The sequence below is a fragment of the Catenulispora pinisilvae genome (genome assembly GCF_015356865.1).
In the GTDB taxonomy this organism is placed as follows: domain Bacteria; phylum Actinomycetota; class Actinomycetes; order Streptomycetales; family Catenulisporaceae; genus Catenulispora; species Catenulispora pinisilvae.
In genome coordinates, this window is the sequence record NZ_JAAFZA010000033.1 from 1 (window position 1) to 56961 (window position 56961).

The window sequence follows — 56961 nt, forward strand, 5'->3', positions numbered from 1 at the left end:
GCGGAGCATTAGGGGGTGCGCGGCCGGTGCCGATAACGTGGGGTCCGTGTTGCTCTCAGATAAGGACATCCGGGCTGAAATCGGGGCGGGGCGGGTTGTTCTAGACCCGTTCGAGCCGGCGATGGTGCAGCCTTCCAGTGTGGATGTGCGGCTGGACCGGTTCTTTCGGGTGTTCGAGAACCACCGGTATCCGTACATCGATCCGGCGCAGGAGCAGTCTGAGCTGACGCGGTTGGTGGAGCCGGATGGGGATGAGTCGTTCATTCTGCATCCGGGGGAGTTCGTGTTGGCCTCGACGTATGAGGTCGTGACGTTGCCGGATGATCTGGCCGCGCGGCTGGAGGGCAAGTCGAGTCTGGGGCGGTTGGGGTTGCTGACGCACTCGACCGCCGGGTTCATCGATCCCGGGTTCTCCGGGCATGTGACGTTGGAGTTGTCGAACGTCGCGACGCTGCCGATCAAGCTGTGGCCAGGTATGAAGATCGGCCAGCTGTGCTTCTTCAAGCTGTCCTCGGCGGCGGAGAATCCGTACGGTTCGGCCGTGAACCAGTCGCGGTACCAGAACCAGCGGGGGCCGACGCCGTCGCGGAGTTACCTGAGCTTCCATCGGACGGACATCGCCAAGGCGGACAAGCTCGCGGCGGAGGCTGAGTCGAAGTTCACCGACTGAGTCTGGTCTCGCTGAGTCCGATTCCGCCGCGTGAAGGCTGACGTCGATCGGGTGGGGTGCCCGGCGCCGCCGACCGGGTGAATCTGGGCCCGGATACGAATACCGGGCCCCGCCCGCTGACACAGTGACGGTGTGGTCGCCTTGTCAGCTCGTTGGCCCTTCGCCCGTACGGCGGACCAGCCCGCCACCCGTCCGGACCGCCTGCTCCGGGACAACCCGGTGCTGCTGCTGTCCGCGCTCCAGGCCCCCGGGACGGTCTCCGGGCTGGTCGCCGCCTGGAATCCGGGGTGGCAGCCGGAGCGGCGGGCGGGGGTGACGGTCCCCGGGCCGGCCCCGCAACCGCCCGGGTCCGAGGCGGTGCCGCATCCGACCCGCGCCGAGTATGCCCTGCGCACGGGCGAGCCCACAGGTGAGCGCACGGGCGCTGAGCGACTGGAAGCCGATCGCGCCATCCCAGTGCTCCCCGCCCCCGCCCTCCTCGCCGAAGGCATCCGCTGGCACGGCCCCCTGCGCCTGACCCCCATGCTCCGCGCCGACGCGGGCCTGCCGACCGTCGGCCCGGCCGCGTCCCTCGGCCTCGCCTACGTCGCCGAGGTCCGGCGGGCCCGCACCAAGATCGTCGATAGCCGGCACGCCGACCTGCTCCGCCTCCGCTACCCGCAGGGCCTGCCCACCGGTCCCGAGGCCGATGCCTGGCACCTGGTCCGCGGCCTGGCCAAGCGGCTGCGCGGGGTGGCCCGGCTCCCCGGCGGCCCGATCCATGCCCCGCACGAGGACCCCGCGCTGCCCGGTGACGCCGACCATGCCGTCTTCAGCCACGAGATGCTGCCGTGGATCGTGCTGCGCGAGATCCTGCGGCCGATCGCGCCGGACCTGGTCCGCGAGGTGGTCCCGGACGGCGGCGGCTACATCCTGCGGCACCGGGACCTGCTGGAGGTCCGGGTCAGCCCGGCGGGCCCGGAGAGCCGGTGGCCGTCGACCCGGCTGCCGCCGGCCCTGCGGCAGCGTGCTGACGCGGCCTGGCCGCGCAGCGTGTATGAGTTCTGTGACGCCTCGCCGCACGCGCCCCGCTCCGCGGCCCCGCGTCCGCATCCGGCGCAGGCCCTCCGCGCCGCGGCGGCGCTCATCGCCGAGGTCACCGGCGGGGTCCATCTCGACGCCGACGGCTTCCCCGAGGAAGCCAGGACGTTCACCACCAGATGACACAGAGATGACACGGCGCGCTCGCTGTTGCCCGCGCCGGAGTCGCAGTGCTGCTCGTATCAGGCGTGTAGTGCGGCCCGCGTCCCGACCCCAGTAATGCCCGCCACCCGGGTCTGGGGGGTTACCGAAAGTCAAATATTAAGGTAGGCTAAGTTTCGCCCCGCGTGCCGCACGGGCCGTCGGGACGAAGCACCTTTGGGGGGCCTGCCCAGCCGTGAAGTCAGCCACCTTCTCATCGCTGTCGATCCGTAACTATCGTCTTTTCGCCGGCGGCATGGTGGTATCGAACACCGGTATCTGGATGCAGCGCATCGCCCAGGACTGGCTCGTCGTCTCGCTCACCGGCTCCGGCACCGATCTCGGCATCGTCACCGCGTTGCAGTTCGGCCCGTCCCTGATATTCAGCCTGTGGGGCGGCGCGCTGGCCGACCGCTACCGCAAGAACCGGCTGCTGATGCTCACCGCGACGCTGACCGGGCTGTGCGCGCTGGTGCTGGGCCTGCTGATCGTCTCCAACGCGGTGCAGCTCTGGCAGGTCTACGTCATCGCCCTGATCGGCGGCACGGTCAACGCCTTCGACAACCCCGCGCGCCAGTCCTTCGTGATCGAGCTGGTCGGGCCCGAGGCGCTGCCGAACGCGGTCTCGCTGAACGCCGCCACCTTCAACCTGGCCCGGATGCTGGGCCCGGCGCTGGCCAGTCTGGCGCTGGCGGTGATGGACGTCGGCTGGGTGTTCATCACCAACGCCATCACCGCGATCGCGATCATCACCGCGCTGGCCCTGATCCGGCGCGAGGAACTGCACGCCCCGGTGCCGATCGTCCGGGCCAAGGGCCAGTACCGCGAGGCCTTCGCCTACCTGCGCACCCGTCCGGACCTGGTGGCGGTGCTGGCCTGCATGTTCTTCCTGGCCACCTTCGGCCTGAACTTCCAGCTGACCAGCACGCTGATGGCGACCCAGACCTTCCACCTCGGCAAGGGCGTCTTCGGCCTGCTGAACATCATGCTGGCGCTCGGCGCGCTGTCCGGCGCGCTGGTCACCGCGCGCAAGAAGCGGGTCGGGGTGGCGCTGGTGCTGCTGTCCGCCTGCGGCTTCGGGCTGGCGGCCACCGTGGTCTCGCTGATGCCGAACCCGGTGCTGTACGGGGCGCTGCTGCTGCCGGTCGGGGTGATGACGATCATGGTCACCACCGCGGCCAACGCCACCATGCAGACCGGCGTGGAGCCGGAGATGCGCGGGCGCGTGATGAGCGTCTACATGGTGGTCTTCCTCGGCGGCACGCCGGTCGGCTCGCCGCTGGTCGGCTGGGTCGGCCAGCACTTCGGCGCGCGCTACGCGGTCGGCGGCGGCGGGCTGATATCGCTGGTCGCCGCGGTGATCGCGGCCTACGCGCTGGCCCGGGTGAAGGACATGTCGGTGCGGGAGCGGCTGGTCGCGCACTCCCCGACCCGGCTGGCCGAGCGGCTGGCGGTGCGGTCCGCGGCCTGAGGCCCGCCCTGCTCTGCCCTGCGGTCTTCAGGTACGCCCCGCCCCGCGGCCTGAGGTCCGGCCCGCCGCGCGGCTGAGATCCGCCTCAGTCCGCCCGGCCGCGCGGCCGAAGATCCGCCTCGGCCCGCGTCGCCCGCCCGCCCCGCTTTGCGCCAGCCCTTCGCCGACTGTGGGTGACCTGTGCGTCACCGGCGCGTCGCGGCGCGACATGGCGTAGAAAATCCTCCGGTCGCGTATCGACAACTCGCCGGTCACACGCCGTATTGTGGGTGCTCTCACAAGGTGTGAAGCGCGCTGAGCGGTGCGGGCGTCCGTGTGCGGTGCAGGCGTGCTGGGGGAACCTCAAGGAGACGCATGCGCTTGTTCGTGGCGATCACGCCACCCCGTGCGGTCCTGCTGGAGGTGCGGGCCGCGGTCGACGCGCTGAAGCGGGGCAACGAGCCCGGGGCCAACGCCCTGCTGCGCTGGACCCGGCCGGAGACGTGGCACATCACGGTCGCCTTCTACGGCGAGGTGTCCGAGGAGAAGGCCGCCGACCTGGTCGAACGGCTGGGCCGGGTGGCGGCGCGGACCACGCCGATGGAGCTGTCGCTGGCCGGCGCCGGACGGTTCGGGCCGCGCGCGCTGTGGTTCGGCGTGCAGGGCGAGTGTGACCGGCTGGGCCGGCTCGCCGAAGCCGCCGGGGCCGCCGCTCGCCGCTGCCACATCCGGGTGGAGGACCGCCCCTATCGTCCGCATCTGACCCTCGCCCGGGTGAACGGCGTGCCCCGCGGCGCCACCCAGGACGACCAGACCGGGCCGCTGGACCTGACGCCGATCGTGGACCGGGCCCGCCCCTTCCGGTCGCCGGGCTGGCTGGCCGGGGAAGTCGAGCTGTTCACGGTGGCCGAGGTGGGGGAGGCTCCGCACGCCGCCAACGGGGCCAACGGCGCCAACGCCGCCCACACCGTGAACGGGGCCAACGGCGGGCCCTACAAACGTTACGAACGCGTCGCGCACTGGGCACTGACGGGACGCTGAGCCGATCGCATTACCCTGGAGCGGTGAACACTCGTACCCGCTCCAGGGTCGTCACTTTCGTGCTGGTGGCGATCCTCGCTGTCGTGGTGATCGCCTCCGTGCTGCGCTGAGGCGCGCTTACGCCAGGCGCTCGACCACGTAGTCGATGCTCGCGGTCAGCTTGTCGACGTCCTCCGGCTCCACCGCCGGGAACATCGCGATCCGCAGCTGGTTCCGGCCGAGCTTGCGGTAGGCGTCGGTGTCGACGATCCCGTTCTCCCGCAGCGCCGCCGAGACCTTGTCCGCGCTTATCCCCTCGGCCAGGTCGACGGTGCCGACCACCTGCGAGCGCTGCGCCGGGTCGGCGACGAACGGCGTGGTGTACTCGGTCCGCTCGGCCCAGTTGTACAGCCGCGAGGAGCTGTCGGCGGTCCGCGCGGTGGCCCAGTCCAGGCCGCCGTTGCCGTTCAGCCAGTCCAGCTGCTCGGCCATCAGGAACAGCGTGGCCACCGACGGCGTGTTGTACGTCTGGTTCTTCGCGGAGTTGTCGATCGCGGTCGGCAGGCTGAAGAACGGCGGGATGTACCGGCCCGAGCCGGCGATCTCCGCAGCCCGTTCAAGAGCGGCAGGGGAGAAGACCGCGATCCACAGGCCGCCGTCGGAGGCGAAGCACTTCTGCGGGGCGAAGTAATAGACGTCGGTCTCGGCGATGTCCACCGGCAGGCCGCCGGCCCCGGACGTCGCGTCGACCAGCACCAGCGCGCCCTCGTCGATCCCGGCCGGGCGCGCGATCGGCATCGCCACCCCGGTCGAGGTCTCGTTGTGGGTCAGCGCGTAGACGTCGACCCCGGCCTCGGCGACCGCTGTCGGGTGCGTCCCGGGCTCGGACTTCACGATCGAGGGCTCCTCCAGCCACGGCGCGGCCTTCACCGACCCGGCGAACTTGGAGGAGAACTCGCCGAAGCTCAGGTGCTGGGTCTTGGCCCGCACCAGGCCGAACGCGGCGATGTCCCAGAACGCGGTGGTCCCGCCGTTGCCGAGCACCACCTCGTAGCCCTCGGGCAGCGAGAACAGCTCGCTCACCCCCGCGCGCACCCGGCCGACCAGGTTCTTCACCGGGGCCTGGCGGTGCGAGGTGCCGAGGATCTTCGCGCCCTCGGTGGCCAGCTTGGCGACCGCTTCGGGGCGCACCTTGGACGGGCCGCAGCCGAACCGGCCGTCGGCGGGCAGGAGGTTCTGGGGGATGGTGATGTCAGCCACGCGGTTCTCCGAGCGTTGTCGTTACAGGGGAGAAGTCGGGTGGCCCAGGGCGTCGTTGGCCAAGGCCTGTTCGTATCGTAACGGGGTTGTGTCCAAGATCCGGGGTGCGTCCCGTGAAACGAGACACGCCAGCCTCCGCCAGGTGAGAAGTGGCCGGCGAGGGCTGGCGCGTCGAGCGCGGTCTGGCTCAGGCGGGGGGCACGGGCTGGTCCAGGGTCCGGACGTCGTAGCCGATCAGCCGGGCGAAGGCCGGGTTGGCGATCAGAGAGATACGCGGTGCGCAGCAAGTGGTTCTGCCGCGCCGTCGCGTACTCGGTGAACTCGTCGATGCGAGTCTGGTCACCCATGCGTTGGGGGGCTGTACGGCCGGCGGCATGTTTTCCGGACGGGATCGCGTTGGACTGTACAGCAAAGGACTGCACAGCAAAGCGTCGTACTGGAAGGGGCACCGTCATGGCGGACGTCGCGATCGTGGGTGTGGGCATCATGGGCCGGGGGATGGCCGAGAACCTGCTCAAGCACGGACACCGCGTGATCCTCTGGAACCGCACGCCGGAGAAGGTCGCGGACCTGCGCGAGGCCGGGGCCGAGGTCGCGGACACGCCGGCGGCGGCCGCCGCCCGCGCCGAGGTGGTCTTCGAAGTGACCGCCGACGACGAGTCCTCCCGCCGGGTGTGGCTCGGCCCCGAGGGCATCCTGGCCGGAGTCCGGGACGGCACGGTCCTGGTCGCCTCGGCCACGCTGTCGGTGGACTGGGTGGCGGAACTGGCCGGAGCCATCGCTGAGCGCGGTCTGCCCTTCTACGACATGCCGCTGACCGGCGGTGCTGCCGCAGCCCGGGCCGGGACCCTGGTGCTGCTCGTCGGCGGCGACCAGGCCGGGCTGGCGAAGCTGGAGCCGGTCCTTCAGGCGTTCTCCCGCGAGGTCCGGTACTTCGGCCCGGCCGGCTCCGGGACCCGTTTCAAGCTGGTCCTCAACAGTCTGCAGGCGGCCCACATGGCGGCCTTCGGCGAGGCCCTGCGGCTGGCCGTCGCGGCGGGCCTGGACCCCGAAGCGGTCGGCGCGGCGTTCGCCGACCGTCCCGGCGGGGCGGTCACCCAGCTGGCTTGGGCCAGCCACCGGCAGTCGCCGGATCCGATCAACTTCGCGGCGCGCTTGGCCCACAAGGACCTCACCTACGCCGCGCGGCTGGCCGGCGATCTGCCGCACCCGATCCTGGACAGCGTGCGGGGCGTGTTCGGGGCGGCGGTCGAGGCCGGGCACGGGGACGACGACTGGAGTTCGGTGAACGAGCTCTGAGCGCCTTTGAACGAGCTCTGAGCGGGTTCTGAACGAGCTCTGAGCGGTCTGCCGGGGTTGGTCCGGGCGGCTCCGTCCGGACAAGCGAAAAGGGCTCCCCCGAACGGGGGAACCCTTTCTTTGCGAAGCGTGACCGGCGGGGTCGGATTCAGAGCCGACCGAGGCGGGTCAGCCCTTGTACGTGTGGAAGCCGCTCGGCGGCACCATCGTCTCGAAGCCCTCGACGGTCTCCGGCTTGCGCGGGCCGGGGCCGATGTAGCGGGACGACGGCCGGATCAGGCGGCCGGTCTTCTTCTGCTCCAGGATGTGCGCGCTCCACCCGGCGGTGCGGGCGCAGGTGAACAGCGAGGTGAACATGTTCGCCGGCACCTGTGCGAAGTCCAGGACCACGGCGGCCCAGAACTCGACGTTGGTCTCCAGCACCCGGTCCGGGCGGCGCTCGTGCAGCTCGGCCAGCGCGGCCTCCTCCAGGGCCAGGGCGACCTCGTAGCGGGGCGCGTCCAGCTCCTTGGCGGTGCGGCGCAGGACGCGGGCGCGCGGGTCCTGGGCGCGGTACACGCGGTGGCCGAAGCCCATCAGGCGGTCGCCCTTGTCCAGGACGCTCTTGACGTACTTGCGGGCGTCGCCGATCTCCTCGACCGCCTCGACCATGTGCAGCACGCGCGCCGGGGCGCCGCCGTGCAGCGGGCCGGACATCGCGCCGACCGCGCCGGACAGCGCGGCCGCGGCGTCGGCGCCGGTGGAGGCGATGACGCGGGCGGTGAAGGTCGAGGCGTTCATGCCGTGCTCGGCCGCCGAGGTCCAGTAAGCGTCGATGGCCTGGACGTGCTTGGGGTCCGGCTCACCGCGCCAGCGGATCATGAAGCGCTCGACGATCGTCTCGGCCTTGTCGACCTCGCTCTGCGGCACCATGGCCTGGCCCGGGTGCTCGATCGAGCGGGCGGACTGGGCCACGAAGGACAGCGCCATGACGGCGGCGCGCGCGAGGTCTTCGCGGGCTTTCTCCTCCGAGGTGTCCAGGAGCGGCTGGAGACCCCAGACCGGGGCCAGCATGGCGAGCGCGGACTGGACGTCGACGCGCACGTCGCCGGAATGCACCGGCACCGGGTACGGCTCCGCCGGCGGCAGACCCGGGTTGAACTTGCCGTCCACCAGAAGGCCCCACACGTTGCCGAACGTCACGCGCCCGACGAGGTCTTCGATGTCGACTCCGCGGTACCGGAGAGCGCCGCCTTCCTTATCCGGTTCGGCGATTTCGGACTCGAAGGCGATGACGCCCTCCAGGCCCGGTACGAAGTCGGACATGTGTACTCCCTCTGTTTCTTTGTGCCGCTCTACGTGCTGTGGCTCGATGCGGCCAGCTGGCTTGCCACGGTGTCGCCTTACCCGGCGCCATCGTGACGACACTGTGGTGTCGTGATTAGTGCGTCTCTCCTATAGTGACTCGCCACACAGGGTGCTCTGCACCGGGGGCACTGCTGTGTCTGGAATGTCACACGCGTTACCGTGGGCCCGTGGACTCTGAAGCGCTGGCGGCGCTCCGCCGGGAATACGGCATCGGAACGCTGCGTGAACAGGACGCGGCCGGCGCACCCCACCTCCAATTCGCCGTGTGGCTGGACGACGCCGTCCGGGCTTCCCTGCCCGAGCCGAACGCCATGGTGGTCTCTACCACTGACCTGGACGGCCAGCCCTCCAGCAGGTCAGTGCTGTTGAAGGGGTTCGACGAAACCGGATTCATCTTCTACACCAACCTCGGCTCCCGCAAGGGCAGGGAGCTGGCCGCGAACCCCCGCTGCTCGCTGCTTTTCCCCTGGTACACGCTGCACCGCCAGGTGATCGTCATCGGCGCGGCCACCAAACTCGACCGCGACGCCGATGAGGAATACTTCGCCACCCGCCCGCACGGCTCGCAGATCGGGGCCTGGGCCAGCGAGCAGTCCACGGTGATCGCCGGCCGCGACTGGCTGGACAAGCGGGCCGCCGAACTGGCCGAACAGTGGCCCGAGGGGACACAGGTCCCGCTGCCGGAATTCTGGGGCGGCTTCCTGGTCCGTCCGGAGACGGTCGAGTTCTGGCAGGGCCGTCCCGACCGCCTCCACGACCGGCTCCGCTACAAGCGCGACAACCAGAACCCCGAAGGCTGGAGCATCGAGCGGCTCAGTCCGTGACCACCGGCCGCACCGTGGCCGGATCGACCGCGATCCACACGGCCTCGGCGCTCGCCATCGGCTCCCCCGAAGGGCCGTAGAGCGCCGAGACGGTGAACGTCTTGCGTCCCTCGGTGCGCAGGTGCCTCCCGAGCACCACATAGCGTTCCCCGGCAAGGACCGGCTGGTCCGACAGCATCTCGACGCTCATCCGGCCGAGCACCATCGGCCGGTCCGCGAGATCGCCGGCCGACCAGCCTCCGGGACAGTCCAGTGCGCCCCATACGAATTCCGGTCCCACGGTGTCCTCCGTGGGCGTCCACGGAGCCGCCACCACGCCCTTGCGGCCCGGCACCGGCCCGGGGTACACGTGCAGGCCACTGGGATGGTCCGGCCCGCAGACGAAGCAGGTCAGGAACGGATGCCCGCTGAGTCCGGCGTAGCCCTTGGCCGCCGTGACCGCCTCGTCATAGGAGACCGGCTCGATCAGTTCCCCGGCGGCCTCCACGAGCTCCGCTTCGGCGATCACCGTGCTGCCGTCCAGCAACCGCAGGCTCTCGCTCTCCTCCGGCTGCCGTACGGTGAGCGGCTTCTCCAGCGGCGGCGGTTTGCGCAGCGTGACTTCGACCTTGGCCCCTGGCGTGTCCCCGAACTCGGCCAGGACCAGCTGCGCGAGCATCCCGGAGACGTAGCCGCCGTTGCCGGAATGCGGGGGACCGTTGAAGCGTCGCGAGATTGTCAGCATGGGATCCACACTCTCAAGCCAACATCCGGGCCACCAATTGCAGGTCCGACACCATCTCCTTATAAGCGGTCTCCTGATTGTCCGCACGCAGCACCGCCGACGGATGCGACGTCGCGACGAAGGACACCGCGCGCCGCCGCGAGGGCTCCGAGCCGAACCCGGAGTCACCGGACGGCGGCCACATGAACACCTTGCCGCGCTCCCGGGTCACCCGGAACTGCGGGCCGATCAAGGCCCGGCCGGCGGTGGCGCCCAGCGCCACGACCACCTCGGGGTCCAGGATCGCCAGTTCCGCGCGCAGCCAGGGCTTGCAGGCCTCGACGTGGACGGTGTCCGGGGTCTTGTGGATGCGGCGGCCTCCCGGGCGGTCCTGCATGAACCGGAAGTGCTTCACGCTGTTGGTCACATAGGCCTGCCGCGGGTCGATGCCGGCCTCGGCGATGGCCCGGTCGAACAGTTGCCCGGCCGGCCCGACGAACGGCAGGCCCTCGCGATCCTCGATGTCGCCCGGCTGTTCGCCCACGAACACGACGCGTGCGGCGGGGTTCCCCTTGGAGAACACCGTCTGCGTCGGCCCGCTCAGCGAACCGGGCTGGGCTTGGTGGAGTTCGCACCCCTGGCAGGCCAGGGCGGCGGTGCGCAGCGCGTCGATCGAGACCCCGCGCGGAATCGGTAGCGACATCGTTATCGTTCCTTGATTTCCGATGGGTGTTGCCCAGCTGAACAGGCGACCATTATTGCGCCGTGGCACTGACAGAAACGCCGCGAACTGTCGAATACACCTGTCAGCAGTGCGGGTGGACGGGTGAATTCGACGCCAGGTTCGCGCCATGGTGCATGGCCCAGGACCACTACCTGATCACGAAGGATGAACAACAGAAGTCAGCGACTCTGAAGAAGCGCGAACGGCGCCGGCAAGAGACTGCTCGGCGCAGAGGTGAAGCGCTCCAGGAGCGTCTGCTCCAGGCCGACGACCTCCGGCCCGGCGGCGCCGCGCGGTTGGCCGCGGTGTCCTTCGGACTGGCGATCCACACACTGACCCTCGTCATCTTCATCGGCGCGGTGGCGGCGCTGCTCAGCGGGCTCTGGCCGCTGTACATCGTGGCGCTGCTCGGGTTCGGCATCGCCTGGGTGGTGCGGCCGCGGTTCGGCAAGCGCCCCGGCGCGGGCTGGATCAAGCGCGGGAAGGCGCCGAAGCTGTTCGCGATCCTGGACCGGATCGGCGAGGCGAACGGAGCCCCGACCCCGAAATACGTCTCCTTCGACGGCCGTTTCAACGCCGGCACCGCCCGGCGCGGCGTCCGCAACGAGCCGGTGCTGACCCTCGGGGTCCCGCTGTGGCAGGTCCTGGCGGGCGAGGAGCGGCTGGCGTTGCTCGGCCACGAACTCGGCCACCAAGTCAACGGGGACACCACACAGAGCGTGCTGGTCGCCAGCGCGCACCGCAGCCTGCGGGAATGGCGCGTCCTGTTCTACCCGAGCACCCACGGACGGCCGGTGTCCCGGGGCACGGCGGGATTCGGGCAGCTTCTCCTCCCGGTCGTCCTGTTCCCCTTCTATCTGTTGATGACCGGGCTCCAGAAGTTCTACGGCTGGCTCCAAGTCCACGTGGCGCTGCGCGCCGAATTCCTCGCCGACGACATCGCCGCCGAGACCGCCTCCACCAAGGCGGCGCTCGCCCTCGTGCGCAAACTCGACGCCCGCTCCTCGGTCGAGGTGTACATGGCCCGGGCAAGGACCGCGCACCCGACCTTCCGCAACGCGCCCAGCCTTGAGGACGCGATGGAGATGTGGATCGGGCTGGAGGACTACATCCAGACCATCCCAGAACACGAGTACATCCGCGCAGCGCGTATCTCGGAATATCGCGGCACGCAGATCGACTCCTCACACCCCGCGGACTACCTCCGGGCCCGGCTGCTCAAGGGGAGACCGCCCCGCAACGGGACGGTGACCGTCACCGAGGACGAGTGGCTGAGCGTCGACCTCGAACTTGCTTCCTACGTGGCCGAGGCCGGCCGCGCCATTCTCCTGCGCCGCTGAAGGGAATCCCCCTCCGATCCCCTTCAGCGGCACCGACTCTCGACAGTCCCCTGGCAGTCCCCTTCAGCCGGTGTGCCAGGCCCCTTCTATGGTCCGTCAGGCCCCTTCGACGACAACCCGTCAGTCCTGCCATTCCCGCAGCGGGCGGATCGCCAGCACCGAGGCGACGATCCGCAGCGAGCCCCCGACCACCCACGGCGCCGCCAGCCCGAACCCCGAGGCGATCAGCCCGCCGGCCAGCGCGCCGAGCGGCTGCATCCCCCACATCACCATGATCCCGGCGCTCGACACCCGGCCCAGCAGGTGCGGCGGCACCAGCCGCTGGCGCTGCGAGACCACCGCCACGTTCCACAGCGAGGCGCTCATGCTCACCACCGCCAGCAAACCGGCCACCACGAACAGGTTCGGCCCGAACAGCCCGATCCCGATGCCCGCCACCGGCGTCACCGAGGAGCACACCCGCGCCACCACGCGGCCGCCGAGCCGGGCCACCGCGGCCCGGCTCATCAGGCCGCCGATGACGCCGCCGATCGCCGCGATGCTCAGCAGCACGCCGTAGTGGTGCGTCCCGACGTAGAGCACCAGAGTCGCGGCGCCCATCGTGGAGCCGAAGTTCGCCGCCGCCGAGAGCATCGTCGTGGTGCGCAGCAGGCGGTGGTGGGCCAGCCACGTCAGGCCTTCCTTGACGTCGGCGCGCAGCGATCGGCGTCCCGCTCCCGGCAGGACGGCCGGCGCTCCGCTGCGCGGCAGACGCGCGATCAGCAGCATCGACGCCGCGAACGTCACGGCGTCGGCCCAGAACGGCAGGGTCGGGGTCAGGGCGAACAACGCCGCGCCGAGCGCCGGCCCGACGAAGTCCTTGGCCACCGACTGCGCGGTGTACAACTGTCCGTTCGCCGATATGAGGCGGTCGCGCGGGACCACGGACGTCATCAGGGGCTGGGAAGCGCTCTTGGCCAGCGCCGCCGCCATGCCCAGGGCGAAGGCCAGGACGTAGAGCGCGGCCAGTCCCCAGCCGGCGCCGCGGTCCATCGCCAGCAGTCCGACGGCCAGTACGCAGATCAGCTGCCAGCCCTGGGCCCGGATGGACAGCCGCCGGCTCTCCGTGCGGTCGGCTATCGCACCGGCCTGCAACGAGAACACCAACCAGGGCAACGTCCCGGCGACCGTGAGTCCGGATATCAGCCGGGGATCCCGGGTGTATCCGGCGGCGAGCAGCGGCAGGGCGGCGACGAACGCGCCGTCGCCGAGGACGGAAACCGCGCTCGCGGTGAACAGCACGTGCCAGTCGCGGCCGAGCTTGTCGGGGCGCGGTTCCTGGGGGAGAGCCGGGATGGGGGAGTCTGGGTGGTGGAGGTCTGAGTGCTGGAGGTCTGAGTGGTGGGAGTCTGGGCGGACAGAGACAGCGGGCATGTCTGCAAGATTCGAAGATCGGCCCGGCCGGGGCTACGATTTAGAGCACGCTAAATCGCTGGGGGTGCGCTGATGGCCAGGCCGATCCGAATACCGATCGCCGGGACCGAGATGGCCCGCGTCCGCTTCGCCATCTCCCCGGTGTACGAAGCGCTCCAGGCTGTGGACGTGCTCCAGGCACCGGGCAAGCACGCCGTGCATCTGCCGTGGGTGCGCTGGGCGCGGCCGCTGCTGCCCCAGGTCCCCGGGATCGACCTGTTGTCGGGGTTCACCGACCGGGGGGTGCGGCCCGGCGTGCTGGTGCCGCCGCCGGACGTCCACATGCCGACGATCGAGGACGAACTCGAGACCATCCGCACCGCCGATCCGGCGCGGGTCCGGCGCTACTTCGACAACAACGAGCCGCCGGGCGACCGCTTCCAGCGGGAGTTCTACGACGACCCGCCGGCCGGTCTGGCCCGCCTGGCCGACGTCCTGCGCCGGGTGTTCGACGTGCTCGTCGCCCCGTACTGGCCGCGGATGCTCGGCGTGCTGGAAGCCGACATCGCCTACCGGGCCGGGGTGCTGGCCGACCACGGCGTGGAGGCGGTCTTCCACGACCTGCACCACGACGTCCGCTGGTCGGACGGCGAACTGCGGCTGCACGGCCCGGGAATCAGCGAGGCCGTTTGGCCGTTCGCCGCTAAGGAAGTGGTCCTCGACGGCCGGTCACTGGTGCTGTCGCCGACGGTGCTCGGCTGGCCGGACGTCTGCGTGGCGACCAAGCCGGTCACCTCCGGTCTGCTGCACTACCCGGCGCGGGCCGTGGCGACGGTCTGGGAGACGCGCCAGCCTGCGCCCGACGCGCTGTCGGCGCTCCTCGGCCGCACCCGGGCCGAACTGCTCGTGCAGCTCGCCGAACCGGGCACCACCGGGGAGTTGGCCGGACGGCTCGGCGTGACCGCCGGAGCGGTCTCGCAGCACCTCGGGGTGCTGCGCGGGGCCGGGCTGGTGGCCACTCGGCGGGACGGCCGGGCCGTGCTGCATCTGCGGACCGAGCGCGCGGAAGCTTTGCTGGGCTGAAGGTCGGGCTTGAAGCGCCTAAGTTGGGACTGGCGGCTGTCGCCGAAAGGCATTAGCCGGGCGAATCGGCACTGACCGGCCAGAAAACGGCGCGAGGTGCCGGTGGCTGTCGGTGGAATGCGCAACAATGGAGGACCGCTGCGCGTACCGGCCATGAGACCGGCGGCTAGGCACCATGTGACGGCGGCCGCGTGGCCCGCGGGAAGGGACTGGAGAACGTGAGCAGCGACCTCATCGACACCACCGAGATGTACCTGCGGACCATCTACGAGCTCGTGGAGGAGGGCATCACCCCGCTGCGCGCCCGGATCGCCGAGCGGCTGGGCCAGAGCGGCCCGACCGTCAGCCAGACCGTGGCCCGCATGGAGCGCGACGGCCTGCTGACCGTCGAAGGCGACCGGCACCTGGAACTCACCGACGCCGGCCGGGAGCAGGCCGTCCGCGTGATGCGCAAGCACCGGCTGGCCGAGCGGCTGCTCACCGACGTCATCGGGCTGGAGTGGGAAGACGTCCACGTCGAGGCCTGCCGCTGGGAGCACGTCATCAGCGAGGCGGTCGAGCGCCGGCTGCTGGAACTGCTGGACCACCCGACCCAGTCCCCCTACGGCAACCCGATCCCGGGGCTGTCCGAACTGGACGCCTCCGTCGGCGAGCAGGAGGCGTTCCTCGACGGCGACGTGGCGAACCTGCGGGACGTCGTCGAGCGCGGCGCCCGCAGCGGTGGGGTGCAGAACCTGGTGGTCCGGCGGCTCGGCGAGCCGTTGCAGAACGACCCGGAACTGATGCTGCGCCTGCGGCGGGCCGGGGTGCAGCCCGGACAGACGGTGCGGGCCTCGGTGTCGCCGGGCGGGGTGCTGCTCGGATCGGTGGGGGAGACCGCCGAGCTGGACCTGGAGCTGGCCGGGCACGTGTTCGTGACGGTGCGGGCGGCCTGACGGGCCGGGGTTTCGGCGCGCCGTCAACCGGTGCGCCGGGCCTGATTCAGGCGGTCGATCCGTTCGCACGAAAGGTCTACCCGGGAAATTCGGGGTCGGATAGTCTGTGTGAGTGAATCCACGCTTTGTGATAGTCAGACCGCCCAGGGTGAGCAAGAATGGCGAGGCTGTCCAAAAGTCTTGGGGGTTCGCCACGATGTCTTCGATATCCACTCAGGATGCCGACTTACGCGGCTTGATGCCTTCCCCGATGGGGCGTCGACGCCGCGGTTCCCTACTCTTCGCGTCCGTCGCCGCACTGACCGTGACCGCCTTCGGGGCGCTGCCCGCGGCCGCTTCCGCCGCCGGGTCCCCCGCCACGCCTTCCGGCTCAGCGAGCGGATCGTCTTCCTCGTCCGCTTCCTCCCCCTCGCCGGGGACCGCGAAGGCGGTGGCCGGCCGGGTCGATCTGGACGTCCAACTGCTTCCGGCGGTGCTCGGCGGGCTGCACCTCACCGGGCCGAACGGGCTGGACCTGCCGCTGGTGAACCTGGCGCTGGGGGAGGCCGACGCCCCGGACGCCAACGGCGACTCCGCGAACTTCACCAACTCGGTGGTCCGGCTGCACGACAACCTGATCGACACCCTGCACCTGCCCGGCCCGGAAGCCGACCTGATCAAGGCGGACCTGGCATCGGGGACGGCGCGGGTCATCCGGGGCACGGGCGGATACACCCAGGCCTACGCGACCGTCGCGAACCTGCGGGTCTTCCTGCCGCTGGTGACGTTGCCCGGGGCCAGCGCCGACAACGGGATCCTGAAGCTGGACGCGATCTCCGCGCAGGCGACTTGCGTGCCGGGACAGAAGCCGGTCGCGTCGGCGAAGATGCCCGCGACGATCACCCTGCTGGGCCAGGACATCCCGGTGCCGCTCAGCGGTGACGTCTCGCTGGACCTCGGCGTCGTGAACGCCGACGTGCACCTCTCCCCGGTCACCACCACCGACCAGGACGGCGCCTCGGCCTCGGTCGAAGCGCGGGTTACCGTTGACGGCGTCGGTCTGGTGAACGTCAGCGGTGGCCTCACCTTGGCTTCCGCCTCCTGCACCACCCCCGGTGTACCGGCCGTGGGCGTCGGCGCAGGCACGCCGACCACAGGAGCGTCATCCTCCGCCCCGGCCACCAACTCTTCGGGCGCCGCGGCGACCAGTAAGGCCAAGACCGCGGCGGCCGCGGCAACGAGCAGTGCCGGGACCGCTCCCGTGGCGCTGTCCGAGAAGACCGGCGGCACGCTGGCCCACACCGGTGCCAGCGGCTCGCTGCTGCCGATGGCGGTGATCGCGATCGTTCTCGTGGTCGGCGGGGCCGGGTTGGTCGTGTTCTTGCGGAAGAAGGCGGCAGGGCTGCGGCCCAAGGAGTAGGCACTCGCCGACAGGACTCACCACAACGGCGGTCACCGACTCGGTGACCGCCGTATTGGTTCCGTCAGAAGTCTTGTTTCATCAGGGGTCTTGTAACAGAGGTCTTAGAGGCTCTGGCGAAGCTAGTACCGCTCACGCCCACACGCGTATGCCAGCGTCGGGATCAGCTCCGCCGCCTCCGGCAGCCACCGGTTCGACTCCCCCGGCGGCCGTGCCCACTGCACCTGCCCGCCGGTCCCCATGCGCGAGGGCGGCGCCACCACGAAGTCCTTCTCGCCGTGGCAGACCAGATCCAGCTGGGCCCGGCCCCAGCCGGCGCGCATCAGCATCTCAGGGATCTTCTTCTTCGTGCCCGGCAGGACGAAGAAGTGCAGCCGCCGGGTCGGGGTCGCGGCGACCGGGCCCAGCGCCGCCCCGTTGCGCTCCAGTCGCGCCAGCGCCAGGCAGCCGGCCTGCTCGGGGACGTCGATGACGTCGAAGGTGCGGCCGGTCGGCAGCAGGATCGCGGCCTCCGGGTTCTCGTCCCACCAGCCGTGCACGCGCGAGGGCTGCGCGGTGATCTGCTTGTTCCAGTCCCGGTGCGCGGGGTGGGAGCCCAGGGCGGGGCAGGCGTTGTTGCCGCAGGAACAGCGCCAGGCGCCGTCCGCCCGGATCACTGACGCGCCCGGGAGGATGTCCCAGTGCCGTTCCTCGATGTAGCTCAACGCGGCGGCCTTGAGGCCCAGCGGGTCCGCGTCCGACGGGGCGGGTCCGGGGTCGGCCAGGTCGCCCTCGGGGAGTGACAGCACAGTCATGTGCCCATAACGCGAGTGACTGGAGTCTGGTTACGGGTCCCTTGTCACCTGATTGCCCGAATGTGCAAGAGGTCTGATATTTCATCGAGTTGATCTGTATAAGATTCCTCGACCCGTGTTCGTCCGATTGTCCGGCGGGTACACCTGAGGGTATGGAGGGGCACCGGGGGCCGCGCGAGCCGAATCGCAGACTCGCCGAGCTGATCACCGAGGCCGGCTGCTCGAACGCGGGACTGGCCCGGCGGGTCAACCTCGCGGGTGCGGAGCTGGGCCTGGACCTGCGTTATGACAAGACTTCGGTGGCGCGCTGGCTGCGCGGACAGCAGCCGCGCGCCACCACGCCGGCGCTGATCGCCGAGGCCCTGGGCCGCAAACTGGGGCGGCCGGTCACCGTCGAGGAGATCGGCATGGTCGACGAGCGGGACGGGAGTTCCTCCCTCGCGCTCGGGCTGGCCGCCGACACCCAGGAGGCGATCGCGGTCGCGGCCGGGCTCTGGCGGGCCGACGCCGCCGGGCGCGAACAACTGCGCGCGGCCTCGTTCGCGGTCGCCGCGATGGTCGGGCCGAGCCGGGACTGGCTGATCATGGCCGAGGACCCGGTGGTGGCCCGGGGGATGGCCGCGGCCAAGAACGGGCACGCCCCGTTGCGCGTCGGCCTGTCCGACGTCGCCGCGGTCCGCGCGACCACCGACGCCTTCCGCGCGCTGGACCATCGCTTCGGCGGCGGCCACGTCCGGGTGCTGGCCGTGCGCTACCTGGACGGCGTGGTCGCCGAACTGTTGCGCGGCACCTATCCGGAGCGGGTCGGACGCCAGCTGTTCGGAGCCGCCGCGGCGCTCACCGAACTGGCCGGCTACCTCGCCTGCGACACCGGCCGCCTCGGTCTGGCCCAGCGCTACTACATCCAGGCCCTGAGACTGTCCCAGGCCGCCGGCGACCGGGCCCACGGCGGGCACATCCTGTCGGCGATGAGCCATCTGGCCAACTCGCTCGGCGCACCGCGGGAAACCGTGCAGCTGGCGCGGTCGGCTGACGAGGGCGCGCGGGGCATGGCCTCACCCCATGTGCGGGCCGAGTTCTTCTGCGCCGAGGCGCGCGGCTACGCCGCGATGCGCGACCGGCGCGCGGCCGAGCAGGCGCTGGGGCGGGCCAGCGACGAACTGGAACGCGGCGGTGGCGACGCCCCGGTCTGGTCCTCCTACTTCGACCACCACTACGTGGCCGACGCGGCGGCGGCCTGCCACCGCGATCTGGACCAGCCGCGGCAGGCCGCCGAACAGGCCGCCGCGGCGTTGGCCGGCTTCGGCGTGGACAAGACCCGGCGCCGGGTGCTGAACCTGTTCACCCTGGCCGCGGCCCGGGTGCAGGGCGGTGAGGTGGAGGCCGGCTGCGCGGCGGCGACCGAGGCGGTGAAGCTGTCCGGCCGGGCCCGGTCGGCGCGCGCGGTGGAGGCGCTGCACGATTTCGACCGGCGGCTGGACCCGTACGCGGCCGTCGCCGCGACCCGCGAGTTCCGCAGCTTGATCGCCTTGCGGCGGCCCGGAGAGCCGATCAACGCCTGAACGTCCGGGCCGGCTCCATCCGGCGATGTGGTGAGGTATCGAAAGTCCGATCGGGTAGGCTCGGTCCCGCCTATGGACGAGACGCACGAACGCGAGTCGACAGCCGGGGGCGGACAGGCGCCGCCGGAGGATGTCGCGACCGCCGAGGCGGAAAAGCCGTATACCGCGCAATTCGCCCCTGTCGAGACGCCTACCCAGGCAGTCTCCCCCGTTCCGCCCGAGGAAGACGGTTTCCCGGGCGGTCCGATCCCCGAATCCTCCGGCTTCTCCTGGCGGCTGCCGGGCCAGCCGGCGCCCGTGCAGCAGGCACAGGGCGGTATCCCGAACGAGTTCGACCACCTGTTCCGTGACGCCCCGGCCGACGGCCGCCGTTCGCTGATGCCCAACCAGGGCACGATAGGCGTCTCGGTGCCGGGCACCGCCGGCTATTCGCGATCGGGTTACTCGCAGAATCCTGCGACGAACGCGCCGGCCTCCAACGGCCCCGGCCACGGCGCTGGTCCCGGTGCCGACTTCGGCCCCGGTCCCGGCACCAATCTCGGCCCGCAGCCCACCCAGGCGCTGCCGCCGGCCGACTCCACCGGCCGCCAGGCCCCGGTCTACCAGTCCCCGACTCAGGACCAGGTCGGCTACGGGCAGCAGTTGCCCAGCCGCGCCTACGATCCGGGCGGTTACTCGGCGCAGGCCCAGGGCCAGGGCCCGGTCGACCCGGACTCGCACACCCAGTCCATACCGAGGGTGCCGGCGCAGCCGCCGATGTACGGCGGCATGAACAACGGCGGCATGAACAACGGCAACCCGGACCTGCTGTTGGCCACCGGCCCGGACCGGCGCCAGTCCAACCGCACGCTGCTGATCGCCCTCGGGGTGTTCGTGGTGCTGGTCGTGGTGGCCGCGGTGGCGTTCTCCGGCGGTGGCGGCAAGTCCAAGACCAACAACGCGGGCAAGACCACGAACGTCGACACCCCGGCGCCGAGCACCAGCGTCTCCGCCCCGCCCGGGGTGGACCCGGCGGCCAAGGCGCAGGCCGACGCGATCTTCACCCTGATCTCGCAGAGCCATGCCCTGCGGGTGGCGGCCAACGACGCGATCACCGGCGTACAGCAGTGCAAGAACGTCGCGGCCAACAAGGCGAGCTTCACCGACGTCGCGGCCAAGCGGCAGGCGCAGGCCGACGGCATGAAGCCGCTCAGCGTCGACAAGCTGTCCGGCGGCCAGCAGTTGCAGAAGGACCTGATCGACTCCTGGCAGCTGTCGGCGGAGTCCGAGAAGGACTACGCGGCCTGGGCCAACGACAACCTGACCTGTACCGGCAAGCCCGGCGCGAACGACAACTTCAACAAGGGCAACAGCGCCGGCACCGATGCCGGAAGGGCCAAGAACAAGGCGGTCGCGGACTGGAACGCCTTCGCCGCCAAGCTCGGCGAGCAGACGATCGAGATCAGCAACCTGTGACCGAGTGAGCAGGACGCTGAAGCATACGGCCACCGGTTTCCCGGTGGCCGTTCTCGTTCCCCAGAGCTCGATCAGGACCGGGTCGGGACCGGATCGGACCCGGGTCGGACCCGGATCAGAACCGAATCAGGGCTCGATCACCGAAGCTGGTCCGCGTACTCATCGGTCCCGGGCAGCGTCGGGATGAAGGGCGCGGCGAACTCCAACCGCCCGAGCCCGGAGGCCTCAGCCGCGGCCCCGTCCCCGGCGAACCGGTCCCAGTCCTGGGCCGGATCCGCCTCGGTGAAGTAGAGCACTGTGATGCGCTTGCCGACCCCCTCGACCGGCTTGACGTACGTCGGCGTCTTCCCCGGCAACGGCATCGGCTCGAAGACCATGGCCAGCGCCACCGGCGATCCCGCCAACTTGCCGGGCAGGTGCTTCTCCCTGAGCCACGCCGACAACGCCGCCGGATCCTGGTCCGGCCCCGCGTCGTAGACCTCGACGATCAGCCCCGCATACGGATAACTCAGAGCATGGATATCCCGCGGCCCCTTGTCACCGTCCCGATAGACCACGCCGAGGTAGTTCTGGAACGACGTGAACACATGCGTCCGCTCCTGATAGACCCGACCATCCGGCAACAGCCGCCGATTGATGGCCACGGTCCAGTCCAGGTGGTCCTGATAGCGGCCCTCATTGATCCAGTAAACGGTGATGTAAGCCCCGGCCGTCACCGGACTCGCGACCGCCGAATCGGCCGGATACCGCAGCAACTGCAACGGCCGCGTGGCCACCCACCGCCGCCCGGCGAACATCCACGGCATCGACATGGCGCCAGAAATGAAATGGTCGTCTTCGTACCATCTGTTATAGCTGAGCTCGTGGCCCGGATGCGGCTCCACCATGGTGATCAGGGCACTGCCGATCCCGGGGCCGTACGGCCCTTCCGAGGCCAGTTGCTTGTAGGGGCGCGGCTCGCGCTCGGGGTGCTCCTGTTTTTCCGACATGGCGCCTCCAGGTGTGGGCTTCCGGGTGAGCTGACGATACGTCAGATATTGCGAAGGGGGGATACCCGACCGATGTCACCGGCCCGAGCACTGCCGGCATGTGCGCCGATAAACCCTGATTCCGCTCACCGCCCGTTTGTTAGACTCCATGCCTGCGATCGGCAGGGGGAGGGCGCGATGTCGGGCAGCGCTGACCCGGACGGCAGGCCTGATCCGGAAGTGGCCGCCGACCTGGCCGGTTACATCGAGCACCTGAACCAGCTGCGGCTGTGGGCCGGTTCGCCGTCGGTCCGGAGTCTGGCCAAGCGGGTGGGGCCGTTGATGCGGCCGCCGCGTGCGGTTTCGCACACCACGGTCGCCGAGGTGTTCCAGACCCGGCGGCGGCGTCTTGATCTCGATCTGGTGATCGGTATCGTGCGCGCGCTCGGCGCGGACGAGGAGACGGTGCGTCGCTGGCGCTCGGCGTACCTGCGGGTGCACCGCGATTCCAAGGCGGTGGGAACGACCGCGGTACTGCGACAGCTGCCTGTCGACCTGGCCACGTTCATCGGGCGGGAGAAGGAGCTCGCCGCGTTGACCGCGGGCGCCGATCAGGAGTCGCACACCGTCGTGATCTCGGCGGTCGAGGGCATGGCCGGCATCGGAAAGACGCAGCTCGCCCTGCACGCGGCGCACAGCCTCGTGCAGGCCGGGCGCTACGCCGACGTCCAGCTCTACGCCAACCTGCGCGGCTTCGACCCGGACCACGAACCGTCCGACCCGGCTGCCATCCTCGACGCGTTCCTGCGTCAGCTGGAGGTGTCGGCCGCGCATGTCCCGGCCGGGCTGGACGAGCGGGCCGCGATGTTCCGCGACCGCGTCCACGGACGCCAGGCGTTGCTCCTGCTCGACAACGCCGCGGACGTCGACCAGGTCCGACCGCTGCTGCCGGCCTCCCCGACCTGCCTGGTGCTGATCACCAGCCGCCGCAGCCTGGCCGCGTTGGAGGGGGCGCGCTCGGTGACCCTCGACGTGCTCGCCCCGGGCGAGGCGGTCGAGCTGCTGGCCCGCATCGTGGGCGCCGAGCGGGTGGCCGCCGAACCGGAGGCGGCCGAACGGCTCGCGGAGCTGTGCGGCGGCCTGCCGCTGGCGGTCTCGCTGGTGGCGGCGCGGCTGCGCTCGCGCCCGGTGTGGACCCTGCGGTATCTGGCCGACCGGCTGGGCAACGGGCTGAACGAGATCGCGGCGGGCAGCCGGGGACTGGCCCGGGTCTTCGATCTGTCGTATCAGGGCCTGCCCGCGGCCGCGCAACGGGTCTTCCGGCTGCTCGGCGTCCACCCCGCGCTGGACTTCACCGCGGTCTCGGTCACCGCGCTGGCCGGGGTGGACCGCGGCGAGGCCGAGCGGATCCTGGAGTCGTTGCAGGACGAGCGGCTGGTCCAGCAGAAGGTCCCGGACCGTTACGAGCTGCACGACCTGCTGTGCGCCTACGCGGCCGAACGGGCCGCGGCGGAGCTCGGCGAGCAGGACCGCTCCGAGGCCGTCACCGCGGTCTTCACCTGGTACGTGGCGGCCATGCTGGCGGCGGGCCGGACGGTGAACCTCAGCCAGCCGCCGCCCTTCCCCGCCGCCGAACCGCGGGGCCACAGCATGCGGTTCCGTGACAGCAGGCAGGCGCTCGCCTGGTACGACCGGGAACGGGCGAACCTGCTGCGGATCCTCTCGGCGGCGGCGGCGCTCGCCCACGATCGGGTGGTCGTCCTGCTGACGCTGGGCATGATCCGGATCGAGGAGTCCGCCCGGAACTGGCGGGAGTCCGAACGACTGCTTCGCGCCGCCCTGCCCCACGCCCGGCGGTGTGGCGTCCCCGGGGCCGAGGCGCAGGTGCTGCAACGGTTGGGGTACACCCTCTGGTCGGACAACAGATCCGAGGAGGCGATCGGCCCGCTGGAAGAAGCCCTGGCCCTGACCCGCGAGCACGACGACTTGGTGACCGGACAACAGGTGCTGAACTGTCTGGCCATGGCGTACACCGGGGTCGGCGATCACGAACGCGGCCTGGAGGTCGCCCTCCAGGCCCTGGCCCTGCGGGACCGCGACGAAGTGCGCCTCGCGTACCGCAGCATCAACGCATTGAACACGGTGGCCATGTGTCTTCACGGGCTGGGCCGCCCGGGCGAGGCGGTGGCCTACATCGTCACCTCCATCGATGAGGCCAGAGCCCAGAGCGACCAGCTGTTCGTCACGGCGGGCCTGCACAACCTCGGGTTCACGTATCTCATCCTCGAGCGGTTCGACGAGGCCGTCACCGCCTTCGAAGAGTCGATAGCCATGGCGCGCGGCTTGGGCAACCTCTACCTCCACGCCGACAGCCTCAACGGCATCGCCCGAGTGCGGCACGCCGAAGGGCGCATCCCGGAGGCGCAGGAATCCCACCGCCAGGCACTGGCCGTCTTCGATGATCTCCCCCAGCCCGAAGCCGCACGCTTCCGCAGCCAACTCGACGCATCACCGCTGCGGTATCCGCTGTAGTGCCTGCTTTAGTGCCTGCTCTAGCGTCCGCTGTAGCGGCTCAATGCGAGCCGAGGAGGGTCCCGAACAGCAGCCCGACGGCGACGATGCCGACGAAGACGCCGACCGTCGCGGGGCGTGCGAAGTTGACGGTCCAGCCCACGCCGAAGCGCTTCTGGACGAAGACGGACGGGTCCTCGCGGTTGGCGTAGAAGATCCCCAGCTTCCAGAAGCGGTCGTCGTCGCGGTTGACGGTGCCGCCGGACTTTGCGGCGGGGCTGACTGAGCTGCTGTCGCCCGAGCCGCTTTTACCCGAAGTGCCTCCGCCCGGCACGTCTTCGGCGAGTCGCAGCCGCGAACCGCCCTGCCCGAACCGGACCGACACCACGATCAGCCCCGCCGTCGCCAGCACGATCGGCGCCAGCAGCAGTACCACGAAGACACCCGTGCTGCCGGTCAGCTTCCACATCGCCAGCGCGCCGAAGAACATCGACAGGTCCACGGCGGCCGCCAGGACCAGCAGGCAGCGCGCCATCGCGGTGACGAAGCGGCGGTGCCGGCGCGCGGCGTGCGGGTCCTGCGCGTCGAGCTGCGCCTTGCCGCGGGCGGTGGCCCAGGACACGGCCACGATCAGCGCCGTGACCCCGATCTGCGCCAGAACCAAGGCGAACGCCGAGCCGAGGTTCTTGTCGGTGTACGAGGTCGGGTGCCCGCCGCCGTCGTAGTGCGAGACGAGCCGGTCCGGCATGCGCGGGTAGCGGATCGCGCCGACGATCGCCGTGCCCGCCGTGATCACCGCTGCCGGCAGGGCCCACAGCCAGGGGAACGGTTCGGGCCGGGTGCGCAGCGTGGTGTCGGTGACGGTGACCTGCGTGCGGCCCTCGAACCAGCGACCGTCGCGTTTCGCGTCGGCGACGTGCGATCGGGCCACCAGGTACGCCGCCAGCGATCCGCCGAACTCGACCAGCAGGGCGGTGGGTATCGCAGCCTGCGACGACGCCACGAACCATCCGGCGAGCACCGCGACGACCGTCACCGCGCCGACGCCGATCCGGTACGTCCGCCGGGCGGCCGCCACCACCGGATCCCCGGCGCGCTCGGCCGGCACCCGCACCCCGAACTGCACGCTCGGCGGCGTCAGCACCGGGGTGAGCAGGGACAGGGACCCGATCAGCAGGGCCGGCAGGACCGCGGGCAGAGCAGAGGTGTGCATCGGAGCCTTCCGTCCAACTCAGTGTTCTGTGAACTCGTCCAGCAGGGCCTGACACCGGGCCAGCACCTCCGGTGGCGCCATCCCCTTCGCGAAGCCCTCGGCGAGCAACGTCCGCGCCCGCCGCTCCCAGTCCCCGGCCTCCTGCGCCGAAGCGGGCCCGTCCCCCGGCCCCCGCGCCACCACCGCGCCGGTCCGGCGTCCCAACCGCACCAATCCCTCACGCCGCAACAGGTCGTACGCCTTGTTCACGGTGTGCATGTTGATCTCTAGATCGGCGGCCAACTGCCGCGTCGTCGGCAGCGAATCCCCCGGCACCAGCACGCCGGCCGCCACCGCCTCCACTATCTGGTCGCGCAGTTGCTGGTAGATCGGGACTTCGCCGTCGGGTTCCACGGTGAGGAGCAAAGGTCTGCCTCCTTCGGGGCTATTGATATAGAACAGCTAGAACAATGGCGCGTCAAGGGGTGTCGCGGGGAGCTGTCGGGACTGCCCCGCTGACCCTGGCCATCTCACTCCGCCCCGCCTAATCTGACGCACCATCAGGCGCCGCGCGCCACCCGGGCCGCCAGGGCCGTCACCACCTACGAAAGGCTCCGCTCATGTTGCTCGAAGGCAAGACGGTGATCGTGTCAGGGGTCGGCGAAGGCCTCGGGCGGGAGGTCGCGCAGGCCGCGTACGGCCAGGGCGCGAATGTGGTGCTGGGGGCGCGGACCGAGGCGAACCTGGTCAAGGCGGCCGCCGACTTCGACGCCGCGCGGGTCGCCTACGCGCCGACCGACATCACCTCCGAGGACGCCTGCCGGCGGTTGGTCGACCTCGCGGTCGAACGCTTCGGCGCGCTGGACGGGTTGGTCAACGTCGCGGCGATGGACCAGGTCTTCGGGGGTGTCAGCGACGCCGACTTCGCCGACTGGCGCGCCGTCTACGAGGTCAACGTCGTCGGCACCCTGCAACTCAGCAAGGCCGCGATCCCGCATCTGGCGCGGGAGTCCGGGGTCGCCACGGGCATCGTCCACATCCTGTCGCAGTCGATGTGGGTGCCGGCGACGGAGGTCATGCAGGCCGCGTACGCCGCCTCCAAGGGGGCGCTCCTGTCCGCGACCTATGGCATGGCCAAGGAGTTGGGGCCGCGGCGGATCCGGGTGAACGCCGTCGTGCCGTCGTGGATGTGGGGGCCGATGGTGCAGGGGTATGTGGCGTGGACTGCTTCGTCACAAGGCATTCCGGAGGAGCAGGTGATCTCGTCACTCACCGCGCGCACGGCGTTGCCGGAGATCGCCAGTGACGGGGACGTTGCGAATGCGGCCATTTACATGGTGTCGCCTTATGCCGGTGGGATCACTGGTCAATCACTTGCGGTCAACGCCGGCGACTACTTGCGGTGATGGGACGTCCCCCCTTGTAGCGCGGTTGTGACGAAAGCGGGATGGCCCAGTTGAACGGCTGAGTGAGGATCGCCGTCATGTCCTCATCAGCACGCACGTCGCCGGCGCGGCGTCCGGGCCCGGACGGCTACGGCCGCCAGGACCGCGGGTCGTCGATGCCGCCGAGGTCGGGGCGGTCTGAGCCGCCGAACGCAGGCTATGGCCGTGGGCCGGGCCCGTCCGGGCACGATGCTTCGTACCCCGAGCGGGGTGTTCCGGGTACCGAGCGCGGTGACCGTGGCGTTCCGGGCGCGGACCGTGCCGAGTATGCGGACCGCGCCGACCGCGCCGACCGTGCGGACCGCGGTGCCTCGGGTGCCGACCGCCGCCGCGCCGCGTCCCGGTCCGGATCCGGCACCGCCTCCGCCACTGGCGACCGGTTGCTGGCCGGAGCGCCGAACTGGCTGCCGGCCGCGGCCGTGCTGGGCGGTCCGATTCTGGCCGTCATCGTGGGCAAGCTGCTGGGCAACTACTACGGCCCGGGGTTCGCGGTACCCACCGTCCTGTGCGCCGCCTTGGCCGCCGCCGCGGCGACCCCGAACGGCCGCTGGTGGGTCATGAGCGCCCTGCCGCCGGTGGCCTGGCTGGTCGCCGCCGTGGCCGAGTTGGCCTGGCACGACCCGGGTTATGTGAACACCAAGCAGAAGCTGGTCGGCCTGGTGCACGCGACGACCCACGTCTTCCCGGTGATCCTGGTCGCGCTGGTGGTTATGGGACTGGTTATAGCGGGCGCGGTCATGCGCGGCCGGCAGAGCAGCAGTGGCCGGCAGAGCAGCACCGGCCGGCAGAGCCGTGGGCGACAGGACAGTGGCCGACGGAACGGTGGGCGACAGAGCGGCGGGCGACAAAGCGGGGGAGGCGCGCGTCGTGTCTGATTGGTATCCGGAAGACGGTGACTACCGCGGCGACGGCGACCGCCGTGGCGGCGGTGGCGAACGTCGGCGCGGTGGCGGGGGAGATTACCGCGCAGACGCTGGCGGTGGCCGCCGCGAGGAACCCGAGCAGCCGTGGCGGGCGGCCCAGGCCCAGCGCCGGCCCGAACCGCCGCAGCAGCGGGACAGCGGCGGCTGGCCGCAACAGCCGCCGCGGGCGCGTCCGGACGACCCGACCCACCACGGCGGCCCCGGCGACTGGCACGCCGCCGAGCAGACGAGCGTCATGGGCCAGCAGGCCCCGGACGGCTATGGCGCCGCCGCCGACGAGTACGACTACGACGACGACCACCTGGAGTCCGGCCGCCGGGGCGGCGACGGCGGAGGCGGCGGCCGTCGTGGAGGCGGACGCGCCGCCATGGAGCCCGGCCCCGGCAAGGGCCGCAAGCGCGGGGTGCTGGCCGGCCGGATCACCGCCGCCACCATGAGCGCGATCGTGGTCCTGGCGACCGGCTTCGTCTGGTACGCGCACAAGTCGCTCACCGACGGCCTGCACACCTCGGACTCGATCAGCCAGATCAAGCCCGGCCAGGACGGCTATGTGGCCCCGCACCTCGGCGCCGACGTCAACCTGCTGCTGATCGGTCTGGACTCGCGTAAGGACATGAACGGCAACGACCTGCCGACGTCCCTGGTCGAGGACGAACTGCACGCCGGGTCCTCCGACATCGGCGGCTACAACACCAACGTGCTGATCCTCATGCACATCCCGGCCAACGGCGGCCAGGTCACCGCGTACTCGATCCCGCGGGACAGCGACGTCGAGCGGCCCGGCGGCCCGGCGGCCATCCCCGGCGTGGGCACCGTGCAGGTGCCGGACATGGGCATGGGCAAGATCAAGGAGGCCTACGGCGACGCCAAGGCCTTCGCCGACCAGAAGATCGACGCCGGCGCCAAGAAGCCGGACAAGGCCACCGAGGAGTCCGAGAGCCGCGAGGTCGGCCGCGAGGCCACGATCCGGGCCGTGCAGAAGCTGACCGGCGTGCACGTCGACCACCTCGCCGAGGTCAACCTGGTCGGCTTCTACGACATCGTCAAGCAGATCGGCAGCATCCAGGTCTGCCTCAAGGCCCCGGCCTACGACCCGATCGAGGACGGCGCGGGCACCGGCATCAACCTGAAGGCCGGCGTGTCCACCATCGACGCGGCCACCGCGCTTCAGTTCGTGCGCCAGCGCTTCCACCTGCCCAACGGCGACCTGGACCGCACCCACCGCCAGCAGGCGTTCCTGACCTCGGTGATGCAGGCGTTGAAGAAGAAGGGCGTGCTCAGCGATGTCGGGTCCATGCAGGGCCTGTTCAACGTGGTGAAGAACGACATCGTGATCGACAACCAATGGGACGTGCTGGACTTCGCCTCCCAGGCCTCCAACCTGACCGGCGGCAACGCGCAGTTCATAACCCTGCCGACCACCGGGACCGTCACGGTCAACGGCGAGGAGGCGCTGACGGTCGACCCGAACGCGATCAAGAACCAGGTCACCTCCGCGTTCAACAACGACGCCGCGGTGGCGCCGCCGCCGACCACGGCCTCCAGCTCGACCCCGCCGCCGTCGGCACCGACCACGACTCCGACGCCCCCGGCGAACATCACCGTCCTGAACGGCACCACCACCACCAGCCTGGCGCTGAAGGCCGGCGGTGCGCTGTTCGACGACGGCATCCCGGTCAGCAAGACCGGCAACGGCGGCAACGGCGTCCAGCACACGACCATCCGCTACGGCGCCGGCGAGGAGGCCCTGGCCAAGCAGATCCAGGCCAAGCTCGGCACCAAGCTGGCACCGGAGTCCAGCAGTTCGCTGCCGAAGGGGAGCATCACGGTCACGCTCGGGTACGACTACAAGCTGCCTGTCGCGAAGACCACCACGCCGCCTTCGGGGCAGCCCAGTGGTGGCGCGACCAGCGTGCCCACCGACGGCTCCTCCGACTCTTCCGGGTTGAGCTCCGGCGGGGCGGTCAGCGCGGCGGGATCGCAGGACGGAATCCCTTGCGTGTACTGAGGGATTGAGGGACTGAGTAGGCAACTACGCCACGGGCGCCAGAGGCTTCGGCTTCTGGCGCTCGTGGTGTTTCGGCGCAGATGTGCCCCAGTCCGCGGCGCTAGTTCTTCACATACCGCTCGGCGTATCTGGCCACCGCCTCGACCATCTCGTCCAGCGACGGTCCCGGTGCCGTCATGGCCTTGATGTTCGACATCCATGGCGCGCCCAGCAAGTCGGTGACGCCCCACTCCTCCAGCTGCGCGCACAGCTCTGGCGTCGGTTCGGCCAGCACCGCGAGCATCGCCCGGAACGGCCGGTCCAGGGTGCCGGCCTCCTCGCGGGCCGCGCGGATCCGGTCCATGATCGACCGGGTCTCGTCGACCGTGTGGTAGATCCCGATCCAGCCGTCGTTGCGGGCCGCTCGGCGCAGCGCGATGTCGGAGACGCCGCCGACGTAGACCGGAATCGGGTCGTTCGGCGTCGGGGTGATCGAGCAGGCCGGGAGGGTGTAGTTCGGGCCCGCCACCTCGACCACGTCGCCGGTCCACAGCCGGCGCAGGGCCAGCAGCATCTCGTCGAGGCGGGCTCCGCGTTTGGGCCAGGCCTGGCCGGTGGCGGTGAATTCGTCTCGGCTCCAGCCCGGTCCGACGCCGAGTGCGATCCGGTGGTGGCCCTCTGGTGTGCCCTGTGAGATGTAGGCGGCGGTGGCCACCTGGTTGGCGACAGTCAGCAGGTCGCGGGCCGGGGCCACGTAGATGTTCGTTGTGAAGTGCAGGCGGGTCGTCACCGCGGCCATTGCCGCGATCGCCACCCAGGGTTCGGGCCAGTGGGTGTCTTTCGTCCAGTAACGGGATCCGTCTGGCGTATAGGGGTAGGGGGAGGACAGTTCGACCGGATGGAACAGGTGGTCCGGGATGGCGATCCCTTCGAACCCGTGCTCTTCCGCGGCCCGCGCGAGGCCGGTGAAGTGTGCGGTGTCGCAGAACGCCGGTGAGAGCCAGAACTTCATGGGCCGTCTCCCCTTCACTTTTCGCCTGGGAGGAATCAATCTGACACCTAGTCAGATGTCAAGCGCGAACCAGGACAGGGGACGGCCGATGGGAAAGTTGGACGGACGGGTGGTGCTGGTCACCGGCGCGGCGCGGGGTCAGGGTGCCGAGGAGGCGCGGCTGTTCGCCGAGGAGGGGGCGCAGGTGGTGCTCGCCGATGTGCTGGAGGAGGCCGGGCAGGCCGTCGCCAAGGAGATCGGTGACGCGGCGCGGTTCGTGCGGCTCGACGTCACCGACGAGGCGCAGTGGATCGCCGCCGCGGACTTCGCCGCGGCTGAGTTCGGCAAGCTCGACGGCCTGATCAACAACGCCGGGATCCTGCGGTTCAACAAGATCGAGAAGACCTCGATCGAGGAGTACATGCAGGTGGTGACGGTGAACCAGGTCGGCGTCTTCCTGGGGCTGCATGTGTGCCTGCCGCGGATCCGGGCGGCCGGTGGCGGGACGGTGGTGAACACCGCGAGCGTCGACGGCTTCGCCGGCATGGCGTATCTGGGTTCTTACGTCTCGACCAAGTTCGCCGTCAGAGGTCTGACGAAGGTCGCGGCCCTGGAGGCCGGACCGACGGTCCGGGTGAACTGCATCTGCCCCGGCGGCGTCCACACCCCGATGGTCACCGAGCACATGCCCGAGGACGCCGACCCCGACATCGGCTACTCCGGCATCCCGCTCAAGCGCGTCGGCACACCACTTGAGATCGCGAAAGCCGCGCTGTTCCTCACCTCCGACGACTCGTCCTACTGCACCGGCGCCGACTTCGTCCTCGACGGCGGGGCGCTGGCCGGCATCCACTTCGGCTAGGTATCCACTTCGGCTAGGCATCCACCTTCGGCTAGGAGACTCCATGGAGTTCGGCATCTTCGTCCAGGGCCACGTCCCGCTCTCGAAGCTGGCCGCCGACCCCGATTTCGAGCACACCTCGCTCATGAACGACATCGAGATCGCCAAGGCCGCCGACCGGGCCGGCTTCAAGTACCTGTGGGCCTCCGAGCACCACTTCCTCGACGAGTACTCGCACCTGGCCAGCAACGACGTCTTCCTGGGCTATCTGGCCGCCGCGACCGAGCGGATCCACCTGGGCTCCGGCATCTTCAACCCGCTGCCGCAGGCCAACCACCCGGTGAAGGTGGCCGAGAAGGTCGCGACCCTGGACCACCTGACCGGCGGCCGGTTCGAGTTCGGGACCGGCCGGGGTGCCGGCTCGCGCGAGATCCTGGGGCTGGGGCTGCCGGACACCGCGGTCACCAAGGAGATCTGGGCCGAGGTGGTGCGCGAGATCCCCAAGATGTGGATGCAGGACTCGTATTCGCACCAGGGCAAGTGGTTCTCGATGCCGGAGCGCAACGTGCTGCCCAAGCCGTGGAAGAAGCCGCATCCGGCGATGTGGTACGCGGCCGGGAACCCGCCGTCGTACGAGATGGCCGCGCGGATGGGGCTGGGCGTGCTGGGCTTCTCGGTGGGCTCGGCCGCCGACGCCGAGGCCGCCGTCGCGGCGTACAAGAAGGCGGTGCCCTCGGCCGAGCCGGTCGGGGCGTACGTCAACGACAACGTCATGGTCACGTCCTCGGCGGTGTGCCTGGCCGACGGCAAGCGGGCCCGGCAGGCCGCCGCGGCGATGGGGATGGGACGGCTCCAGTCCCTGGTGTTCCGCTATCACGACACGTTCCCGCGCCCGGACTGGGTCCCGGAGTGGCCCGGGGTGCTGCCCGAGCCGACCGTCGAGGAGGTCGAGTGGCGGCTGCACAACGGCTACCTGATCTGCGGCGACCCGGACGAGGTGCTGACCCAGATCAAGCGTTATGAGGCAACGGGAGTCGACCAGTTGGTGTTCGGCCTGCCGATCCAGCTCTCCCTGGCCGACACGCTGGAGACGATCGAGCTGATCGGCCGGCACGTGATTCCCAAGCTGGACAAGGATCCGGTCCATCGGACCACACGGTTCCGCAGCGCCGCGGCGGCATTGGGTAAATAAATACATAGACAAGCCATCGGGTATCGAGACAGCACCCCCTCGCAGAAGGAGTCATCTTGCGCATCGGCGTCACGGTCTTCCTGACCGACCAGACCATCGGTCCGGCCGAGCTCGGGCGCGCGCTCGCCGAGCGCGGCTTCCAGTCGTACTACGCCCCCGAACACACCCACATCCCGGTCAGCCGGGCCACCCCGGCGCCGCTGGGGGAGCCGCTGCCGGAGTACTACTCGCGGATGCTCGACCCCTTCGTCGCGCTGGCCACGGTCGCGGCCGCCGCCCCGGGCATCCGGGTGGGCACCGGCATCTGCCTGGCCGCCCAGCACAACCCGCTGCTGCTGGCCAAGACCGCCGCGACGCTGGACCTGGTCAGCGGCGGCAACTTCGACCTCGGCGTGGGCTTCGGCTGGAACAAGGAGGAGATGGCCGACCACGGCGTGGACTTCGGCACCCGCCGGGAGCACGTCCGCGAGACCGTCCTGGCGATGCGGGAGCTGTGGGGCAAGGAGGTCGCCTCCTACCACGGGGAGCACGTGGCCTTCGACCCGTCGTGGTCCTGGCCGAAGCCGGCAGCCGGGCGCATCCCGGTGCTGATCGGCGGCGCGGCCGGGCCGAAGCTGTTCGGGGCCGTGCTGGACTACGCCGATGGCTGGATGCCGATCGGCGGCCGCGGGCTGACGCAGGCACTGCCGGTGCTGCGGGCGGCGGCACAGGAGGCCGGCCGGGATCCGGACACGCTGCGGGTGGTGCCGTTCGGCACCGAGCCGACGCCGGGGAAGCTGGAGCACTACCGGTCGCTGGGCATCGAGGAGATTGTGTTCAACGTCCCATCGGCGCCCGCGGAGCAGATCTTGCCGGTGCTCGACGACTACGCTCGTTACGTCGAGCGGGAATAGACCCGGTTCACTGCCGCGTAGGAACTGGAATGACGATGCTGCCCACCGCCAATGCCATGCGCCGTGCCCTGCACCGGGCGGGTGAGGGAGTCGCGCTCAGTGCCGAGGAGGCGGCGGTTCTGCTCGCTGCGCGGGGAGCCGATCTGGACGCGCTGTGCGCTGTCGCCTCGCGCTTACGTGACCAGGGGTTGGAGGCTGCCGGCCGGCCCGGCGTGGTGACCTACTCCCGGAAGGTCTTCATCCCCCTTACCCGATTGTGTCGGGATCGATGCCATTACTGCACTTTCGTGACGGTTCCCGGGCGCCTGGACTCCCTCTACCTCTCACCCGACGAGGTTCTGGACATCGCGGCCAAGGGCGCGGCGTTGGGTTGCAAGGAAGCCCTCTTCACGCTCGGTGACCGGCCGGAGGACCGGTGGCCGCAGGCGAAGGAGTGGCTGGACGCGCACGGGTACGACTCGACGCTGGACTACGTCCGGGCGATGTCGATCCGGGTGCTGGAGGAGACCGGGCTGCTGCCGCACCTGAACCCCGGTGTGCTCTCCTGGTCCGACTTCCAGCGGATGAAGCCGGTGGCCCCGTCGATGGGCATGATGCTGGAGACCACGGCGACGCGGTTGTGGTTCGAGCCCGGCGGTCCGCACTACGGCTCTCCCGACAAGGAACCCGCGGTGCGGTTGCGGGTGCTGGAAGACGCCGGACGTTCGTCGGTCCCGTTCACCACCGGGATCCTCATCGGCATCGGGGAGACGCTGGAGGAGCGGGCTGACTCGATCTTCGCGATGCGGAAGGTGGCGCGCACCTACCGGGGCATCCAGGAGATCATCATCCAGAACTTCCGGGCCAAGCCGGCCACCGCGATGATGCACACCCCGGACGCGGACCTGGAGGAGCTGGCGGCGACGATCGCCACGGCGCGGGTCGTCCTCGGGCCCTCGGTGCGGATCCAGGCGCCGCCGAACCTGGTGGACGCGCAGTACGGGTTGATGCTGCGGGCCGGGATCGACGACTGGGGTGGGGTCTCGCCGCTCACGGCCGACCACGTCAATCCGGAGCGGCCCTGGCCGGCCATCGAGGAGTTGGCCGCTCAGTCGGCCGGTGCGGGCTTCGACCTGAAGGAACGGCTGACGATCTACCCCGAGTACGTGCTGCGCGGGGAGCCGTGGCTGGATCCGCGGATCATGCCGCATGTCCGGGCGCTGGCCGATCCCGAGACCGGGATGGCGATCGAGGGGCGGATCCCCACCGGTATCCGGTGGCAGGAGCCTGATGGCGGCTGGGATACCTCTTCGGGCCGTACCGACCTGCACGCGTCGATCGACACCGACGGCCGGACCGAGGACCGCCGCTCGGACTTCTCGGAGGTGTACGGGGACTGGGACGAGCTGCGGGAGCACGCGTCCCGGACCTCGGTGGACCACAGCGCCGGCGCTCCGGAGCGGATCGACGCGGCTTTGAAGACGGCGCTGGCCGCCGCTGAGCGCGATCCCGGCAACCTCTCCGACGAGGACGCGCTGGCCCTGATCCACGCCGACGGTCCCGCTCTGGACGCGCTGACCGCGCTGGCCGACGGGCTGCGGCGCGACGCCGTGGGCGATGAGGTGACGTACATCGTCAACCGGAACATCAACTTCACGAACGTCTGCTACACCGGGTGCCGATTCTGCGCCTTCGCGCAGCGGCGTACCGATGCCGACGCCTACACGCTGTCGGTGTCCGAGGTCGGCGACCGCGCCGAAGCCGCGTGGCAGGTCGGGGCCACCGAGATCTGCATGCAGGGCGGGATCCACCCGGACCTGCCCGGCACCGCGTACTTCGACCTGGCGGCCGAGATCAAGCGGCGCGCGCCCGGGCTGCACCTGCACTCCTACTCGCCGATGGAGATCATCAACGGCGTCTCCCGGACCGGGATGTCCATCCGCGAGTTCCTGACCGCGGCCAAGGAGGCCGGCGTCGACTCGCTGCCCGGTACCGCCGCCGAGATCCTCGACGACGACGTCCGCTGGGTGCTGACCAAGGGCAAGCTGCCGGCCGCGCAGTGGATCGAGGTGATCACCACGGCGCATCAGGTGGGGATCCCGACCACGTCCACGATGATGTACGGGCACGTCGACAACCCCGCGCACTGGGTCGCGCACCTGCGGGTGCTGGCCCGGATCCAGGACGAGACCGGCGGCTTCACCGAGTTCGTGCCGCTGCCGTTCATCCACTCCAACGCGCCGGTCTACCTGGCCGGCCTCGCGCGGCCCGGCCCCACGCTGCGGGACAACCGCGCGGTGCACGCCATGGCGCGGGTCATGCTGCACGGGCGGATCAGCAACATCCAGACGTCGTGGGTCAAGCTCGGCGTGGAGGGCTCGCGCGCGATGCTCACCGGCGGCGTCAACGACCTCGGCGGCACGCTGATGGAGGAGACGATCTCGCGCATGGCCGGCTCCGAGTACGGCTCGGCCAAGGGCATCAGCGAACTCGAGGAGATCTGCGCCCCCCTCGGCCGCCCCACCCGCCAGCGCACCACCCTGTACGGCCAGGTGCCGGCCGAGCGCATCGAGGCGGCGCGGGCCGCCGACTCGCGCGGCCTGCTGCGCACGATGCTGCCGCTGGCGTAAGAATCTCCGCAAAGGGCTGTCGATTCCGGGCCCGCGCCGTTCGTCGGTTCGGTGTGGGCCCGCCCGGGGCCCGCCCAACGGAGAAAGGCGACAGCGATGTCCAAGTACCTGGTCCTGATCTACGAGGACGAAGCCTCCTACGCCACCGCGGACTCGGAGACGCTCAACGGGGTCCTGGCCGCCCACATGGCCTTCATCGCCGACAACAAGGACACGGTCCTCAGCGGCGAGCCGCTGATGCCCACCACCACCGCCACCAGCATCCGCGACGGCGTGGTCACCGACGGCGCCTTCGCCGAGACCAAGGAGGCCCTGGGCGGCTACTACCTCATCGAGGCGCCCGACATCGACGCCGCCCTGGCCGTCGCCAAGCAGGTGCCGGCCCGCTTCGGCGGCGTCGAGGTGCGGCCGGTCATGGTCTTCGAGCAGGCCTGACATGACTGCCCTGAGATGACTGCCCTGACATGACTGCTTTGACGTGAGTACCACCGCGGGCAAGCCTCAGGACGCGCCGGCCGCCACGGCCTCGGCGGCCGGCGGAGCGGCCGGGGCCGCCGGGGCGTCCCTGGGCTCGCTTGCGGGGCGGGGCGGTGATCCAGGTGCGACCGCCACGACTTCTGCGATCTTGCCTGCCGACTCGCCCTGCGAAGACGCCGCCATGACCGAGCCGGGCGCCGTTGCCCAAGCCGCCGCGACGGCCCCGGGCGCTGTCGCCAAAGCTGACACCGCCGACCCGCGTGCCGTCGCCCAAGCCGTGGCCGAGGCCCACCGCCGCGAGTGGGCCCTCGTCCTCGCCGCGACAGCGCGCGTGGCCGGCGACCTCGACCTCGCCGAGGAGTGCGTCCAGGACGCCTATGCCAAGGCCCTCACCGCCTGGGCCGAGTGCGGTATCCCCCGGCGCCCCGCCGCGTGGCTCACCACCGCTGCCCGCAACCGCGCGCTCGACGTCCTGCGCCGCGATGTCGCGCTGCGCAAGCGCCTCCCGCTCCTGCTCGATGAGCCGCCCGATCCCGTCGCCGAGATCCCCGACGAGCGACTGCGCCTGATCTTCACCTGCTGCCATCCCGCGCTCGCCCTCGAAGCGCAGGTGGCGCTGACGCTGCGCCTGCTCTGCGGCCTCACCACCGGCGAGGTGGCGCGTGCGTTCCTCGTCAGCGAGGCGACAATGGCCGCGCGGATCACGCGTGCCAAGAAGAAGATCGCCGCCGCGCGGATTCCCTACCGGGTGCCGGACGCCGAGGAGCTGCCCGAGCGGATAGAGGCCGTGCTGGCCGTCGTCGACCTCGTCTTCACCACCGGGCATACCGCGCCCGCCGGTCCTGAGCTGGTGCGGACCGATCTCGTGGACCGGGCGCGGGACCTGGCGCGGATGCTCAGGGTGCTGCTGCCCGGTGACGCCGGGGTCGCGGGGCTGCTCGCCTTCATCCTGCTCACCGATGCCCGCCGGGCCGCTCGCGTTGATGCGCGCGGCCGCCTCGTCCTGCTGGAGGATCAGGACCGTGCGTTGTGGGACCGGGACGCGATCGCCGAGGGCCGGCGGTTGGTGCGCGAAGCCCTCCGGCGGCGGCCGCCGACCCGGTACGCGCTCATGGCCGCGATCGCCGCGGTGCACGCCGACGCCGCGAGCTGGGAGGCGACCGACTGGCCGGAGATCGTCGGCCTCTACGACCTCCTGCTGCGCTACCGGCCCTCGCCGGTCGCCGCGCTCAACCGCGCCGTGGCCATCGGTTTCGCGGAAGGCGACGGCTACGGCCCGGAGCGGGGCCTGGAAGCCCTCGACGGGCTGGCCCTGGAACCCCGCCTCGCCGGCTACGCCTACCTCGCTGTGGCTCGCGCCGACATGCTCCGCCGCCTGGGCCGCCGTGCGGCGGCCCGCGCGGCCTACGAGGAGGCGCTCCTGTTCACCGACAATGACGTGGAGGGCGAGTTCCTGCGGAGCCGGCTTCAGAAGTTGGACGGGAACTCGTAGGGCTGGAACGGCACGTCCCGCCCGACGTTCAGCTGCACCTCGGTGTGCTCCTTGAGCGCCACGTCCCGCGGGTCCCCGTCGTATTCCTTCCCGTCCACCCACACCGTCACGTCCCCGTCCGCCGGTCCGACCGCGTGCCGGGTCAGCGGCTGGCCCCACAGGTCGAAGAACTCGCCGAGGGTGAAGTCGTGCGGCGTCGGGGCCTCGGCGTGGATGACGCCGGACTCGTCGTGGGTGTGCAGCCAGTAGAAGCCCTCGGCCGCGGTGATCACCGGGTCGGGGCGGGTGGGGTCCAGGACGATGGGGCGGGTCACGCCGACGCCGGCCGGGACCCAGTGCTCCGTGCCGTCCACATACAGCGTCAGGTGGGAGTGCACGTGGTAGCCGCCGGCCACCATCGGTCCGGCGGGGATGCCGTCGATCGGTCTGCCGTCCAGGACCGCCGCGGCGGCCAGGACCGGCGGGTCGTCGACGATCGGGTTGTCGGCGGCGGCCGCCGGGGCGCCGCACAGGCCGGTGAACAGCGCCAGCGCGGACAGCGCGGCCAGGGTGCCGAGCGCGCCGAGCCGGCGGCGCGGAGACTGGGGGTGCCTCATGAGATCAGGATCATTCCAAGTTGTGCCCGTTATGCCAGATATCAGCGTATTCGTACTCACTCCTGTCCGAGGTAAACGCATCGTCACTCGAAAGCGTGAAAAGACCGTGGACCGAGGATCCGAAGACTTCGAAGCCTTCTACGAAGGCCACCGTGACCCCTGCTTCCGGGCGGTTCTGGCCACCGTCTCCGACCGGCACCTGGCCGAGGAGCTGACGGCCGAGGCCTTCGCCCGGGCCTGGGGGCACTGGCGCAAGGTGCGCAGGCACCCGGCGCCGGCGGCCTGGGTGGTGCGCACCGCGCTGAACACCCACATCTCCTGGTGGCGAAGGCGCCGCCGGGAGGTGCCGTGGGACGCCGCGACCGTGGGGGCCCTGGAGCGCGAACCGGCCGACGACGATGCGACAGTCGTCGACCTCGCGCTGCGCGCGGCCCTGCGCAAGCTGCCGGCCCGGCAGCGCGAAGTGGTGGTGCTGCGGGTCTTCCTCGATCTGGACACCCGGAGCACGGCCGCCGCCCTCGGCGTCGCGCCCGGCACCGTCCAGTCCCACCTCCACCGCGCGATCAAAGCGCTGCGGGCGGAGCTCGAAGAGACCAACGAGCGGGAGGAAATCACGCGATGAGCACAGACGACATGGACGCTCTGGCACCAGGCGACGAGGAACTGCTCAACGGCCTGCACCGGTCGGTGGCCGGGGCGGCGCTGGCCACCAGCGCCGCCGACGTGGTGGCGCTGGGCCGCCGCACCCGCACCCGGAACCGCGCCGTGGCGGCCGGGATCGGGACGAGCGCGGCGGCGATCGTCGCGGCGATCGGCGTGCTGGCGCCGTCGGGAGGGGCCGGGGCCGGCTCCGGAACCGCCTACGGGGCACTCCCGCACGCCGGACCGCGCGGCGGCGCTCTGTCCGGCGGGTCGGACCCGGGCGGCAGCAAGGCGGTGCCCCCGACCACCGGCACGCAGTCCCCGGCCCTGTCGGAGACGGGCTTCGTTCTGGACGAGCAGTCCGACGGCACCATCGGTGTGACCGTCAAGACCCTGTTCGACCCGACTGCCCTGCAAGCCGCGCTGGACAAGGCGGGGGTCCCCAACGTGATCACGGTGGCGCAGATCCCCGACGGCTGGGACATGAGTCGCGGCATCGAGTGCACACCGGAGTCCGGGGTGCGCCCGGCGGGCCGGGTCGGCGGGGAGGCCATCACCTTGCCGAAGGGCCCGACCCATCTCACTCTTGTGGTCCATCCGTCGGTGATCCCCGCCGGGGACTACCTGACGCTGACGCAGTTCCAGTCCCACGGCCAGACGAAGGTGACCAGCTTCGGGCTCTACGTCGGCCGCCAGAGGACCTGCGTGCCCCAGCACTCGGTCGGCTCCACCGGCCACGACTTCGGCTGACGCCCCGCCTCACCGCAGTTCGCGCTTGAGCACCTTGCCCAGCGAGCTGCGCGGGAACGCCTCGACCAGCTCAACGTGCCGCGGCACTTTGTAGTTGGCGAGGCGTTCCGTCGCGTACGCGAGCAGTGCCTCCGGCTCGATCCGCTGTCCCGGCACCGCGATCACGAACGCCTTCCCGACCTCCCCGAGGCGCGGGTCCGGCACGCCGACCACGGCCGCCTCCTGCACCCCCGGGAACGTCAGCAGCACCTGCTCGATCTCGGCCGGATAGGCGTTGAAGCCGCCGCAGATGAACATGTCCTTGATCCGGTCGGTGATCCGCAGGTTCCCGGCCTCGTCGAGCTCCCCGACGTCCCCGGTGCGCAGCCAGCCGTCGGCGTCGATCGCCTCGGCGGTGCCCGCCTCGTCCTCGAAGTAGCCCCGCATCACGTTGTAGCCGCGCACCAGGATCTCCCCGGTGCCCTCGGCGGTGCGCACCTCGACCCCGTCGATCGCCCGCCCCGAGGTGCGTGCCACGACCTCCGGCGCGTCTTCGTCCCGGCACATCGTCACCACGCCGGTGGCCTCGGTGAGGCCGTAGGCGGTGATCACCGTCGACAGGCCCAGGGTGTCGCGCATCCGCTCGATCAACTCCACCGGGATCACCGCCGCGCCGGTGGCCGCGGCTCGCAGCGAACTGAGATCGTGCTTCGCCAGCTCCGGATGCGCCAGCAGCATCTGGTACACCGCCGGCGCCGCCGGGAACACGGTGATCCGCTCGCGCTCGATCGCGGTGAACAGCGCGTCGGCGTCGAAGGAGGCCAGCGGGACCATCGTGGCCCCGCGCATCAGGCAGGCCAGGATTCCGGCCTTGTAGCCGAAGGTGTGCGAGAACGGGTTCGCTATCAGATAGCGGTCCCCGGCGCGCAGGCCGACGATCTCAGACCACTGATCGAAGGCCCGGGTCGTCTGCCCGTGCGTGGCCCGCACGCCCTTCGGGGCGCCGGTCGTGCCGGAGGTGAAGAACAGGTCACTCGGTGAATCAGGGGTCAGCGACACCGCCGCCGCGTCGAACACACTCGCCGGGATCTTCATCCCCGGCGCCCGGAACTGCCGGCGCGACACCACCGGCGGCAGCCCGCCGTCGGTGAAGGCGGTCATGGTCTCCAGGTCCGGCAGCCCGTCGCGGATCTCCTTGAGCTGCCCCACATAATCGATGCCCAGGAACTCGCCGGACACCGCGACCAGCTTCGTCCGCGACTTGCGCAGGATGTAGCCGACCTCGGCCGCCTTCAGCCGGGTGTTCAGCGGCACCAGGACGGCGCCGACCGACACCGCGCCGAGCGCCGTGACGATCCACTCCGCCGAGTTCGGGGCCCAGATCGCCACCCGGTCGCCGGGCTCCACACCCCAGGCGATCATCGCCCGGCCGGTCTGCCGCACCCGGGAGGCCAGGTCGGCGAACGTCAGCCGTTGTTCTCCGTCGACCACCGCCTCGCGGTCGCCGTGGTCGGCGGCGGCGCGCGCCACCAGGTCCGGGATCGTCGTCGTGCCGAGCTGCACCGTCATCTCCAGCGGCCTTTCGCACAGGGGAACTTGGCTCTGGCACCGTGCCGGGGCCCATGATAGGCAGATATCTGACGCCGCGTCAGATGGGAAGGTGCATGAATCCCACACCACTGAAAGACCGGGCCGCGATTGTCGGCATCGGCCAGACCGAGTTCGCCAAACACCTTGAGCCGTCGGAGAAAGCGCTCGCCTGCCGAGCCATAGCCATGGCCCTGGACGACGCCGGGATCCCCGCCCACGAGGTGGACGCGTTCGCCGCCTACACCATGGAGGCCACCGACGAGGTCGAGATCGCCAAGGCGGTCGGGGCCGGGGACGTCACCTTCTTCTCCCGGGTCGGCTTCGGCGGCGGCGGATCGTGCGCCACCGTCGGCCACCTGGCGATGGCGATCGCCACCGGGCAGGCGGAGGTGGGGGTCGCCTGGCGCTCCCGCAAGCGCGGCAGCGGGCCGCGGCCGTGGACCGACACCGTGAACCAGCTCGCCACCCCGGCGCAGTGGACCCGGCCCTTCGGCCTGCTGCGGCCGGTCGACGAGATCGCGGTCCTGACCCGCCGCTACATGCACGAGTACGGCATGACCCGCGAGCAGCTCGGCGCGGTGGCCCTCGCCTGCCGCAACCGGGCCAACGCCAATCCGGCGGCGATCATGTACGACCGGCCGCTGACCATGGCCGACTATCTCAGTGCCCGGATGATCTCCGATCCGTTGTGCCTGTTCGACAACTGCCTGGAGACCGACGGGGCGCTGGCGGTCGTCATGGTCTCGGCCGAGCGGGCCGTGGACTGCCGCCGGGAGCCGGTCTACGTCCACGCCTTCGGCCAGGGCCTGCCGGCCCAGCACCACGGCATGGTCAACTACTGGAACGACGACCCGCTGGCCGGCCCGTCGTGGACCGCGGCCAAGCAGCTGTGGAAGCACGCCGACTTCGGCCCCGCCGATGTGGACGTGGCGCAGATCTACGACGCCTTCACCCCGCTGATCCCGTTGTCCCTGGAGGGTTACGGCTTCTGCGCCAAGGGCGAGGGCGGCGCCTTCGCCGACGACGGCGGGCTGGAACTCGGCGGCCGGCTGCCGGTCAACACCTCCGGCGGCGGGCTGTCCGAGGCCTACGTCCACGGCTTCAACCTGATCACCGAAGGCGTCCGGCAGCTGCGTGGCACCTCCACCAACCAGGTCGCCGGGGCCTCGACATGCCTGGTCACCGCGGGCGAAGCTGTACCGACGTCGGCCGTCCTGCTCCGTCGCGACTGAAGAAGTGGGGTCCACGATGCTCAAACCGCTCGTAGACGACGACGGCGCGCCGTACTTCGAGTACGCCGCCAAGGGCGAACTGCGCATGCAGACCTGCGCGAACTGCGGCGAGGTGCTGTTCCCGCCCCGGCCGATGTGCCCCAGATGCCAGGGCGTCGACTTCGAATGGAAGCTGATGTCCGGCCGCGGACACGTGTGGTCCTTCGCGGTCCCGCATCCGCCGCTGTTGCCGGACTACGCGGCGCTGGCCCCGTATCCGGTGGTCGTCGTGGAGTTGGCGGAAGACCGGCGGCTGCGGGTGGTCGGGAACCTCCTGGCGTCCGAGGACGCGGGGATTGATTCCGTCGATCCGGCGACGATCGAGATCGGCCAGCCGGTGCGCGCGGTGTTCCGGGAGATCGAAGGGCTTTTCGTAGCGGCCTGGACCCCCGATGAGTGACCTTGACTTCAGTACCCTCCTCTACGAGGAGCGGGACGGCGTCGCCTGGGTGAGGCTGAACCGCCCGGAGCGGCACAACGCCTTCGACCTGACGATGGCCGACGAATTCCACAGGCTGTGGACAACGCTGCGGCACCGCGACTCGGTGCGCTGCGTCGTGCTGACCGGCAGCGGGGACAAGGCCTTCTGCACCGGGATCGACCGGGACGCCCAGGTGCCGCAGCCCTCGTCGCCGTTCATGGTCGACGACCCCGGCGTCGCCCTCGGCCCGAAGACCGCCGACCTGTGGAAACCGGTCATCGGCGCGGTCAACGGGATGGCCTGCGGCGGCGCGTTCTACTTGCTCGGCGAGTGCGAGTTCCTGATCGCGGCCGAGCAGGCGACCTTCTTCGATCCGCATGTCAGCTACGGCATGGTGATGGCCTACGAAGCCGTGCACCTCGCGCAGCGCATGCCGCACGGCGAACTGGCCCGGCTGGCTCTGCTCGGCACGGCCGAACGGATGACGGCGCGCCGCGCGTACGAGATCGGTTTCGTCAGCGAGGTCGTGCCGGACAACGCGGCCCTGTTGACCGCGGCCGAACACGCGGCGCGGACCATCGCCGAATGCGAACCCTCGGCGGTCGAGGGCACGGTGCGGGCGATCTGGGCGGCACGTGAGATGGCGAAGGGCCAGGCGCTGGGTCTGGCCCCCCATCTGGTGCGACTGGGCAACATCAGCGCCGAGCGGCAGGCGGAGCTGTTCGCGGCCCGGCCCAAAGGCGGCGGCTGGCAGGCCCGCTGAGGACCGGCACAGCCTTTCGCCGCTGGGGCGAAACGCTGGCCCGGCCGAAGCGCCGACTCGTAATCTGCTTTCCGCAGTCAAGGGCGTGGGTGGCCGCGGGATCGGCACCCACATCCCGGCTGACGATCCCCCCGGGTCAGCCGGGATCGCGGCTGGAGCCGTGTCGGGCTCCAGCCGCTTCCGCGCGCTCTGGAGCCGCCCACCGGCGCGTCGCACTGTTCCGCACAGAGCGCAAACCATGGTCAACTTCGCGCGCAGGCGCTACGTTTCTACGCGCCGCGCCCGAGACAGCGGGCCCGCCCCGAACGGCGACGGCGGCCGGGTCATCCCGCCGACCCGGCCGCCTTCGCCGTGGGGTGGAGCGCTGATTCTCGGCGTCAGGTTCTCGGCGTCAAGCCGGGAGCCGGATGGAGTCGGCCGGCGAGGATCCCGGCGTGGTGGGCGCGCCGGGCGTCGGCACCGGAGGGGGGACGGCCATCGGCAGCACCGTCGCCATCGGGACCGCCACCGGCAGGTTCAGCGGGGTCGCGGTGCGCGGCGGCCGCAGGCTCCGGTGCGGTTCCCCGGCCGGCCCGTTTCCGATCGCGACCCCGTTCGTACCGCCGCCCGGACCGCCGGGACCGCCCGGCCCCGGTAGCCCGCAACCAGGGGCCGTCTCGCCGCCCGCCGGCTGCGCCTGTCCGTAGATCCGCGGCTGGTGCTGGGCCGCCCGGCTCAGCGCCGCGGCCAGCCGCCGGGCCGCGGTCGGGTTGATGCGGCCCACCGTCACCATCGGCCGGCCGTACACGTTCACGTCACCCCGCAAGCGCGGGATCTCTGCGGCCAGCCCGAGGGCGGCCAGTGCCGAGCGCAAGAGTTCCGTGGCCTCGATGGCCTCGGCCCACGCCAGGCCTAAGAAGGGTTCGTCGTCCCCGCCATCGGCGGGGTCGACCTGCGGTACTGCGGCGGATTCGCCCATCGTCGTCATCTCCTCCGGACTGTGCAAGAGTCGACAACCCCATTCGGTTACGGTCAATCGACCACACGGGTGAATCCCTAACTCTTCCCACTAAAACCCACCTCTGATACACACGGTGGTGTGACGTCGTTCACCGGAAGGGTCGCCGTCGTCACCGGCGGGACCAAGGGCATCGGGCGGGCGGTCGCGGCGCGGTTCGAGGCCGCCGGGGCGACCGTGGTCACCCTGGCGCGCCGGGAGCCGGCGCGGGCCGTGGGCCGCTTCATCGCCGCCGATCTGGCCGACCGCGGCGCGGTCCAGGCCGCGTTCGAGGCGGTCGCCGAGGAGTTCGGGCGGGTCGACGTGCTGGTGAACAACGCCGGGGGCGCGCGGCCGGGCAAGGCGCTGGACTATCCCGAGGCCGCCGCCCGGGCCGCGTTCGATCTCAATGTGCTGGGAGTCCTCTACGCCGCGCAGTGCATGTACCCCCTGACGCCCGAGCACGGCGGCGCGTCCATCGTGAACATCGGCTCGGTCGCCGGGACCCGGCCCAGCCCCGGAACGGCCGTCTACGGCGCCGCCAAGGCCGCCCTGGCCTCGCTCACCCAGAGCCTGGCCCTGGAGTGGGCGCCGCGGGTCCGGGTGAACTGCGTCATCCCGGGGCCGGTGCTCACCGAATCGCTGACCGCGTACTACGGCGGACCGGAAGCCGCGGCGCTGGTCGGCCAGGGCCTGCCGATGGGCCGGATGGCCCAGCCCGCCGACGTCGCCGGCGCCTGCCTCTATCTGGCCTCGGACGACGCCGCCCATGTTTCCGGCGCGGAACTGCTGGTGCACGGCGGGGGCGAGGCGCCCCGCTTCAACCGGGAGTCCGGCGCGCCGGGCCGTGATCCCACCACCGCCGGGAAGTGACGAGCATGATACCGAATCCCGATCATGGACGATCACCCAGGTCCGCACCGGGTAAGGGGTTCCGACCGCATAAACTGACGGCATGACAGCTCAGCAAGTGCGCACCGTCGACGGGCGGATCGCGGGCAAGCGCGGCCAGGCCACCCGGGCCCGGCTGCTGGAGTGCCTCGGCGAGATGCTCGTCTCCCAGCCGTACCGCTCGATCACCGTGATCGACGTGGCCCGGCTGGCCGGCACCTCCCCGGCCACGTTCTACCAGTACTTCCCGGACATCGAGTCGGCGATCATCGAGATCGCCAACGACATGGCCAAGGACGGCGCGCATCTCAAGGAACTCGCCGACGGCCGCACCTGGTCCGGCCGGGCCGGCATGCAGGCCGCCGAGGCACTGGTCGACGGCTTCCTGGAGTTCTGGACGGAGCACGAGGCGATCCTGCGCGTGGTGGACCTGGCCACCGCCGAGGGCGACAAGCGCTTCCACAAGATCCGCATGAAGATCCTGAACAACGTCACCATCTCGCTGGCCGACACCATCAGCGAACTACAGGCCGCGGGCAAGGCCGACGCGGTGATGCCGCCGACCGCGACGGCCGGCGCGCTGGTGGCGATGCTCGCCTCGATCTCCGCGCACCAGCGGGTCTTCGAGGCCTGGAGCATCAAGCTGGCCGAGCTGCGCGCGGCGATGATCGGCTTGGTGTACATGGGGATCACGCAGAAGAAGCCGGTCGCTGCGTGAGGGCGGCATAGCCGGGGACCGGAGATTCGGCGCCGTGTCGTGTCGGCGTCGCGTACCTCTGGATTAGCTCCGGGAGGACGGGGAAACTCTGACCGCAAGTCAGATCGGTACCCACCCCTGCCGGGAGCTCCGATGACCTTCCTCTCCTTCGCCGTCCGAAAAGCCGCCCGAGACCACGGTCCGGCCACCGCGCTGGTGGCCGCCCGTGGCCCGCTCTCCTTGTCCTTCCAGCAGCTCAACGCGGCCTCGGAAGCCCTCGCGGCGCGTCTGGCGGCGCGCGGAATCGGCCAAGGCCAGGTCGCCGCATTGCTCCTGCCCGCCTCCCTGGACTACGTGGTCGCCTACTGCGCGCTGGCGAAGGTCGGCGCCGTCACCGCCGGAGTCGGCGCGCACTACTCCCCGGCCGAGCGTCAGGCGATGCTCGCGCAGCTGCGCCCGGACCTCGTCATCGGCACCGAGGAACTGCTCACCGGACGCCTGCCGGACGCGCAGATCATCCCGGTCCGGCAGGCCGAGGACCGGCGCGAGTTCGCCGCCGGCCTGCCGATGCTGGGCCGGGAGCGGTCCCGCGCGGTGCCCAAGGCCCGCTCGCACGACGAACCCGAGACCATCGTCTTCACCTCCGGCACCTCGGGCCTGCCCAAAGGCGCGCTGTTCGGCGCGAAGCAGATCGCCGCGATATCCGAGATGGACAACCGCGCGCAGGCCGCGCCGATGCCGTTGCTGGTGGCCACCGGGCTGAACCATGTCGGCTTCATGACCAAGCTCGCCGGGCACCTGCTGGCCGGCAACCGGCTGCACATCATGCCGCGCTGGCGGGCCCGGGAGGCGCTGGACCTGATCTGCGACGAGGGCGTGCCGGTGATCGGCGGGGTCGCGGCCCAGGTCGCCCTGCTGCTCGGAGTCCCCGGGCTCGGCGTCTACCGGACCGGCGACATCAAAGCCCTGATCATCGGCGGCGGTCCGTCGCCGGCCGATCTGGTCCGGCGGGCGCGCGAGTCGTTCGGCGCGGCCTACTCGATCCGGTACTCCTCCACCGAATCCGGCGGCCTCGGTACCTTGACCGCCTTCGACGCCTCCGACGAAGAACTCTTCAGTACCGTCGGCCGGCCCCGCGCCGGTACCGAGGTCTCCTTGCGGGACGAGACGGGGAAGGAGATCCCGGCCGGTGAGACCGGCGAGATCTGGATCCGCTCGGCCTCGGTGATGTCCGAGTACTGGCACGATCCGGCCGCCACCCGCGCGGCGCTCACCCCGGACGGCTGGCTGCGCACCGGTGATCTGGGCCTGCTCGACGACATCGACTGCCTCCGGCTGGCCGGACGCCGCGACGACATGTTCATCCGCGGCGGCTACAACGTCCATCCCCAGGAGGTGGAAGCCGTTCTGCAGGAGCACGCCGCGGTCGGCGAGGTGGCCGTGGTCCCGCGCCCGGACGCGGTGATGGGCCAGGTCGGGGTGGCGTTCGTGGTGCCGCGCGACCCGGACGCGCCGCCGACCGTGGAGGAACTGCGCCTGTTCGCCGGCTCCCGGCTGGCCAAGCACAAGCTCCCCGAGGAGGTGCGGGTGGTGCCGAGCCTGCCGCTGACCGCCGGACAGAAGGTGGATCGTTCGGCATTGCGAAAGCGGGTGGGCTCATGACGAACAAATCCGTGTGAACGCAAGATCTCTTGGCTGTTACCTCTGTGCTAATTCGCACCCGCGCCCTAAACTGACACCTCGTCAGGTTACTTGTCAGTTTGCTCATGAGAGGGCGGTGCGATGCCTGCCACCAGCGTCATGACCACTGAACAGACCACGGTGACCCGGCGCCGGCCCGCCCCCGAGGACCGGCGTCACCACGTACCGGCCCGATCGTGGAGCCCGCAATCCCCTTCCCCGGCCCCGGCGATCGCGCTCATCACCACCGGCGCGCACACCGGCTGCCCGCTCGTCACGGCCGACGAGCTGGGCGTCCCGGTGGCCGGCTGGACCTACTGCGGCCCCGGTCCGGACGGCGACGGTCCGACGTTCGCGGACACGGTCGAGGCGTTCGCTCAGGCGGACGGCGTCGGGGCGATCGCGGCCTGCGTCGACGTGATCGGCACCGACCTCGACGGCCGAGCGCTGATGCGGGCCGCCGAGTCCGCGGCCGGGGCCGGCCGCCCGCTGGTCGTCCTGGCCACCGGCGCGGACCGGGTGATCGACGCGGTGCTGCGGCAGGCCGGGGTGATCCGGGTCGAGGGCTTCGACCAACTGCTGGACTGTGCTGCCACCCTGGCCCGCTTCCCCCGCCCGACCCAGCCTCCGGGCCCGGTCCGGATCGCGGCGGACTCCGCGGGCGCCGCCACGCTGCTGGCCGACCTGGCCCGCCGCGCCGGCCTGGAGACCGAGGACGCCGGCGACGCCCCGGACATCGCCGAGCTCGCCGCGCGCCCCGGCGCCGGGATGCTCCTGTACGCGGTCACCGAGACCGGGTCCTCCGGCGAGTGGACGGCCGCCGCGCTGGTCGAGGCGGCGCGCGAGAGCACCACGCCGATCGGCGTGGTCTGGTGCTCCTCCGGCGGCACCGAGACCGGCTATCGCCTGATTCTGCAACGCTCGCCCGAGATCGCGACCTTTCGCACGCTGACCAACGCGGTCGCGGCCGCCAAGGCCTACTACGACCACTGCGATCACCGCTTCCGTATCCCGTCCCTGGTCGAGGACAACGCGATGGCCGGGGTGAAGGCGCGGCAGATCCTCACCTCCACCGGCGGCCCCGGTACGGTCCGCAAGCGCGACACCGACCCGGCCAAGGGCCTGTCCGAGTCGCAGACGCACCAACTGCTGCGCGCCTACGGCATCCGCACGCCGCGCGAGCAACTGGTCACCAGCGCCGCGTGGGCCGTGCGCGCCGCCGCCACGATCGGCTATCCGGTGGTGATGAAGGCTTCGGTGGCCGGGCTGCCCTCGGCTTCGGCGGCCGGACTCACCCGCACCAACATCACCTCGGCGTCGCAGGTCCGCGAGAACTTCAAGGACCTGATGGACTCAGCCGGCCGCCAAGGCTACGGCACGCTGGACGGCGTGCTGATCGGCCAGCAGATCACCGGCGGCGTGGACACGATGGTCGGCATCCGGCGCGACGACCGGTTCGGCCCGGCCGTGGTGGTCGGCGTCGGCGGCGCCTACGCCGAGATGCTGGGCGACGTGGCGATCCGGGTCGCGCCGTTCGACACGCACCAGGCCCGCCGGATGCTCGACGAGCTGCACTGCCTGCCGCTGCTCACCAACGTCGGCTCGGACCTGGAGGCCCTGGCCGACACCATCTTGCGGGTGCAGCGGATGGCGCTGGACCTCGGGGACGTGTTGGAGGGCTTCGACATCGCCCCGCTGCGGGTGCTCGGGCGCGGCGGCGGGACGGTGGCGCTGGACGCCTCGGCGCGCTTGATCGTGCGCTGACCGTTGCCAGGACCGCTTGTGTACTGAAGTCTCCGGTGCCGGAACGCTGTCGCGCTGTCGCGCGGGGGTGGGCCGGCGCCGGTGTTTTCGTTCTCTAGACTCCGATGGGAGCACGCATGTCCGAGCGCTCTTTGGAAGAGACTGTCCGGCAGGATTCGTCGGGCGGGGTCCGGTGGATCACCCTGGACCGCCCCGAAGCGTTGAACGCCGTCACCGCCGACCAACGCGACCGGCTGATCGCCTTGCTGCGCCAGGCCTCCGCCGATCCCCAGACGCGGGTCGTCGTCCTCACCGCCACCGGTCGCGGCTTCTGCGCCGGCGCGGATCTGCGGCCGCAGCCCGGCGCCGAACCCGTCGCGCCCGGCCCGGGTGACGTCGCCCGCACCATCCGCGAAGGCGCCCAAGCGCTGATCGCCGCCGTCCTGGACTGTGAGAAGCCGGTGATCGGCGCGGTGAACGGCATCGCGGCCGGGATCGGCGCGCATCTGGCCCTGGCCTGCGATCTGGTGATCGCCGCGGAGTCGGCTAAGTTCATCGAGATCTTCGCCCGGCGCGGTCTGGTGCCGGACGGCGGCGGCGCGTATCTGCTGACCCGGCTGGTCGGCGTGCACAAAGCCAAGGAGCTGATGTTCTTCGCCGACGACGTCCCGGCCGCCGAGGCGCTGAGCCTGGGGCTGGTGAACCGGGTGGTGCCGGACGCGGAGTTGGAGAAGACGGCGCGGGAGTGGGCCGACCGGCTGGCGGCGGGGCCGACGCGGGCGTACGGCCTGGCCAAGAACCTCGTGAACCGCGCGCTGGAAGTGGACCGTGCGACGGCCTTCCGTGAGGAGGCTGACGCCGTGGAACTGAACATGGCGACCCACGACGGCCAGGAGGGCGTGCGGGCGTTCGTGGAGCGCCGTGCGCCGGAATTCACCGGGCGGTGACCGTGATCGCGGTGTTCGCAATACCGAACACCCTCTCTCTTGACGGGTCGTCAGTTCCCGCACACACTAACTCTGTCCGTGCACGTATGCTGGGACGAGCTGCGCATTTGGAATGGCGAACGAGCCGCGAAGAGCGCAACCGAGACCAGCGTGACACCTAGGGGCTGGGATCATGCCTGCACAGGCCACCGCACGCGAGCGCGCCGGCCGCGTCGCCGAGACCGGCGGCACCGACGCCGAGCACGCCGCGAACGCCGCCGACGGCGCCACCCTCGACGCCGCGCACTACCGCCGCGTCCTGGGCCACTTCCCCTCCGGCGTGACCGTCGTCGCGTCCGAGGACGCCGACGGGCCCGTGGGCTTCGCCTGCCAAGCGTTCTCCGCGCTGTCCCTGGATCCACCGCTGGTGCTGTTCTCGGTCGGCCACACGTCCACCACGTGGCCGCGGATCGAGGCCACGGGCCGCTTCTGTGTGAACTTCCTGGCGGCCGACCACGCGGAGCTGTGCCGGGCCTTCGCGGTCAGCGGCGGCGACAAGTTCGCCGGGGTCGACTGGCACCCCTCGGAGCTGGGTTCGCCGATCCTGGCCGGGGCGCACGGCTGGGTGGACTGCACGATCGAGGCCACCCATCCCGGCGGCGACCACACGATCGTGATCGGCCGGGTGCACACGCTCGACGCGGACGGCGAGTCGAACCCGTTGATCTTCCACAAGGGGGCGTTCGGCTGAGGCCGATGCCTGTGAACTGCCGAGGCCTGTGAACTGCCTATGACTGCCAAGTGCGGCCAGGAGCCGCAAACCGTGGCAGCCGATAGCCGATAGCCGATCAACTGCTCAGCGGCCGGGCTCCATCCACACCACCACGTCGCCCTCCAGCCTTCCGGGGGCGATCGCCTGGTCCAGGAAGTTCTTGATGGCCGCGAGGTTCTGCGTCCCGTCGGCGGCGACCACGCACTTCGCCTGCCACGTGCCCAGGTCCAGCGCGACCCGGTTCTGGATCGCCGAGTCCACCGTCGGGGTGGAGCCGCCGCCGTTCTTATAGATGTAGGCCAGCCACTGCGCGGTCCACAGCACGTTGCTCTTGGCCCAGATCACCTGCTTGTCGGTGGCCGAGTTCGGCCCCATCACCGGACCCTGCGGGATCGCGAAGTCGGTGTTCTCGGCCGTGGACCACGTCTCGTTGGTACGGTCGCCGCCGTCGGACAGCGGGACGCCGACGATGGTGTGGTGTCCCGGCGAGACGCATTCCTTCCACGCGCCGGACGTGAAGTACTGCGGGATCGGGGTGCGCGGGACCGTGTCGAACACCCGCGGGATCAGCGGGATCAGCGCGGCCGTCACGGCGCCGAACGCCACACCGCGCAGCACCTGCCAGCGGTGCAAAACCGCCTCGTCCAGGCCGAGGGCCAGCAGGATCCCGATGATCCAGCTCACCGCGAGCGCACTGCGCACCGGCAGGCTGGAGGAGAACAACGGCAGGTGCTCGATGTGCGTCCACACGCCGGCCGGGCCGATCGGCCAGAAGTCCAGCGCCTTGTGGTCGTACACCGGGGTCGGCCCGAGCGAGAGCACGACCAGGACCAGCGCGGCGATCAGCAGCGCCCGCACCGCGGCCTTCCGGATCAGCCACACCGCCAGCAGCGCCACCACGAGCAGCAGCGCCCAGCCGACCAGCGCGGCCTGTTCGGTGCCGCCGGGGGCCAGCGGGTCCAGCTTGGCCGGGTCGCCCCACAGCTCCAGGTTCGGATACACCGCGTAGGACTTCAGATCCGCGGAGTAGTAGCCGATGTCGAACGGGATGCCCTTGAACGACATCGGCCCGAAGAACTGGAATGACAACGGATACGCCAGCAGCACGCCCGCGGTGCCGATGGCGAAGCCGGCGCCGCGCAGGAACGCGACCGCCTCGTCCCGGGTCTGGCGCGGCCGCATCGCGGCGTACGCCACCAGGAACAGCCCGATGCCCATCGCGGTCAGGAACAGCAGCTCCTCGCCGACGAACACCTGCGCCGTGATCAGCACGCCGAGGACGATCCCGTTGCGGACCTGCCGTTCCGGCTCGCGCAGCCGCAGCACCCCGGCCGCGATCAGCGGCACCAGCCACTGCCCGGCCAGGTTCGGGTGGGCCAGCGAGTGCGACATCATCGACGGCGAGAAGCCCAGGAACAGGCCGCCGACGAAGGCCGCGGTCTCGGTGCGCACCACGTGCCGGCGCAGGAACCAGCGCCAGGTGATCGCGGTGGCCGCCAGGTTGAAGGTGGTCAGCAGCGCGAACGAGACCGAGGAGCCGAACAGCGCGGTGATCGGCGTCAGCACGATCGCCGGCCCGATGATCTGCGGGTTCGCCGCCAGGTTCATGCCGTCGGGGGCGTTCATCGCGTGCGTGAAAAGCGGGTTCTGCAAGTGCGTGACCGCGTGCTCGACCGCGGTCAGCTGCCACTCGAAGTAGAACTGGTCGTAGGGGTTGCCGGCCAGGACGCTCGCGATCGGGTGGAACAGCAGCTTCCAGGTGAGGAACACGGCCAGCGCGATGTAGAGCAGCGAGAACAGCAGCGCCGGGCTCGGGCTCAGGAACTCCCCGGCGATCCGGGCCGCCAGCCGGTTGAGGAAGGGCTTCGGGGCGTCTGAGGTTTCCGGGGATTCGTCGGTCCCGGCGGCCTCGGCCTCGGCTTCCAGTTCGGCTTCGGCTTCGGTGTCGAGCCCGGCCTGGAGTTCGTCGTCGGTCCGGCCGGCGGCGGGGCAGGCGTCTTCGACGGTCTCCGTCCCGGTCCCGGCCGTGCGCTCGGCGCCGTCACGCCTGGGTTGGTGCGGGACCGAGGGAACCGTGGTCGCGGATGCTTCCGTGAGCAGTGCGGCTGCCTCGCTGTCGTGCTCCGGCGCGCCCTGCCCGCTCGGGCTCTCCGTCACGGCCTTAGCTTCCCCTCGTAGGTCTCAGAGCAAGAGGACTCCTCTTGCCAATGACCCGCTTTCCAGGTCGTGAATCGCCTCGTGGATGTGCTCCAGAGGGTAGGTCTTTGTGACCAGTTCGTCCAGGAGTAGCTCGCCCTTCCGATAGAGGTCCACATACCTTTCGACGTCGAACTGCGGGTGTGAGGTTCCGTACCGGCAGCCCATTATCGTTTTGTCCATATACATTCCGGAAACGAGGAACGTCCCCTCGGCGTCGCTGCGCGGCACGCCGAGCAGTACCGCGGTCCCCGACCAGGCCAGCACATCGGTCGCGGCCCGGATCAGCGCGGGATGGCCGACGCACTCGAAGACGTAGTCGGCGCCGTGCGGGAGCAGGTCCTTCACCAGTTGGACCAGGTCCTGGCCGCTCGGGTCGAGGAAGTCGGTCGCGCCGAACAGGCGCGCCACCTCTTCCTTGCGCGGGTTGGTGTCCACGGCGATGATCCGGCCGGCCCCGGCGATCCGCGCCCCCTGGATCGCGTTCAGCCCGATGCCGCCGACGCCGATCACCACGACCGTCTCGCCGATCCGCACCCTCGCCCGGTTCAGCACCGCGCCGACGCCGGTCAGCACGCCGCAGCCGACCAGCGCGGCCGAGGCCATCGGCACGTCCCGCGGGATCGGCACGGCCTGTACTTCCTTGATCACCACACGTTCGGTGAACACCGAGGTGTTGGCGAAGGAGAACAGTTTCTCGGTCGAGCCGTCGGCGGCCTCGCGGGTGAACGGCTTGCTGATCTTGCCGAACGTCCCGCGGCACATCGTCGGATGGCCCGCGCTGCACGCCGGGCAGACGCCGCAGTTGTTGATCGTGGTCAGGCAGACGTGGTCGCCGGTCTTGACCCGGGTCACCGCCGCGCCGATCTCCTCCACGACGCCGGCGCCCTCGTGGCCGAGCACCGCCGGGCCCGGGAACGGGATGGTGCCGTTGACGACACTCAGATCGGAGTGGCACAGGCCCGCCGCGCCGATCCGGACCACGATCTCGTCGGAGCGGGGGCCGCGTACCTCTATACCGTCGACGACTTCCAGCTTGCCGCCCTCGAAGACCGCGGCCCTCATGACTGCGGCCCCTCTTCCTGCGTCTTCCGTTCCTCGGTCGCCTTCGTGTACGCGGCCAGCTTCGCGATCATCGGCATGGTCTCGACGCCCACCGCCTCCGGCAGCCGTTTCGCGATCGACTCGGCGGTCCACGGCTCCTCGCCGTACATCGAGCGGATCTCCTGCGGCTGGTTCCACACCGCGATCCGGCGGCCGGCCACGGTGTAGATCTGGCCGGTGACGTCCCGCGCGGCCTCCGACAGCAGGTAGGCGACCAGCGGCGCGACGTCCTCCGGCTCGCCCATCTCGGCCATGTCGAACGGGACGTTGGCGCTCATCCGGGTGCGCGCGACCGGGGCCACGGCGTTCGCGGTGATGCCGTACTTGCCCAGGCCCAGCGCGGCGCTGCGGACCAGGCTCACGATGCCGCCCTTGGCCGCGCTGTAGTTGGCCTGCGAGACGCTGCCGGCGTGGTTGCCGGAGGTGAAGCCGATCAGCGCGCCGCCGCCGGCCTTGCGCATCACGGCGCTCGCCGCGCGGAACAGGGTGAACGTGCCCTTCAGATGCGTCTCGACGACCGGGTCCCACTCGTCCTCGGCCATGTTGAACAGCATCCGCTCGCGCAGGATCCCGGCTACGCACACCACGCCGTCCACCCGGCCATAGGTGTCCAGGGCGGTCTGCACGATGCGCTGCCCGCCGGCCAACGTCGTGACGGAGTCCGCGCACGGCACCGCCTGCCCGCCGGCGTCCCGGATCTCCTGCGCCACCGCCTCGGCGACCTCGCTGGACGGCGCGCTGCCGTCGACCGAGACGCCGTAGTCGTTGACCACCACGGAGGCGCCCTCGGCGGCGCAGCCGAGGGCCACGGCGCGCCCGATGCCCCGCCCCGCGCCGGTCACCACGATGACCTTGCCTGCCAGGAAGTCGGCCACCTTGCTCGCTCCTCGTGTATTCGCTGTGTACGTACTCGCTGTCGTCGCCAAGCTTCGAATCTGACGGCATGTTAGCTAAGGTTCGCGACAGTGGACAGCATCAACTGACGCTGTGTCAGATATCACTGGGAGTCCGAGGATGCCGCTACCGGAGCAGTTCACCGACCTCGCCCGCCGCGTCAACAACTGGGGCCGCTGGGGCCCGCGGGACGAACGCGGCACCCTGAACCTGATCACCGGCGAGCGCGTGGTCCACGCGGCGTCCCTGATCCGCACCGGCCGCCGCTTCCCCCTCGCCGTCCCGCTGGACGAGGACGGCCCGCAGATCGGCATGATCGAGGGCCGGGACAACCCCAAGCGCACCATGATCATGGTGAACGCGCAGGTGCTGGGCCAGGAGCACGCCTTCCGCACTTCGGACGACCGAGTGGAGATGGGGCTCCAGGCCGGTACGCACTGGGACGCGCTGGCACACGTGTCCTACGAGGGGCGGCTGTACAACGGCTTCGACGCCTCGGAGATCACCGAGGCGGGCGCGGCGCACTGCGGGATCGACAAGGCGGGGCCGATCGTCGGGCGCGGGGTCCTGCTCGACGTGGCGCGGACGCTGGGCGTCCCGCGATTGGGCGACGCGACGCACGGGCACGCCCTGACGGTCGCGGACCTGGACGCGGCGGCCGAGTTCGGGAAGGTGGAGATCCGGCCGGGGGACATAGTGCTGATCCGCACCGGCGCGATGACCGCACTGAAGGCCGGGGACAAACTCGCCTACAGCTACCCGACATCCGGGCCGTCGATGCAGACCGTGCCGTGGTTCCACGCGCACGATGTGGCGGCGGTGGCTACGGACAACGTGGCGTTCGAGGTCTACCCGCCCGAGCGCGACGACGCGCAGCTGCCGGTCCACCTGCTGCATCTGGTGGAGATGGGGATGTTGCAGGGGCAGAACTGGGACTTGGAGGCGCTGGCGGAGGACTGCGCGGCGGATGGCGTGTACGAGTTCTTCTTGACGGCTTCGCCGGAGCCCTTCACGCGCGCGGTGGGGGCACCGGTGATTCCGGTGGCGGTGAAGTAGCGCGGCCGCGGCCCA

Annotated in this window: 50 protein-coding genes; 34 read left to right on the forward strand and 16 right to left on the reverse strand. The window is 70.8% G+C overall.

Features of this window, described 5'->3' with window-relative positions; translation table 11 throughout:
• Positions 1-46: 46 nt before the first annotated feature.
• The 4 genes from dcd to thpR all read left to right on the forward strand — a co-directional run bounded on the left by dcd (position 47) and on the right by thpR (position 4382).
• Entirely contained in the window at positions 47-670 is a 624-nt protein-coding gene (gene dcd, locus IZR01_RS11835) for a dCTP deaminase (protein ID WP_194923826.1), read from the forward strand.
• Between the two features lie 141 nt (positions 671-811).
• Entirely contained in the window at positions 812-1873 is a 1062-nt protein-coding gene (locus tag IZR01_RS11840) for a hypothetical protein (protein ID WP_194923827.1), read from the forward strand.
• Between the two features lie 214 nt (positions 1874-2087).
• The gene (locus IZR01_RS11845; protein WP_194923828.1) at positions 2088-3362 is read left to right on the forward strand and encodes an MFS transporter; all 1275 of its coding nucleotides are present in this window, start codon (positions 2088-2090) and stop codon (positions 3360-3362) included.
• Between the two features lie 354 nt (positions 3363-3716).
• Positions 3717-4382 (forward strand): RNA 2',3'-cyclic phosphodiesterase, encoded by a 666-nt coding sequence (gene thpR, locus IZR01_RS11850; protein WP_194898084.1) that lies wholly within the window; start codon positions 3717-3719, stop codon positions 4380-4382.
• Between the two features lie 117 nt (positions 4383-4499).
• On the opposite strand, the gene serC is transcribed toward thpR, so the two are convergent.
• On the reverse strand, positions 4500-5621 hold the full coding sequence (gene serC, locus IZR01_RS11855) for a phosphoserine transaminase (RefSeq protein ID WP_194898083.1): 1122 nt from the start codon (positions 5619-5621) through the stop codon (positions 4500-4502).
• Between the two features lie 453 nt (positions 5622-6074).
• Here serC and IZR01_RS11860 point away from each other — a divergent pair, with 453 nt between their 5' ends.
• Complete coding sequence (locus IZR01_RS11860; RefSeq protein ID WP_194923829.1) at positions 6075-6920, forward strand: NAD(P)-dependent oxidoreductase; 846 nt, start codon at positions 6075-6077, stop codon at positions 6918-6920.
• A gap of 168 nt (positions 6921-7088) precedes the next feature.
• On the opposite strand, the gene IZR01_RS11865 is transcribed toward IZR01_RS11860, so the two are convergent.
• Positions 7089-8225, reverse strand: coding sequence for a citrate synthase 2 (locus IZR01_RS11865; RefSeq protein WP_194898081.1), 1137 nt, complete (start codon positions 8223-8225; stop codon positions 7089-7091).
• Positions 8226-8434: 209 nt separating this feature from the next.
• On the opposite strand from IZR01_RS11865, the gene pdxH reads away from it, so the two are divergent.
• On the forward strand, positions 8435-9091 hold the full coding sequence (gene pdxH, locus IZR01_RS11870; RefSeq protein ID WP_323746625.1) for a pyridoxamine 5'-phosphate oxidase: 657 nt from the start codon (positions 8435-8437) through the stop codon (positions 9089-9091).
• On the opposite strand, the gene IZR01_RS11875 is transcribed toward pdxH, so the two are convergent.
• Both IZR01_RS11875 and IZR01_RS11880 read right to left on the reverse strand, forming a co-directional pair.
• Positions 9081-9815 (reverse strand): hotdog family protein, encoded by a 735-nt coding sequence (locus tag IZR01_RS11875; protein WP_194898080.1) that lies wholly within the window; start codon positions 9813-9815, stop codon positions 9081-9083. The genes pdxH and IZR01_RS11875 overlap by 11 nt on opposite strands.
• A 13-nt stretch (positions 9816-9828) precedes the next feature.
• Positions 9829-10497 carry a UdgX family uracil-DNA binding protein gene (locus IZR01_RS11880; RefSeq protein ID WP_194898079.1) on the reverse strand — a complete coding sequence of 223 codons (669 nt, stop codon included), beginning with the start codon at positions 10495-10497 and terminating at the stop codon, positions 9829-9831.
• A gap of 62 nt (positions 10498-10559) precedes the next feature.
• Between IZR01_RS11880 and IZR01_RS11885 the strand changes: the two genes are divergently transcribed.
• The gene (locus IZR01_RS11885) at positions 10560-11858 is read left to right on the forward strand and encodes a M48 family metallopeptidase (protein ID WP_194923830.1); all 1299 of its coding nucleotides are present in this window, start codon (positions 10560-10562) and stop codon (positions 11856-11858) included.
• Between the two features lie 120 nt (positions 11859-11978).
• On the opposite strand, the gene IZR01_RS11890 is transcribed toward IZR01_RS11885, so the two are convergent.
• The gene (locus IZR01_RS11890) at positions 11979-13271 is read right to left on the reverse strand and encodes an MFS transporter (RefSeq protein WP_194923831.1); all 1293 of its coding nucleotides are present in this window, start codon (positions 13269-13271) and stop codon (positions 11979-11981) included.
• A 72-nt stretch (positions 13272-13343) separates the two neighbouring features.
• Here IZR01_RS11890 and IZR01_RS11895 point away from each other — a divergent pair, with 72 nt between their 5' ends.
• From IZR01_RS11895 to IZR01_RS11905, 3 genes are all read left to right on the forward strand, one after another.
• Positions 13344-14333, forward strand: coding sequence for an ArsR/SmtB family transcription factor (locus IZR01_RS11895; protein ID WP_194923832.1), 990 nt, complete (start codon positions 13344-13346; stop codon positions 14331-14333).
• 248 nt (positions 14334-14581) lie between these two features.
• On the forward strand, positions 14582-15268 hold the full coding sequence (locus tag IZR01_RS11900) for an iron-dependent transcriptional repressor DtxR (protein ID WP_228555695.1): 687 nt from the start codon (positions 14582-14584) through the stop codon (positions 15266-15268).
• Between the two features lie 250 nt (positions 15269-15518).
• Positions 15519-16667 carry an LPXTG cell wall anchor domain-containing protein gene (locus tag IZR01_RS11905; protein WP_194923833.1) on the forward strand — a complete coding sequence of 383 codons (1149 nt, stop codon included), beginning with the start codon at positions 15519-15521 and terminating at the stop codon, positions 16665-16667.
• Between the two features lie 122 nt (positions 16668-16789).
• Here IZR01_RS11905 and IZR01_RS11910 read toward each other — a convergent pair whose 3' ends face one another.
• Positions 16790-17461, reverse strand: a complete 672-nt coding sequence (locus IZR01_RS11910; RefSeq protein WP_194923834.1) for a bifunctional DNA primase/polymerase — start codon at positions 17459-17461, stop codon at positions 16790-16792.
• Between the two features lie 152 nt (positions 17462-17613).
• On the opposite strand from IZR01_RS11910, the gene IZR01_RS11915 reads away from it, so the two are divergent.
• Positions 17614-19023: an NsdA family TPR-like regulatory protein gene (locus IZR01_RS11915; protein ID WP_194897074.1), complete on the forward strand. Its 1410-nt coding sequence runs from the start codon at positions 17614-17616 to the stop codon at positions 19021-19023.
• Positions 19024-19095: 72 nt separating this feature from the next.
• A complete protein-coding gene (locus tag IZR01_RS11920) occupies positions 19096-20478 on the forward strand; it encodes a hypothetical protein (protein ID WP_194923835.1) in 1383 nt (460 codons plus the stop codon).
• Between the two features lie 137 nt (positions 20479-20615).
• Here IZR01_RS11920 and IZR01_RS11925 read toward each other — a convergent pair whose 3' ends face one another.
• Positions 20616-21467, reverse strand: coding sequence for a hypothetical protein (locus IZR01_RS11925; RefSeq protein WP_194923836.1), 852 nt, complete (start codon positions 21465-21467; stop codon positions 20616-20618).
• 177 nt (positions 21468-21644) lie between these two features.
• On the opposite strand from IZR01_RS11925, the gene IZR01_RS11930 reads away from it, so the two are divergent.
• Positions 21645-23978, forward strand: coding sequence for an ATP-binding protein (locus IZR01_RS11930; protein WP_194897077.1), 2334 nt, complete (start codon positions 21645-21647; stop codon positions 23976-23978).
• Between the two features lie 40 nt (positions 23979-24018).
• On the opposite strand, the gene IZR01_RS11935 is transcribed toward IZR01_RS11930, so the two are convergent.
• Both IZR01_RS11935 and IZR01_RS11940 read right to left on the reverse strand, forming a co-directional pair.
• The gene (locus IZR01_RS11935; RefSeq protein WP_194923837.1) at positions 24019-25170 is read right to left on the reverse strand and encodes a DUF1648 domain-containing protein; all 1152 of its coding nucleotides are present in this window, start codon (positions 25168-25170) and stop codon (positions 24019-24021) included.
• 18 nt (positions 25171-25188) lie between these two features.
• Positions 25189-25575 carry a GntR family transcriptional regulator gene (locus tag IZR01_RS11940; protein ID WP_194923838.1) on the reverse strand — a complete coding sequence of 129 codons (387 nt, stop codon included), beginning with the start codon at positions 25573-25575 and terminating at the stop codon, positions 25189-25191.
• A gap of 194 nt (positions 25576-25769) precedes the next feature.
• Between IZR01_RS11940 and IZR01_RS11945 the strand changes: the two genes are divergently transcribed.
• From IZR01_RS11945 to IZR01_RS11955, 3 genes are all read left to right on the forward strand, one after another.
• A complete protein-coding gene (locus IZR01_RS11945; protein ID WP_194923839.1) occupies positions 25770-26555 on the forward strand; it encodes an SDR family oxidoreductase in 786 nt (261 codons plus the stop codon).
• Positions 26556-26632: 77 nt separating this feature from the next.
• Positions 26633-27469 (forward strand): hypothetical protein, encoded by an 837-nt coding sequence (locus IZR01_RS11950; protein ID WP_194923840.1) that lies wholly within the window; start codon positions 26633-26635, stop codon positions 27467-27469.
• A complete protein-coding gene (locus IZR01_RS11955) occupies positions 27462-29525 on the forward strand; it encodes an LCP family protein (RefSeq protein WP_323746530.1) in 2064 nt (687 codons plus the stop codon). Before IZR01_RS11950 ends, IZR01_RS11955 begins: the two co-directional genes overlap by 8 nt.
• Positions 29526-29625: 100 nt before the next feature.
• On the opposite strand, the gene IZR01_RS11960 is transcribed toward IZR01_RS11955, so the two are convergent.
• A complete protein-coding gene (locus IZR01_RS11960) occupies positions 29626-30516 on the reverse strand; it encodes a TIGR03619 family F420-dependent LLM class oxidoreductase (protein ID WP_194897082.1) in 891 nt (296 codons plus the stop codon).
• Between the two features lie 88 nt (positions 30517-30604).
• Between IZR01_RS11960 and IZR01_RS11965 the strand changes: the two genes are divergently transcribed.
• The 6 genes from IZR01_RS11965 to IZR01_RS11990 all read left to right on the forward strand — a co-directional run bounded on the left by IZR01_RS11965 (position 30605) and on the right by IZR01_RS11990 (position 37999).
• A complete protein-coding gene (locus IZR01_RS11965) occupies positions 30605-31357 on the forward strand; it encodes a glucose 1-dehydrogenase (RefSeq protein WP_194897083.1) in 753 nt (250 codons plus the stop codon).
• Between the two features lie 43 nt (positions 31358-31400).
• Positions 31401-32528 carry an LLM class flavin-dependent oxidoreductase gene (locus IZR01_RS11970; protein WP_194923841.1) on the forward strand — a complete coding sequence of 376 codons (1128 nt, stop codon included), beginning with the start codon at positions 31401-31403 and terminating at the stop codon, positions 32526-32528.
• A 56-nt stretch (positions 32529-32584) separates the two neighbouring features.
• Positions 32585-33421 carry an LLM class F420-dependent oxidoreductase gene (locus tag IZR01_RS11975; protein ID WP_194897085.1) on the forward strand — a complete coding sequence of 279 codons (837 nt, stop codon included), beginning with the start codon at positions 32585-32587 and terminating at the stop codon, positions 33419-33421.
• Positions 33422-33450: 29 nt separating this feature from the next.
• Positions 33451-36030 carry a bifunctional FO biosynthesis protein CofGH gene (locus IZR01_RS11980; protein WP_194923842.1) on the forward strand — a complete coding sequence of 860 codons (2580 nt, stop codon included), beginning with the start codon at positions 33451-33453 and terminating at the stop codon, positions 36028-36030.
• Positions 36031-36126: 96 nt separating this feature from the next.
• Complete coding sequence (locus IZR01_RS11985) at positions 36127-36465, forward strand: YciI family protein (protein WP_194900036.1); 339 nt, start codon at positions 36127-36129, stop codon at positions 36463-36465.
• A 43-nt stretch (positions 36466-36508) separates the two neighbouring features.
• Positions 36509-37999: an RNA polymerase sigma factor gene (locus IZR01_RS11990; RefSeq protein ID WP_323746984.1), complete on the forward strand. Its 1491-nt coding sequence runs from the start codon at positions 36509-36511 to the stop codon at positions 37997-37999.
• Here the strand turns inward: IZR01_RS11990 and IZR01_RS11995 are convergent.
• Positions 37975-38595, reverse strand: coding sequence for a hypothetical protein (locus IZR01_RS11995; protein WP_194923843.1), 621 nt, complete (start codon positions 38593-38595; stop codon positions 37975-37977). The genes IZR01_RS11990 and IZR01_RS11995 overlap by 25 nt on opposite strands.
• 106 nt (positions 38596-38701) lie before the next feature.
• Between IZR01_RS11995 and IZR01_RS12000 the strand changes: the two genes are divergently transcribed.
• Positions 38702-39217 carry a SigE family RNA polymerase sigma factor gene (locus IZR01_RS12000; protein WP_194900136.1) on the forward strand — a complete coding sequence of 172 codons (516 nt, stop codon included), beginning with the start codon at positions 38702-38704 and terminating at the stop codon, positions 39215-39217.
• A complete protein-coding gene (locus IZR01_RS12005; RefSeq protein WP_194923844.1) occupies positions 39214-39987 on the forward strand; it encodes a hypothetical protein in 774 nt (257 codons plus the stop codon). The genes IZR01_RS12000 and IZR01_RS12005 overlap by 4 nt, the downstream gene beginning before the upstream one ends.
• Before the next feature lie 9 nt (positions 39988-39996).
• On the opposite strand, the gene IZR01_RS12010 is transcribed toward IZR01_RS12005, so the two are convergent.
• On the reverse strand, positions 39997-41535 hold the full coding sequence (locus IZR01_RS12010; RefSeq protein ID WP_194923845.1) for a FadD3 family acyl-CoA ligase: 1539 nt from the start codon (positions 41533-41535) through the stop codon (positions 39997-39999).
• 95 nt (positions 41536-41630) lie between these two features.
• Here IZR01_RS12010 and IZR01_RS12015 point away from each other — a divergent pair, with 95 nt between their 5' ends.
• Genes IZR01_RS12015 through IZR01_RS12025 form a run of 3 tightly spaced genes read left to right on the forward strand, consistent with a single transcriptional unit; the run spans position 41631 to position 44011 of the window.
• Positions 41631-42788 carry a lipid-transfer protein gene (locus tag IZR01_RS12015; protein WP_194898830.1) on the forward strand — a complete coding sequence of 386 codons (1158 nt, stop codon included), beginning with the start codon at positions 41631-41633 and terminating at the stop codon, positions 42786-42788.
• A gap of 16 nt (positions 42789-42804) precedes the next feature.
• Entirely contained in the window at positions 42805-43227 is a 423-nt protein-coding gene (locus tag IZR01_RS12020; RefSeq protein WP_194898831.1) for a Zn-ribbon domain-containing OB-fold protein, read from the forward strand.
• Positions 43220-44011: an enoyl-CoA hydratase/isomerase family protein gene (locus IZR01_RS12025; RefSeq protein WP_194923846.1), complete on the forward strand. Its 792-nt coding sequence runs from the start codon at positions 43220-43222 to the stop codon at positions 44009-44011. The genes IZR01_RS12020 and IZR01_RS12025 overlap by 8 nt, the downstream gene beginning before the upstream one ends.
• A gap of 391 nt (positions 44012-44402) precedes the next feature.
• On the opposite strand, the gene IZR01_RS12030 is transcribed toward IZR01_RS12025, so the two are convergent.
• A complete protein-coding gene (locus IZR01_RS12030) occupies positions 44403-44969 on the reverse strand; it encodes a hypothetical protein (protein WP_194898833.1) in 567 nt (188 codons plus the stop codon).
• 120 nt (positions 44970-45089) lie between these two features.
• Here IZR01_RS12030 and IZR01_RS12035 point away from each other — a divergent pair, with 120 nt between their 5' ends.
• The 6 genes from IZR01_RS12035 (at position 45090) to IZR01_RS12060 (ending at position 51675) form a co-directional block, all read left to right on the forward strand.
• Complete coding sequence (locus IZR01_RS12035; protein WP_194898834.1) at positions 45090-45860, forward strand: SDR family oxidoreductase; 771 nt, start codon at positions 45090-45092, stop codon at positions 45858-45860.
• A gap of 82 nt (positions 45861-45942) precedes the next feature.
• Positions 45943-46596, forward strand: a complete 654-nt coding sequence (locus IZR01_RS12040) for a TetR family transcriptional regulator (protein ID WP_194898835.1) — start codon at positions 45943-45945, stop codon at positions 46594-46596.
• A 132-nt stretch (positions 46597-46728) separates the two neighbouring features.
• Positions 46729-48237, forward strand: coding sequence for a class I adenylate-forming enzyme family protein (locus IZR01_RS12045; protein ID WP_194923847.1), 1509 nt, complete (start codon positions 46729-46731; stop codon positions 48235-48237).
• A 138-nt stretch (positions 48238-48375) separates the two neighbouring features.
• Positions 48376-50019 carry an acetate--CoA ligase family protein gene (locus tag IZR01_RS12050; protein ID WP_194923848.1) on the forward strand — a complete coding sequence of 548 codons (1644 nt, stop codon included), beginning with the start codon at positions 48376-48378 and terminating at the stop codon, positions 50017-50019.
• A 116-nt stretch (positions 50020-50135) separates the two neighbouring features.
• Positions 50136-50945, forward strand: a complete 810-nt coding sequence (locus IZR01_RS12055; protein WP_194923849.1) for an enoyl-CoA hydratase/isomerase family protein — start codon at positions 50136-50138, stop codon at positions 50943-50945.
• 172 nt (positions 50946-51117) lie between these two features.
• On the forward strand, positions 51118-51675 hold the full coding sequence (locus IZR01_RS12060; protein WP_228555666.1) for a flavin reductase family protein: 558 nt from the start codon (positions 51118-51120) through the stop codon (positions 51673-51675).
• Positions 51676-51780: 105 nt separating this feature from the next.
• Here IZR01_RS12060 and IZR01_RS12065 read toward each other — a convergent pair whose 3' ends face one another.
• Genes IZR01_RS12065 through IZR01_RS12075 form a run of 3 tightly spaced genes read right to left on the reverse strand, consistent with a single transcriptional unit; the run spans position 51781 to position 55871 of the window.
• Positions 51781-53853 (reverse strand): DUF6311 domain-containing protein, encoded by a 2073-nt coding sequence (locus tag IZR01_RS12065; RefSeq protein WP_194923850.1) that lies wholly within the window; start codon positions 53851-53853, stop codon positions 51781-51783.
• A 24-nt stretch (positions 53854-53877) separates the two neighbouring features.
• Complete coding sequence (locus tag IZR01_RS12070; protein ID WP_194923851.1) at positions 53878-54957, reverse strand: Zn-dependent alcohol dehydrogenase; 1080 nt, start codon at positions 54955-54957, stop codon at positions 53878-53880.
• Positions 54954-55871 carry an SDR family oxidoreductase gene (locus tag IZR01_RS12075; protein WP_194923852.1) on the reverse strand — a complete coding sequence of 306 codons (918 nt, stop codon included), beginning with the start codon at positions 55869-55871 and terminating at the stop codon, positions 54954-54956. The genes IZR01_RS12070 and IZR01_RS12075 overlap by 4 nt, the downstream gene beginning before the upstream one ends.
• Positions 55872-56010: 139 nt before the next feature.
• On the opposite strand from IZR01_RS12075, the gene IZR01_RS12080 reads away from it, so the two are divergent.
• Positions 56011-56946: a cyclase family protein gene (locus IZR01_RS12080; RefSeq protein ID WP_194923853.1), complete on the forward strand. Its 936-nt coding sequence runs from the start codon at positions 56011-56013 to the stop codon at positions 56944-56946.
• The last annotated feature ends 15 nt before the right edge of the window (positions 56947-56961 follow it).

Excerpts from the sequence above, each read along its gene's own strand:
- IZR01_RS11905 (WP_194923833.1), top strand. The coding sequence starts at position 15,519 with ATGGGGCGTCGACGCCGCGGTTCCCTACTCTTCGCGTCCGTCGCCGCA.
- IZR01_RS11920 (WP_194923835.1), top strand. The coding sequence starts at position 19,096 with ATGGACGAGACGCACGAACGCGAGTCGACAGCCGGGGGCGGACAGGCG.
- IZR01_RS12040 (WP_194898835.1), top strand. The coding sequence starts at position 45,943 with ATGACAGCTCAGCAAGTGCGCACCGTCGACGGGCGGATCGCGGGCAAG.
- IZR01_RS12045 (WP_194923847.1), top strand. The coding sequence starts at position 46,729 with ATGACCTTCCTCTCCTTCGCCGTCCGAAAAGCCGCCCGAGACCACGGT.
- IZR01_RS11890 (WP_194923831.1), bottom strand. The coding sequence starts at position 13,271 with ATGCCCGCTGTCTCTGTCCGCCCAGACTCCCACCACTCAGACCTCCAG.
- IZR01_RS11860 (WP_194923829.1), top strand. The coding sequence starts at position 6,075 with ATGGCGGACGTCGCGATCGTGGGTGTGGGCATCATGGGCCGGGGGATG.
- IZR01_RS12080 (WP_194923853.1), top strand. The coding sequence starts at position 56,011 with ATGCCGCTACCGGAGCAGTTCACCGACCTCGCCCGCCGCGTCAACAAC.
- IZR01_RS12050 (WP_194923848.1), top strand. The coding sequence starts at position 48,376 with ATGACCACTGAACAGACCACGGTGACCCGGCGCCGGCCCGCCCCCGAG.
- IZR01_RS11900 (WP_228555695.1), top strand. The coding sequence starts at position 14,582 with ATGTACCTGCGGACCATCTACGAGCTCGTGGAGGAGGGCATCACCCCG.
- IZR01_RS11970 (WP_194923841.1), top strand. The coding sequence starts at position 31,401 with ATGGAGTTCGGCATCTTCGTCCAGGGCCACGTCCCGCTCTCGAAGCTG.
- IZR01_RS12055 (WP_194923849.1), top strand. The coding sequence starts at position 50,136 with ATGTCCGAGCGCTCTTTGGAAGAGACTGTCCGGCAGGATTCGTCGGGC.
- thpR (WP_194898084.1), top strand. The coding sequence starts at position 3,717 with ATGCGCTTGTTCGTGGCGATCACGCCACCCCGTGCGGTCCTGCTGGAG.
- IZR01_RS12020 (WP_194898831.1), top strand. The coding sequence starts at position 42,805 with ATGCTCAAACCGCTCGTAGACGACGACGGCGCGCCGTACTTCGAGTAC.
- IZR01_RS11865 (WP_194898081.1), bottom strand. The coding sequence starts at position 8,225 with ATGTCCGACTTCGTACCGGGCCTGGAGGGCGTCATCGCCTTCGAGTCC.
- IZR01_RS11880 (WP_194898079.1), bottom strand. The coding sequence starts at position 10,497 with ATGTCGCTACCGATTCCGCGCGGGGTCTCGATCGACGCGCTGCGCACC.
- IZR01_RS11935 (WP_194923837.1), bottom strand. The coding sequence starts at position 25,170 with ATGCACACCTCTGCTCTGCCCGCGGTCCTGCCGGCCCTGCTGATCGGG.
- IZR01_RS12005 (WP_194923844.1), top strand. The coding sequence starts at position 39,214 with ATGAGCACAGACGACATGGACGCTCTGGCACCAGGCGACGAGGAACTG.
- IZR01_RS12010 (WP_194923845.1), bottom strand. The coding sequence starts at position 41,535 with ATGACGGTGCAGCTCGGCACGACGACGATCCCGGACCTGGTGGCGCGC.
- IZR01_RS11960 (WP_194897082.1), bottom strand. The coding sequence starts at position 30,516 with ATGAAGTTCTGGCTCTCACCGGCGTTCTGCGACACCGCACACTTCACC.
- IZR01_RS11985 (WP_194900036.1), top strand. The coding sequence starts at position 36,127 with ATGTCCAAGTACCTGGTCCTGATCTACGAGGACGAAGCCTCCTACGCC.
- IZR01_RS11915 (WP_194897074.1), top strand. The coding sequence starts at position 17,614 with ATGGAGGGGCACCGGGGGCCGCGCGAGCCGAATCGCAGACTCGCCGAG.
- IZR01_RS11995 (WP_194923843.1), bottom strand. The coding sequence starts at position 38,595 with ATGAGGCACCCCCAGTCTCCGCGCCGCCGGCTCGGCGCGCTCGGCACC.
- IZR01_RS11875 (WP_194898080.1), bottom strand. The coding sequence starts at position 9,815 with ATGCTGACAATCTCGCGACGCTTCAACGGTCCCCCGCATTCCGGCAAC.
- IZR01_RS11895 (WP_194923832.1), top strand. The coding sequence starts at position 13,344 with ATGGCCAGGCCGATCCGAATACCGATCGCCGGGACCGAGATGGCCCGC.
- IZR01_RS11980 (WP_194923842.1), top strand. The coding sequence starts at position 33,451 with ATGACGATGCTGCCCACCGCCAATGCCATGCGCCGTGCCCTGCACCGG.
- IZR01_RS12060 (WP_228555666.1), top strand. The coding sequence starts at position 51,118 with ATGCCTGCACAGGCCACCGCACGCGAGCGCGCCGGCCGCGTCGCCGAG.
- IZR01_RS12025 (WP_194923846.1), top strand. The coding sequence starts at position 43,220 with ATGAGTGACCTTGACTTCAGTACCCTCCTCTACGAGGAGCGGGACGGC.
- IZR01_RS11950 (WP_194923840.1), top strand. The coding sequence starts at position 26,633 with ATGTCCTCATCAGCACGCACGTCGCCGGCGCGGCGTCCGGGCCCGGAC.
- IZR01_RS11945 (WP_194923839.1), top strand. The coding sequence starts at position 25,770 with ATGTTGCTCGAAGGCAAGACGGTGATCGTGTCAGGGGTCGGCGAAGGC.
- IZR01_RS12030 (WP_194898833.1), bottom strand. The coding sequence starts at position 44,969 with ATGGGCGAATCCGCCGCAGTACCGCAGGTCGACCCCGCCGATGGCGGG.
- IZR01_RS11910 (WP_194923834.1), bottom strand. The coding sequence starts at position 17,461 with ATGACTGTGCTGTCACTCCCCGAGGGCGACCTGGCCGACCCCGGACCC.
- IZR01_RS11925 (WP_194923836.1), bottom strand. The coding sequence starts at position 21,467 with ATGTCGGAAAAACAGGAGCACCCCGAGCGCGAGCCGCGCCCCTACAAG.
- IZR01_RS11930 (WP_194897077.1), top strand. The coding sequence starts at position 21,645 with ATGTCGGGCAGCGCTGACCCGGACGGCAGGCCTGATCCGGAAGTGGCC.
- IZR01_RS12015 (WP_194898830.1), top strand. The coding sequence starts at position 41,631 with ATGAATCCCACACCACTGAAAGACCGGGCCGCGATTGTCGGCATCGGC.
- IZR01_RS12070 (WP_194923851.1), bottom strand. The coding sequence starts at position 54,957 with ATGAGGGCCGCGGTCTTCGAGGGCGGCAAGCTGGAAGTCGTCGACGGT.
- IZR01_RS11965 (WP_194897083.1), top strand. The coding sequence starts at position 30,605 with ATGGGAAAGTTGGACGGACGGGTGGTGCTGGTCACCGGCGCGGCGCGG.